The organism is Novosphingobium sp. BW1 (assembly GCF_008107685.1).
In the GTDB taxonomy this organism is placed as follows: domain Bacteria; phylum Pseudomonadota; class Alphaproteobacteria; order Sphingomonadales; family Sphingomonadaceae; genus Novosphingobium.
On record NZ_VIRF01000073.1, the window covers coordinates 1 to 55245 of the forward strand.

A 55245-nucleotide genomic window follows, 5' to 3' on the forward strand; every position below is an offset into this window, starting at 1 on the left:
CGCCCGCACCGTCCAATGGGTGGCCTCATGGCTGGGTGGTTCCAGCGTCAGCGCAACGACCTTGTCGACCAAAGCCGCATCGAGAGGCGCGATCCCCGGAGGTCGGGTCTTGTCGCGCAGCAGCCCATCCACGCCTTCGGCCATGTACCGTTCCTGCCAGCGCCACACGCACGGCTTGGATTTGCCAGTCGCCTCCATGATCGCCTGCGTTCCTAGCCCTTGAGCCGTCAGCAGAATGATCCGCGCCCGCCAAACATGCTTTTGAGGAGAACTACGCGCTGCGACAATCGCTTCGAGCCGCTTGGTGTCCGGTCCTGTAACCTCAATCTGGATGCCCGTTCGCATGCGCCATCTTCGCATGTCCCCCCGTTCAAGGGAATCCCGAAAACGGAATCATCTGTTCCGATCAATCCACTAGTTCGCGGCGCGAAAGTTGCCGAACAGCAACTGGGCGTTGTTCCGCGTACGGGTGGGGGCGCTGATGAAGAAGTAGTGCGGAAGCTTGCCTGTGAAGGCGCGGGTGTCGGCGATCTTCTGGTCATCGAGGTAGACCCGCAGCATTTCGCCCTCGACCGCAATTGAGATATGCATGACGCGGTTGGCGTAGTGGCGCAGGTCGAGGCGCTCGGCGTGGTAGTAATCGGTCGCGCTGCTGGCGACGCTGGTGCTGCCTGCATAGTTCACGTTGACTGCTGCGATGCCGCCATGGTTGTGCGCGTTCATGATGTAGTCCGCCACGCTGTTGTCGCGCGCGAAGCCAAAGTAGAACCCGCCCGCATCGCGCGCGGTGTCCGCTGCGGTGAGGACGTCGAACTCGACCGTGAAGCTTTCGGGCAGGGCCTTGCCATCGTTCAGCTTGTAGGTGGAGAAGGGCTGGAGCTTGAGCCAGGTGCCCGCGATCCCGCCGACCGAGACGACGGCGCCGGATCCGTTGGTTTTCCAGGTGTCGGGCATCGTGCCGAGTGGTGCGTCCGCAAAGTCGGTCTTGACGATGGTACGGCTGCCGGGGGTGAAGGCAAAGCCTTTGTTGATCTGCAGGCTCTGACCGCCTGTGGCGCTGTTCTGTGGGTTCGAAGCGTTGCCGCCGGTGCTCCGGACCTGCCGCTCGACTTCGTTCTTGATCGCACCGAAGACGTCTCCGAACTGCGCGGACGCCGGGGCAGTTGCCAGCAGCAGGGGGCAGGCAAGACCGGCATGGAGAAGCAGGCGGGCAAGATAGCGCATTGAAAAGGTTCCCGAACAGCTTGGAAGAACAAGGTCGGGCGTCGTAGTTGCGAGGCTCCTCTTGTTCAAGATGTTCGTGAGGTGTGACCTCGCACTGCCCGGTGCGTGCATGCGGACCGGATCCCCACATTTGCGAGGACGCATTCGTTTGCATCTTGTGCGCTATTGTGAAGCATTTTTTGTATGCACACGTCAGGTTGATTGTGTGGACGCCGCATCGGTTCGGTGAAAAAGGGTGGGCGGCGGGGGTATCTGCCCGCCGCCCACACGCAATCAGTAGCGGTCCGCGTTCATCACCTTGGTCCAAGCCGCGACGAAGTCGGACACGAACAGGTCCTGTGCATCGGACGAAGCGTAGACTTCCGAGACCGCGCGCAGCTCCGAGTTGGAGCCGTAGATCAGGTCCACCGGGGTGGCGGTCCACCTGGCCTGGCCGCTAGCGCGGTCCTTGCCTTCGTAGAGGCCGGGGGTGGCCGACTTCGACCAGACGGTGTCCATCGTCAGCAGGTTGACGAAGAAGTCGTTGGTGAGCTGGCCGGGGCGGCTGGTCAAGATCCCCGCCGCAGACCCGCTTGCGTTGGCGCCCAGCACGCGCATGCCGCCAACAAGGACGGTCATTTCGGGAACGGTTAGGCCCAGCATGTCGGCCTTGTCGACCATGGCATCGGCGGGCGCGTAGTTGGCGCCTTCGCTGTAATAGTTGCGGAAGGCGTCGGCCTTGGGCTCAAGGTAGGCGAAGGACGCCACGTCGGTCATGTCCTGCGTGGCATCGACACGGCCGGGCGTGAAGGGCACCTTGACTGGGTGTCCGGCGTCGCTGGCGGCCTTTTCGATCGCGGCAGCGCCGCCCAGTACGATGAGGTCGGCCATTGAGATCGGTGAGCCTGCATCGGCCGCGCTCGCGCGGATCTTTTCCAACTGACCCAGTACCATCTTCAGTTCGGCCGGATCGTTGACCGCCCACGAGGTCTGCGGATTGAGCCGCAGGCGCCCGCCGTTCGCGCCGCCGCGCATGTCGGTGCCCCGGTACGTCGCGGCGGAGGCCCAGGCGGTGCGCACGAGCTCGGGTACGGTGAGGCCTGAAGAGAGGATCGTCGACTTGAGCGCATCGGCCTGCGTGTCGCTGAGCGGGGCAAAACTGGGCTCGGGCAGCGGGTCTTGCCACACGAAGGTTTCACCCGGCACGTCGGCGCCTAGGTAGCGGGCCTCGGGGCCGAGGTCACGGTGGGTCAGCTTGAACCAGGCGCGCGCGAAGGCTTTGGCGAAGAGGCTCGGGTCCTGCTGCCAGCGTTCGAGTACCGCGCGGAATCTCGGATCGCGCTTGAGGGCGATGTCGGTGGTAAACATGATCGGTGCATGGAACTTGCCCTCTACGTGGGCGTCGGGGACGAGGCTGGCGGCGGCCGGGTCGGTCGGGACCCACTGGGTGGCACCGGCTGGGCTCTTGGTCGTCTTCCACTCGAAATTGAGCAAGTTGTCGATGTACTGGGTGGTGAACCTAGTGGGGGCGGCCGACCAGGCACCTTCAAGGCCCGAGGTCAGCGTGTCCTCGGCGTTGCCCTTGCCGCATGTATTCGTCCAGCCAAGGCCCTGCTGTTCGACGCCCGCCGCGGTGGGCTCGTCACCCAGGCAGTCCTCGGGCTTGTGCGCGCCATGCGCCTTGCCGAAGGTGTGCCCTCCCGCGATGAGCGCCAGCGTTTCCTCGTCGTCCATGGCCATCTGGCCGAAGGCAACGCGGATGGCCTGCGCGGCCGAAACCGGATCGTGGTTGCCGCCCGGACCTTCCGGGTTGACGTAGATGAGGCCCATCGTGGTCGCCGCGAGTGACTTCTGCAGCTTGCCGTCCTTGGTGTAGCGCTTGGAGCCCATCATCTCGGTTTCCGGCCCCCAGTAGACGAGGTCGGGCTGCCAGGCATCGACGCGCCCCCCGGCAAAGCCGAGCGTCTTGAAGCCCATGTCTTCCAGTGCCACCGTGCCCGACAGCACCATGAGGTCACCCCACGAGAGCTTGCGGCCGTACTTCTGCTTGATCGGCCAGACGAGGCGGCGGGCCTTGTCGAGGCTGACATTGTCGGGCCAGGAGTTCAGGGGATCGAAGCGCTGCTCGCCGCCATCCGAACCGCCCCGGCCGTCGCCCACGCGGTAGGTTCCTGCCGAGTGCCAGGCCATGCGAATGAAGAAGGGGCCATAGTGTCCGTAGTCCGCGGGCCACCAGGGCTGGGAGGTGGTGAGGACCTTGCGGATGTCCTCCTTGACCGCAGCGAGGTCGAGGCTGGCAAATTCGGCGGCGTAGTCGAAGTCGGCGCCGTAGGGGTTGGACATCGCCTCGTGCTGGCGAAGTTGGGCGAGGTCGAGACGCTGGGGCCACCAGTCCTCGTTGGTCATGCCGTGAATCTTGGTGCGGACCGAAGTGTCCTCTTCCATCACGGTTTCGTTCTCGACCGCTGCGGACGCGCCTTGCGAGACAAGAAGAGTGAGCGCGCTACCCAGAAGGGCGGCGCGAAGGATCATCTTTGTGTTCTTGGGCATGGAGCCTCTCCACCTGTTGCGACGAACGCGGCGCTGGTTTCAGCGCACGCAAGGGAGAGTAGGCCCCTGCGCGGGCAGGTCCAAACGGGGAGGGCAGATAAGTGTGATCGATCATGTCGATCAAATTGGCAAAGTTTCGGCATTATTGCGATTGGTTCGCGCTTGCGCTTGCGCCAAGTTCCGAGCGGAAACTGGAAAATTCGCAAGGACCGCGATGAAACGCATTGTATGTGCGGCCTAAGGATATGTCGCGGGTAGGTCTGATCTGGCAAGCATCGTCATCTGCCACGATGCAATCCTGTCAATTTCGGGCTTTCTCCCCTGCACGCCTTGGGTTTTGCGACTCGGGTGGCTATGTCCTCGGCTTATGCAGACAGGAACCTTGATATCGTTAACCCTCTACTTTGTCCTGATGCTTGGCATCGGTCTCTATGCTTGGAAGAAGTCCACCGAGGATTCTGAAGGCTACCTGCTGGGCGGGCGCAACCTGCACCCGGCAGTCGCGGCGCTCTCCGCCGGGGCTTCGGACATGTCGGGCTGGCTCCTCATGGGCTTGCCGGGCGCGCTCTACGCCTCGGGGCTGGTTGAAGCCTGGATTGGCATTGGCCTTTTCCTGGGCGCGCTGGTGAACTGGGTGGTCGTTGCACCGCGCCTGCGCGAGCAGACGGTCTCCTACGGAAACGCCCTGACCATTCCCGAATTCCTTGCCAATCGCTTCCCTGACAAGGCAACGCTGCTGCGCGTGGTGTCGGCGGTCATCATCGTCGTCTTCTTCACCGTCTATACAGCGGCCGGTCTCGTCGGCGGCGGCAAGCTCTTCGTCACCAGCTTTGCCGGGCTCTTCGGCGATGTCGGCATGAGCGACTACATGTTCGGGATCTGGATGACCGCGGGCGTGGTGCTGGCCTACACGATGATCGGCGGCTTCCTGGCCGTCTCGCTCACCGACTTCTGCCAGGGCTGCATCATGGTCGTCGCACTGATCCTGATGCCCGTCGTGGTGCTCTGGGGTGGGCAGGGCGATGGCTTTGCCCAGATGGAAGTGACGTTGACCGAAATCGATCCCAACTTCCTCAGCCTTACCCACGGCCTGACCTTCATCGGCTGGCTTTCGGCGGTGACATGGGGGCTGGGCTACTTCGGACAGCCGCACATCATCGTGCGCTTCATGGCCGTGCGCAGTGTCGAGGACGTCAAGGTTGCGCGCAACATCGGTATGGGCTGGATGCTGGTCTCGCTGATCGGCGCGCTGGGCGTGGGCCTTGCGGGCCGCGCCTACATGCAGCGCAACGGCATTCCGCTCGATGATCCTGAAACGATCTTCATCGCGCTGGCGCACCTGCTCTTCCACCCGCTCATCACCGGGTTCCTGCTCGCCGCGCTCCTGGCTGCGATCATGAGCACGATCTCCTCGCAGCTGCTGGTCTCCTCCAGTTCGCTGGCAGAGGACTTCTACCGCCTGTTCCTGCGCAAGGACGCATCGGAGCGCGAGATCGTGAACGTGGGTCGCGTGGCGGTCCTTATCGTCTCGCTGGCGGCCATCGCCATCGCTGGCGATCCCGAGAGCGAGGTGCTCCAGCTTGTTTCAAACGCCTGGGCCGGTTTCGGCGCGGCGTTCGGTCCGATGATCCTGCTCGCGTTGACCTGGCGCGGCATGTCGGGAGCAGGCGCAGTCTCGGGCCTCATTGTGGGCGCACTGGTCGTGATCTTCTGGATCGCCATGGAATGGAACGCGAGCTTCCTGGGCGGACCCGGTGTCTACGAAATCATTCCGGGCGTCATCGCTTCTACGCTTGCCATCTTTGTGGTGAGCAAGATGACCTCAAGCCGGGAAGCAGCCGCCGCCATGGCGTGATAGCCAGGCCCGATAGAGCCTGAAAAGACAAAAAGGGGGCGTCCCGGCATCATCCTCCCGCAATGCAACCGCTCGCCCCACTATCGCGTCCACCTGAAGCAGGACGCTATTGACTCAGACTTTCGCCCCGGTGGGAATCCCCAAATGAGTCAGCCTCAGCGCAGGTTGGTATCAGTCGCAGTGGGCAACGGTCAGGCCTTGTGCGTTGCTCAGTTCCTGGTTCTGCCGCCCGCGCACATTGAAGGCGCTTTCGTACCGGATCGTGCCGGGATTGAACAAGGCGGCGACGATCAGCGGCTGGTACGCGTAACTGGCTTCCACGAACATGATCGCGGTGTTCGAGGACGCGGCAATGCGATGCCCGTTGCGGCCCATGCCCTGCGCCAGCGCGTCATTGGTGCGGCCTGTGCCCTGCGTGCCATAGGCGGGCTCGAAGTTACCATCGCCCCAGCAGCGCTGCCAGCGGATCATCTGACCGGCACTGCGGCCATTGCGGCCGTTGCTCTCCAGCGAGGAGAGGACGATGCGGCCATTCGCCTCGAAATCGATGCTCTCACCGATGGAGGCGGCTCCGGCGAAGACCTCCTGGACATTGGCCTCGTCAATCCCGCCCATGACGCGGCCTGCGTTGTCAGCGACACTCATGGCGATCTCGCTCACGCGAAGTTGCGCGCGGGCGTAGTTGGCAAGTTCGAGGCCGGTGCAAAGGACCATCAGGAAGAGCGGCGCGATAAGCGCGAATTCAATGATCGCGACGCCGCTCTCATCGGTTTCCAGTTCCCGCAGGCGGGTGGGCAGGGGGCTCATCAGCGCCGCTCCCCGCACAGGACCGGCGGTACGGCCTGGGCGCTGTAGGGCTGGTTTCGGAAGGCGCTCTTCGCGGTGAGGGAAACGGCTGCGTCGGCGTCTGTGAAAAGATGGATGGGAAGCAGGCGATCAACCTCTATCGTGGCTTCATAGAAGGCGATGTCGTTCGCGCCTCCGATGCCGCCGCGGCCAGCATCGAGATCGTATTCGCCGTTGCCGTTGGTGTCGAGCCAGCAGTCGCCGTCGTCATAATCGAAGCGGCCGTTGCCGTTGACGTCGGTCATCAGCTTCTCGGCATTCCCGATGCCGCTGAAGTCGTAATAGTTCTTGATCGTGACTTGCGGATTGGCACCGGGGGCTACGCTGGCAAGCTGCTGGCGGATCTGTGCGGCCACGCGCTCTTCGGTCGTGTCCCCCTCGGTCATGAACTCAGGCTCTTCCACCGAGGCGCGCCGTGCGGCATCCGAGAGCGTGCCCTGGAGAACCGACAGCACGTAGGACTGGTAACCGAGGTCGAAAGCTCCGGTCAGGAGCACCATGAGCGGGCCAATGAGAAGTGCGAACTCCACGGCGGTGACGCCGCTCCGGTCCCGCCTCAGGCGGCGCAGAAGGGGAGCAAACGTCATCGCGTCAGCCTCAGGTTGCCGATGCCGCGGCCAATGTCTTCGAATATCTGTTCCATGTCCGAGCCGTCGCTGGTGTAGAACTGGGAGGAACTCGTCGCGCAGGACTCGATGTCGTCGGTGTCCGTTACGTCGAGCGCGATGACCCATATGGTGATGCCCATCGACTTGGCGACCGTGCAAGCCGATTCGAACCGGGAGATATGCCGGTCGCGCATCGCGCCCGAGCCCCGGACGCGCTCCTGATAGTATTGCAGGCCATAGGCGGAATAGAGGTTGTGGCCCCCGTTGCCCGCGTCGGTATCGAGCCGGCCATCGGTCATGAACACGATGTGCTGGCGCACGGGCACGTCGTCGCGCTCAAGCGGATTGTCGCTGGCGAAGAAGCCGGTGCGCGAGATGAAGCGCACGCCCCAGAGCATGCCGATGTCGTGATAGGTGCCACCCGTGACACGCGCGGTTGCATCGTTGACGGCCGTCTGGAAACGGCTTTCCGAGCTGTATTCGCGCAAGGTCGTCGCCTCGGAAGGACAGCCATGCTGATCTTCCATCTCCTGTACGCCGGGATCGTAGCGGCCGAACTGGAGCTCGGGCTGGTTACCCGCGTTGCCAGCGCGGGTATCGATGTCCTCACGCGTCACGCGGGTCTCGATCTCGAAGGGATCGAGCGTGTTGCCGATCGAGGGACGCTCTTCGATGCAGCCGTCGCCGCTGGTGCGGAAGTTCTGCGTGTTGCCGCCGGTGTCGCCACCGCCACGGCCGATGTTCCAGGAGGACTCGTTGATATCGACCCACTTGGTTTCCAGTCGGTTGTAGCAACTCTGGTTCCTGCCATTCCCGTAGCACACGCGCCCGACGTGGACGTAAGGCTGCTCCTTGAGGATATCCTTGTTCATCAGCGAACGTCCCACGTTCACCGTGTGCGAATAGGGCATAATGCCAAAACGCGTGACAGAGCCGTTGTCCTCGTCGAGGGCGCGGTAGAGCCCCATCGCTCCCGAGCGCAGGCGGAGGATCTTGGTAGAGCCACCCGAGCTGGGCGCATTGTTCATCGAGCCGGTGACGTCGAGTACGAGCATGACATCGTTGTGGCCCATGTCGCGCTTGGCGTTGCAGTCGACCGTTACCTCGGTCTGCTGGTATCCGAAGATGCGCATGAGCGACATCGGCACGGTCGCGTGCGCGGTGCCAAGAATCTCGTTCGTGTCGTCGGCGTTGGGCCTGGCTTCGAAGGCGACCTCGCGTGTGCCCAGAAGGCCTTCTTCGAAATTGAAGTCAAAGAAGCGATCGGCTTCGTCTTCGGCGGTCCGGTTCCAGCGCGAACCTTCCATGATCTGGCGTCCGGCGAGAACGCCCGCGTCACAGGCGTTCTGAAGCTTGCCGCGCACAAGGTAGGCTACGCTCATGTCGAGCCCGCCACCGATGATCGCGATAAGGGGCAAGAGGGCGGCCGCCACGATCAGCATCGTGTTGCCGTCGGGCTCAGCGATCAGACGTTTCAGGTGCGGCAGCAACGCCATGCATGGAGACTCCGGCTTGACTTCGGTCGCGTGGTTAATTCTCCATTTGTAAAGAATTCGATAAACTTCCGATTATACGTGTTTATCGATGGTGGATGTGGGCCATGTTCAGTCATCCTGACGATGTGCGTTATGTATACGCCGTGCCAACGGCGCAGGTATTCAGCGGCGCCAGGATGCAACGTGGTTGGCTGCGTCTGCGCTACGGCCCGGCATGGAGCCGGACTCGCTTTCCTGTGAGGCGCAGCAAGGCGCGGGTCCTTGACCCAACCACTGCTTTTGCGTAAGGGCTCGCATCTCCTCCGGACATGCTTCGGCGGAACAGCATAGAGCTGAACACTGCTCGTACGTGGTTTTCGGTGGCTTTCCAGCCTCTTGATGGTGGAAGCCGCGATCCTTTGGGTTGCCTCCTGGTCCGATTCGGTCCGGAGACGCCGCGAAGCCCGCGAGCAGAGTAATCCGGCGCCGACTGGGCCGGGTGGAGTGTTTTTCGGCTCGCGCTGGATGCGGCGTGACGTGCATGTGCCTCGGTTTTGAGGCTTGTGTGCAGTTTGCCGGGATCCGCGCGGCGCGCTTGCACTCTTCCATTCCAGCTTGGCATCGGCCCTGAGGCCCGGGGTGCGAGGGGTCCGTCCCGTGGTCGGGTTTCGCACCATGGAGCGGGCCGGATCCATCGCACTCCCATTTGAAAGAAGAGTATAGATGCCCACTATCAACCAGCTGATCCGCAAGGGTCGCGAGCCGCAGAAGGCCAAGTCCAAGGTCCCGGCCATGGAGCAGAACCCGCAGAAGCGTGGCGTCTGCACCCGCGTGTACACCACGACCCCGAAGAAGCCGAACTCGGCACTTCGCAAGGTCGCCAAGGTGCGCCTCACCAACAGCCGTGAAGTCATTTCGTACATCCCGGGCGAAGGTCACAACCTGCAGGAGCACTCGGTTGTGCTTATCCGCGGCGGCCGTGTGCGCGACCTTCCCGGTGTGCGTTACCACATCCTGCGCGGCGTGCTCGACACGCAGGGCGTCAAGGATCGCAAGCAGTCGCGCTCGAAGTACGGCGCGAAGCGCCCCAAGTGATCCGGCAGCGGCGCCCTTGAGCGTCGCTACATGATATTTCACGGTCGGTGATGCGCTTCGGTGCCCGGCCGCAAGAACAAGGAATTCAAAACGATGTCACGTCGTCGTCGTCCCGAGAAGCGGGAAATCCTGCCGGATCCGAAGTTTGGTGATCTGGTCCTGTCGAAGTTCATGAACAACCTCATGTACGACGGCAAGAAGTCGGCTGCCGAGCGTATCGTCTATGGCGCGCTCGACACCATGGAAACCCGCGCCAAGGCCGATCCGGTCCAGCTGTTCCACGATGCCCTGAACAACGTGAAGCCGCAGATCGAGGTCCGCAGCCGCCGCGTCGGTGGTGCGACCTACCAGGTCCCCGTCGAAGTGCGCCCCGAGCGCGCCCAGGCTCTTGCCATCCGCTGGCTCATCTCGGCCGCGCGCGGCCGTCCCGAGACCACCATGTCGGCGCGCCTTTCGGGTGAGCTCATGGATGCGGCCAACAACCGCGGCAACGCCGTGAAGAAGCGCGAAGACACGCACCGCATGGCGGACGCGAACCGCGCCTTCTCGCACTACCGCTGGTAAGACGCTTCGTGGCGCGCCTTGGCACCGTTTCGGCGGCGTCATGGGCGCGTCACACTTTCAATTCAGGAGGCACGGGTTTATTTGGGCCCGCATCCGCCTCCAAACCCTCCTGCTAAGGAATCCGCACCATGGCACGTAGCCATCCGATCGAACGCTACCGCAATATCGGTATCATGGCGCACATCGACGCCGGCAAGACCACCACGACCGAGCGTATCCTCTACTACACCGGCAAGTCCTACAAGATCGGCGAAGTGCACGACGGCGCCGCTACCATGGACTGGATGGAGCAGGAGCAGGAACGCGGCATCACCATCACCTCGGCTGCCACCACCACCATGTGGAAGGCGCAGGACGGCGAAGGTGAAGAGCACCGCATCAACATCATCGACACTCCGGGCCACGTTGACTTCACCATTGAAGTCGAGCGTTCGCTGCGCGTGCTCGACGGCGCGGTTGCCGTGTTCGACGGCGTTGCCGGCGTTGAGCCGCAGTCGGAAACCGTGTGGCGTCAGGCTGACAAGTACGGCGTTCCGCGCATGTGCTTCGTTAACAAGCTCGACCGTACCGGCGCTGACTTCTACTACTGCGTTCAGTCGATCATCGACCGTCTCGGCGCGACCCCGCTGGTCCTGACCCTGCCGATCGGCGCGGAAGCTGACCTCTCGGGCGTCGTCGACCTCGTCAAGATGCGCTCGATCGTCTGGGAAAACGACGGCCTCGGCGCTTCGTTCAGCTACGGTGAGATTCCGGCTGACCTGGCCGACAAGGCTGCGGAATACCGCGAGAAGCTTCTTGAGACCGCCGTCGAGCAGGACGACGATGTCATGGAAGCCTACCTCGAAGGCACCGAGCCCGACGTCGACACGCTCAAGAAGCTGATCCGCAAGGGTACGCTCGAGCGCGCCTTCGTGCCCGTGCTGTGCGGTTCGGCGTTCAAGAACAAGGGCGTGCAGCCCCTGCTCGACGCCGTTGTCGACTACATGCCGAGCCCGATCGACGTTCCCGCAATCAAGGGCGTGCTGCCCGACAGCGAGGAAGAGCAGACCCGCCCCTCGAGCGACGAAGCTCCGTTCTCGGCTCTCGCATTCAAGATTATGAACGACCCGTTCGTCGGCTCGCTCACGTTCTGCCGCATCTACTCCGGCATCCTCCAGAAGGGTTCGTACCTGAACTCGGTGAAGGACAAGAAGGAAAAGATCGGTCGCATGCTGCTCATGCACTCGAACAACCGCGAAGACATCGACATGGCCTATGCCGGTGACATCGTGGCTGTCGCGGGTCTGAAGGAGACCACTACCGGTGACACGCTGTGCGCCGAGAAGGCTCCGATCATCCTCGAGCGCATGGAATTCCCCGAGCCGGTCATCGAGCTGTCGGTGGAGCCCAAGACCAAGGCCGACCAGGAAAAGATGGGCCTCGCCCTGTCACGCCTGGCTGCCGAGGATCCCAGCTTCCGTGTCTCGACCGACCACGAATCGGGCCAGACCATCATCAAGGGCATGGGCGAGCTTCACCTCGACATCATCGTCGACCGCATGAAGCGCGAGTTCAAGGTCGAGGCCAACGTCGGCGCACCGCAGGTCGCCTACCGCGAATACCTCGGCAAGCCCGTCGAGCTGGTCTACACCCACAAGAAGCAGTCGGGTGGTTCGGGTCAGTTCGCAGAAGTGAAGGTCAAGCTCACCCCGGGTGAGCGCGGCGCCGGCATCAACTTCATCGACTCGGTGAAGGGCGGCAACATCCCGCGCGAATACATCCCGTCGGTTGAGAAGGGCATGCGTGAGACCGCCGACACCGGCGCGCTCATCGGCTTCCCGATCGTCGACTTCGACATCGAGCTCGTCGACGGTAAGTACCACGACGTTGACTCGTCGGCCTTGGCCTTCGAAATCGCCGGCCGTGGCTGCATGCGCGAAGCCGCGCAGAAGTCGGGCATCAAGATCCTCGAGCCGATCATGAAGGTCGAGGTTGTGACCCCGGAAGAGTTCATGGGCGACGTTATCGGCGACATGAACAGCCGCCGTGGTCAGATCCAGGGCACCGACAGCCGTGGTAACGCCCAGGTTGTCGAGGCCAACGTGCCGCTCGCCAACATGTTCGGCTACGTGAACCAGCTGCGTTCGTTCACCCAGGGACGCGCTCAGTACTCGATGATCTTCAGCCACTACGACGAGGTTCCGGCCAACGTCGCGGCGGAAGTGAAGGAGAAGCTTGCTTAAGGGCAAGAATGGTTCTAGGGGCGGCGCCTGCGATTCTGTGGGAGCCGCCTCGAATTCCCCAGATTCAAGTTCATTGTGAAAGAAGGTTTGTAAGATGGCCAAGGCAAAATTCGAGCGGAACAAGCCGCACTGCAACATCGGCACCATCGGTCACGTCGACCATGGCAAGACCACCCTCACCGCGGCGATCACCAAGGTTCTGGCAGAAGCCGGCTTCGGTGAAGCCGTCGATTTCGCCAACATCGACAAGGCTCCCGAAGAGCGCGAGCGCGGCATCACCATCTCGACCGCACACGTCGAGTACGAGACCGCCAACCGTCACTACGCGCACGTCGACTGCCCGGGTCACGCTGACTACGTCAAGAACATGATCACCGGTGCCGCTCAGATGGACGGCGCCATCCTCGTGGTGAATGCTGCTGACGGCCCGATGCCCCAGACCCGTGAGCACATCCTGCTCGCCCGTCAGGTTGGCGTTCCGGCTCTCGTCGTGTTCCTCAACAAGGTTGACCAGGTCGACGACGAAGAGCTCCTCGAGCTCGTCGAAATGGAAGTCCGTGAGCTTCTCTCCTCGTACGACTTCCCGGGCGACGATATTCCCATCGTCAAGGGCTCGGCTCTGGCCGCTCTCGAAGGCCGTGACGACGAAATCGGCAAGAACCAGATCCTCGAGCTGATGCAGGCTGTTGACGACTACATCCCGCAGCCGCCGCGTCCGACCGACCAGTCGTTCCTGATGCCCGTCGAAGACGTCTTCTCGATCTCGGGTCGTGGTACGGTTGTCACCGGCCGCGTCGAAACCGGCATCATCAAGGTTGGCGAAGAAGTCGAGATCGTCGGCATCCGCGACACCCAGAAGACCACCGTCACCGGCGTGGAAATGTTCCGCAAGCTGCTCGACCAGGGCGAAGCTGGCGACAACATCGGCGCCCTGATCCGTGGCCTGAAGCGCGACGACGTCGAGCGTGGCCAGGTTCTCGCCAAGCCGGGCACTGTGACCCCGCACACCGAGTTCTCGGCTGAGGTCTACGTGCTCTCGAAGGACGAAGGTGGCCGTCACACCCCGTTCTTCGCGAACTACCGTCCGCAGTTCTACTTCCGCACCACCGACGTCACCGGCGAAGTGATCCTTCCCGAGGGCACAGAAATGGTGATGCCGGGCGACAACGTGACCATCTCGGTCAAGCTGATCGCACCGATCGCCATGGACGAAGGTCTGCGCTTCGCGATCCGCGAAGGCGGCCGCACCGTCGGCTCGGGTGTCGTTGCCAAGATCACTGCCTAATCCGCAGGTCTTTGACGACTAAGGTGATTGGCCCGGTCCTGCGCAAGCAGGGCCGGGCCTTCGCGTTTGTGGCGCTGTGGCTGCGAGTCGCGCGGGGCTCTTGAGGCTTCGTGAGCGGATGGTCGGGCTGCCGGAGTGGGCCTGGTGTGATCGCTTCACGGCGGGGCTTGCCCGTGATAGAATCGTGCGCCGCCATGGCCTTGTTGGATACGGGCCGGGCAGGGCGCAGAAAATCGCAAATCAGGGCTTGCTAGACTGCGCATCAGCGTGTAGTTGCGCGGCTCGAATTTAACAGGGCTTCGCGCCCTTTGGCTCTTTCTCATCGGTAGCAGGTACATGGAAGCTCAGAACATCCGCATTCGCCTCAAGGCGTTTGACCACCGCGTGCTCGACCAGGCGACTGGCGAAATCGCTGACACGGCTCGCCGCACTGGCGCGCTCATTCGGGGCCCCATTCCGCTGCCGACGAAGATTGAGAAGTTCACCGTGAACCGCGGTCCGCACATCGACAAGAAGTCGCGTGAGCAGTTCGAAGTTCGCACGTACAAGCGTCTGCTTGACATCGTGCAGCCGAACGCTGCCACCGTCGACGCTCTGATGAAGCTGGACCTCGCGGCCGGCGTGAACGTCGAGATCAAGCTGGCCTGATCCAGCTCGGGGTCGCCTCAGGTGACCCCGTCCGTCTTTCTGATCGGACGCTAAACGATCGGGCGAAATTCGGACCTTCGGGTTCAGATAACCTTGTCGATCCACAGAGATCGGCTTTGCGCGGCAAAACGTGCAGAGACAGAGCCTCCAGAGCCACCGGCCCGAGAGGACACAAGGGATACCTCTGGTTCCATCCTTCGGGATTGAGCTGGGAATGCGTCCCCCGTCTCGTTTCCGCCGGGCCATTCGGGCCTTGAGCAGGGAACATTCCAGCCCGGACGGGGCATGCATCACATCTTTGGGCTGGACACGCCTGTTCGGGATGGGCCCGGGCAGGCCTCTGTTGAGGAGACAGATCATGCGTACTGGCGTGATCGCCAAGAAAGTCGGGATGACCCGCCTTTTCCAGGAGGACGGCCGGCACGTGCCCGTGACCGTTCTGGCGCTGGAAGATTGCCAGGTGGTTTCGGTCCGCACCAACGATCGTGACGGCTACGTCGCGGTTCAGCTCGGTGCCGGCGAAGCCAAGCAGAAGAACGTTGCCAAGCCGCAGCGCGAGCACTTTGCCAAGGCAGAAGTTTCGCTCAAGATGCGCGTTGCCGAGTTCCGCGTTGCCGACGACGCGCTGCTCGAAGTCGGCTCGACCATCGCGGCCTCGCACTTCGTGCCCGGCCAGCTCGTCGACGTTGCCGGCCACACCCAGGGCAAGGGCTTTGCAGGCGCCATGAAGCGTTGGGGCTTCGGCGGTCTGCGCGCTACCCACGGTGTGTCGCTCTCGCACCGTTCGCACGGTTCGACGGGTAACCGTCAGGATCCGGGCAAGGTGTTCAAGAACAAGAAGATGGCCGGCCACATGGGCGACCGTCAGCGCACCCAGCAGAACCTCGAGATCGTCCGTGTGGACGACGAGCGCGGCCTGATCTTCGTTAAGGGCTCGGTCCCCGGCGCGAAGAATGCCTGGCTCACCGTTTCGGACGCCGTCAAGGTCGCCCGTCACGCCGAGGCTCCGTACCCCGCCGGCCTCAAGACGGCCGCCAACAGCAACGATTCGGCTGCTGACACCCCCGCGGAAGACACCGCGGCTGTCGAAGCGACCGAAGGCCAGGAGGGCTAAGTCGTGAAGGTTCAGGTCCTCAATATCGACGGTTCCGCCAGCAACGGCGACATCGAGCTGTCGGACGACGTGTTCGGCCTCGAGCCGCGCGCGGACATCCTGCACCGTGTCGTGACGTGGCAGATGGAAAACCGCCGCGGCATCGCCCGCGCTACCCGCGAACGTTCGGACGTGGCACGCACCGGCAAGAAGTGGGGTCGCCAGAAGGGCGGCGGCACGGCTCGTCACGGTGACCGTGCAGCTCCCGTCTTCATCGGCGGTGGTAAGGCCCACGGTGCCCGTCGCCGCGAGTTCGGCCAGTCGCTGAACAAGAAGCTGCGTGCGCTGGGTCTCAAGATGGCTCTGTCCTCGAAAGCCAAGGCTGGTCTCGTCATTGTCGACACCCTCGACGTTGCCGACGCCAAGACCAAGGTTCTCGCCGGTCAGCTCGCCAAGGCGAACTTCGGCAAGAAGGTGCTCGTGATCGACGGTGAAGCCGTCAACGACAACTTCGCCAAGGCCGCTCGCAACCTCATCGGCGTGAACGTTCTCCCCGCCCAGGGCGCGAACGTCTACGACATCCTGAAGCACGACACGCTGGTGCTTACCCGCGCCGCTGTCGAAAAGCTGGAGGCGCGCTTCAATGGCTAAGACCGCTGCAGAAATCCGTCACTACGACGTGATCCTTGCACCGCACATCACCGAAAAGGCGACGCTTCTCTCTGAGAACAACGCGGTCGTCTTCAAGGTGGCCGGCGATGCGACCAAGCCCGAGATCAAGGCTGCCGTCGAGGCGCTGTTCGACCGCAAGGTCAAGAGCGTCAACACGCTGGTGACCAAGGGCAAGACCAAGCGCTGGCGCGGTAAGGATTACCGCCGCAGCGACGTGAAGAAGGCGATTGTCACGCTGGCCGAAGGTCAGCAGCCGATTGACATCACCGAAGGCGTACAGGGCTGATCCGATGGCACTCAAGCATTACAACCCGACCAGCCCCGCCCGCCGCGGCCTGGTCCTAGTCGACAAGTCGGCGCTGTGGAAGGGCAAGCCTGTCAAGGCTCTGACCGAAGGCAAGCGCAAGACCGGTGGCCGCAACAACAAGGGTCATGTCACTTCGCGTGGCATCGCTGGTGGTCACAAGCAGAAGTACCGCTACATCGACTTCAAGCGTCGCAAGTGGGACGTTGAAGGCACCGTCGAGCGGATCGAATACGATCCCAACCGCACCGCCTTCATCGCGCTCATCAACTACGCGGATGGCGAACAGGCCTACATCATCGCTCCGCAGCGTCTCGCTGCCGGCGACAAGGTCATCGCTGCCGAGAAGTGCGACACGAAGCCGGGCAACGCCATGCTCCTGTCGCAGATGCCGGTCGGCACGATCTGCCACAACGTCGAGATGAAGCCGGGCAAGGGTGGCCAGATCGCCCGTTCGGCCGGTGCCTACGTTCAGGTTGTCGGTCGTGACCGCGGCCTGGTCATCGTGCGCCTCAACTCGGGCGAGCAGCGCTACCTGCGTGGCGACTGCATGGGTACGGTCGGTGCGGTGTCGAACCCCGACAACCAGAACCAGACCCTTGCCAAGGCAGGCCGCAAGCGCTGGATGGGCCGTCGCCCGCTGACGCGTGGTGTTGCCAAGAACCCGGTCGATCACCCGCACGGTGGTGGTGAAGGTCGCACCTCGGGTGGCCGTCATCCGGTTACTCCGTGGGGCAAGCCGACCAAGGGCGCCCGCACTCGCAACAACAAGCAGACGGACAAGATGATCATCCGTTCGCGCCACGCCAAGAAGAAGAGGTAAGACACGATGGCACGTTCCGTCTGGAAAGGCCCCTTCGTCGACCTGTACCTTCTCAAGAAGGCCGAGGTCGCGCAGGATGCCGGCAACCGCGCTGGTCCGATCAAGACCTGGTCGCGTCGCAGCACCATCCTTCCGCAGTTCGTTGGTCTGACGTTCAACGTCTACAACGGGCACAAGTTCATCCCGGTCTCGGTCAACGAGGACATGGTCGGCCACAAGTTCGGTGAATTCGCGCCCACGCGTTCGTTCCCGGGTCACGCTGCCGACAAGAAGGGCAAGCGCTAATGAGCAAGCAGGCAGCACCCCGCCGCGTCGGCGAAAAGGAAGCCCTGTCGGTCGGCACCACGATCCGTGGTTCGGCGCAGAAGCTCAATCTCGTTGCCGCCCTGATCCGTGGCAAGAAGGCTGAGGAAGCGATGAACATCCTCGCTTTCTCGAAGAAGGCCATGGCCGTGGACGCACGCAAGGTTCTCGCTTCGGCGATCGCCAACGCGGAGAACAACCACAACCTCGACGTTGACTCGCTGGTCGTCGCCGAGGCGTCGGTCGGCAAGTCGATCACCATGAAGCGCTTCCACACCCGTGGTCGTGGCAAGAGCACCCGGATCCTCAAGCCGTTCTCACGTCTGCGGATCGTCGTTCGCGAAGTCGAGGAGGTCTGATCCATGGGTCATAAGAGCAATCCGATCGGTCTGCGTCTGCAGATCAACCGTACTTGGGACAGCCGCTGGTTTGCGGAAGGCCGGGACTACGGCAAGCTGCTTGAGGAAGACCTCAAGATCCGCAAGTTCATCCTCGAGAACGCGCCCCAGGCTGCAATCTCGAAGGTGGTCATCGAGCGTCCGGCCAAGCTGTGCCGCATCTCGATCTACGCGGCCCGTCCCGGTGTGATCATCGGCAAGAAGGGCGCGGACATTGAGAAGCTGCGCAAGAAGCTTTCGATCATGACCTCGAGCGAAGTGAAGCTGAACATCGTTGAAATCCGCAAGCCGGAAGTTGACGCGAAGCTGATCGCTCAGGGCATTGCGGACCAGCTGATCCGCCGCGTTGCCTTCCGCCGTGCGATGAAGCGCGCGATGCAGTCGGCCATGCGTCTGGGTGCCGAAGGCATCAAGATCATGTGCGGTGGCCGTCTGGGCGGCGCTGAGATCGCGCGTGTCGAGCAGTATCGCGAAGGTCGCGTGCCGCTTCACACTCTTCGTGCGAACATCGACTATGCCGAAGCCGAGGCGCTGACCGCCTATGGCATCATCGGCATCAAGGTCTGGGTCTTCAAGGGTGAAATCCTGGGCCACGACCCGACGGCGCAGGACCGGCTTATGATGGAGGCTCAGACCTCCGGCGTTCGCCCGGCGCGTTGAGGCTTAGGATAGAGTAAGCACCATGCTGCAACCGAAAAAGACCAAGTTCCGCAAGGCTTTCAAGGGCAAGATCAAGGGCGCTGCCAAGGGTGGCACCGATCTGAACTTTGGCTCCTACGGCCTGAAGGCTCTCGAGCCGGAACGTATCACCGCCCGCCAGATCGAAGCGGCTCGCCGCGCGATCACGCGTCACATCAAGCGCCAGGGTCGCCTCTGGATCCGCGTCTTTCCTGACGTGCCGGTTTCGAAGAAGCCTGCTGAAGTCCGTCAGGGTAAGGGCAAGGGTTCGGTGGAATACTGGGCCGCTCGTGTGAAGCCCGGCCGCATCCTGTTCGAGCTGGACGGCGTTGCCGGCCCGCTCGCCGCTGAGGCTTTCAGCCGCGCTGCGATGAAGCTTCCCATCAAGACCAAGGTCGTTGCCCGTCTTGGCGACACCTCGCACCTGGAGGGTTAATTCATGGCTGACAAGACTGAAGACTTCCGCGCCAAGACCGACGACCAGCTCACCGAAGAGCTGGTTGCGCTGAAGCGCGAGCAGTTCAACCTCCGTTTCCAGGCCGCCACGAGCCAGCTCGAGGCCCCCGCCCGGATCAAGGAGGTTCGTCGCAACATCGCCCGCATCAAGACGCTCCAGGCTGAGCGTTCGGCTGCGGCGAAGTAAGGAGGAAACACGATGCCTAAGCGTATTCTGATCGGTACCGTCGTTTCCGACAAGACCGACAAGACTGTTACCGTGCTCGTCGAGCGCCGTGTGAAGCACCCGCTTTACGGCAAGATCATCCGTCGCTCGAAGAAGTACGCCGCCCACGACGAAGAGAACGCGTACCACATTGGTGATCGCGTCCGCATCGAGGAAACCAAACCGATCTCAAAGTCGAAGACCTGGAAGGTTCTCGATACGTTGCAGGCCGGAAAGGGTATTGCCATCGAGGCTAATCTCGACGTAGAGGCCGCCAACTGATTTGAGATGCCCCCGGCTTAACCGCCGGGGGAGCTTTTTTGGAACTGCCGGACTGGTTCCGGCAAGCCGTTGAGAAGGAACCGGATCAATGATCCAGATGCAATCCAATCTCGACGTCGCGGACAACAGCGGCGCCAAGCGCGTCCAGTGCATCAAGGTACTGGGTGGCTCGAAGCGTCGTTTCGCAGGCGTCGGTGACATCATCGTGGTGTCGGTGAAGGAAGCGCAGCCGCGTGCACGCGTCAAGAAGGGCGACGTGCACCGTGCTGTCATCGTGCGCACTCGTAAGGACGTTCGTCGTCCCGACGGCAGCGTCATCCGCTTCGACAGCAACGCTGCCGTGCTCATCAACAAGAGCGAGGAGCCGATCGGCACCCGTATCTTCGGCCCCGTGGTTCGCGAGCTTCGCGGCAAGGGCTTCATGAAGATCATCTCGCTTGCTCCGGAGGTGCTGTAATGGCTGCCGCGAAGATCAAGAAGGGTGACCAGGTCGTTGTTCTGTCGGGCAAGGACAAGGGCCGCACCGGCGCTGTTCTCCAGGTCATGCCCAAGGACGGCAAGGTCCTGGTCGAGGGCGTGAACGTCGCCACCCGCCACCGCAAGCCGACCCAGCAGAACCCGCAGGGCGGCATCGAGCGCAATCCGGCTCCGATGGCGATCAGCAAGGTCGCGGTTGCCGTTGACGGCAAGCCGACCCGCGTTCGCTTCGAAGAGAAGGACGGCAAGAAGGTCCGTGTGGCCGTGAAGACCGGGGAGACCATCGATGGCTGATAAGTATACCCCGCGTATGCGTTCGAAGTACGATGCGGAAATCGTTAAGGCGATGACCGAAAAGTTCGGCTACAAGAACGTGATGGAAGTGCCTTCGATCGAGAAGATCACGCTCAACATGGGCGTGGGCGAGGCGAGCCAGGACAAGAAGAAGGTCCAGACCGCCGCGGCCGAAATGGAAAAGATTGCCGGCCAGAAGCCCGTAATCACCAAGGCCCGCAAGTCGATCGCGCAGTTCAAGCTGCGTGAAGGCATGCCGATTGGCTGCAAGGTCACCCTTCGCCGCGAACGCATGTATGAATTCCTCGATCGCCTCATCACGATCGCGATGCCCCGCATCCGTGACTTTCGTGGTCTGAACGCCAAGTCGTTCGATGGCCGCGGCAACTACGCGATGGGCCTGAAGGAGCAGATCATCTTCCCGGAGATCAGCTACGATCAGATCGAGAAGGTGCGTGGCATGGACATCATCGTCACCACCACCGCCAAGACCGACGAAGAAGCACGCGAGCTGCTGCGTCTTTTCGGTTTCCCGTTCCCGGTTGAAGAAGCCGCGGAAGAGAAGGAGGCGGCGTGAGCCGCCGCTGAGGAAGAGAGCTTAAGTCCATGGCGAAACTGAGTTCCGTGAACAAGAACGAGCGTCGTAAGAAGCTCGTCAAGAAGTACGCTGGTAAGTACGAACGCCTTAAGGCGATTGCCGATGACACCTCGCTCGACGAAACCGAGCGTCTCATCGCACGTCTGAAGCTGGCCGAGATCCCGCGCAACGGCAACCCCACCCGGGTTCGCAACCGCTGCGCCACGACCGGTCGTCCGCGTGGTTACTACCGCAAGTTCGGCCTGTGCCGCGTTGAGCTGCGTGATCTTGCCAACAAGGGCATGATCCCCGGCGTGACCAAGTCGAGCTGGTAAGGGATACATAAGCAATGGCTATGACCGATCCCCTGGGTGATATGCTCACCCGCATCCGCAACGGCCAGCAGGCGAAGAAGGACTCCGTCCTTTCCCCCGCCAGCAAGCTGCGTGCGCGCGTGCTCGAGGTTCTCCAACGTGAGGGCTACATCCGCGGTTACAGCGATGACACCACCGGTGGCCATCCGCAGCTGCGCATCGAGCTGAAGTACTTCGAAGGCGAGCCTGCTATCAAGCACATCGCTCGCGTCTCCAAGCCTGGCCGCCGTGTCTACTCGGGTTCCAAGGAACTCCCGGTTGTGCGCAATGGCCTTGGCATCACCATCGTCTCGACGCCCAAGGGCGTGCTCTCGGATGCCGAAGCACGTGCCGACAACGTCGGTGGCGAAGTGCTGGCGGAGGTGTTCTGATGAGCCGCATTGGTAAGAGGGCGGTTGCTATTCCGGCCGGCGTTACTGCCAAGCTCGAAGGCAACGTGCTGACCGTCAAGGGTCCTAAGGGTACGCTCGAAATGGGCGTGTCTGACCAGGTTACCTACACCGTCGAAGATGGTTCTGTTGGCGTGTCGCCGATCAACCAGTCGAAGGTGGCTCGCAGCCACTGGGGCATGCAGCGCACGCTCGTCGCCAACCTCGTTGGCGGCGTGACCGAAGGTTTTTCGAAGGTCCTTGAACTCAAGGGCGTCGGCTACCGCGCACAGGTCCAGGGCAAGAAGCTCAAGCTGCAGCTCGGCTATTCGCACGATGTCGACATCGACATCCCCGAAGGTATCGAGATCAAGGCGCCGGATAACACCACCGTCGAGATCTCGGGCATCGACAAGCAGAAGGTCGGCCAGATTGCGGCCGAGATTCGTCGCTGGCGCAAGCCTGAGCCTTACAAGGGCAAGGGTATCAAGTACCGCGGCGAGTACATCTTCCGCAAGGAAGGGAAGAAGAAGTAATGGCAAAGCTTTCCCTTTTCCAGCGCCGCCGTCAGCGCGTGCGCACCGCCCTTCGCGCGTCGGCTTCGGGTCGTCCGCGTCTTTCGGTGCACCGCACCGGACGTCACATCTACGCCCAGATCATCGACGATGCGCAGGGCCGTACGGTCACTGCTGCCAACACGCTTGGCGGCAAGGGCGCTGACACCGATGCCGCCATCCGCGTGGGCAAGGAACTCGCCGAGGCCGCCAAGAAGGCGGGCATCACTTCGGTTGTGTTCGATCGCGGCGGCTTCCTCTATCATGGTCGCGTCAAGGCGCTGGCCGATGCCGCCCGCGAAGGCGGGCTGGAGTTCTGAGCATGGCTGACGAAAACACCAACACCACCAGCAGTGAGCAGCCTATCGCGGCTGACAACCCGCAGGGCGGTGCTCCCCAGGAGCAGCGCGAGAGCCGTGATGGCGGTCGTGGTCGTGGCGGCCGTGGCCGTGGCGAGCGCGGTGGCCGTGGCCGTCGTGACGACCGTCGTGGCCGTCGCGACGACGAGGAGCAGGGCGAAGAGCTGATCGAGAAGCTGGTTCACATCAACCGCGTCTCGAAGACCGTCAAGGGCGGTAAGCGCTTCGGTTTCGCAGCACTCGTCGTCGTGGGTGACGGCAAGGGTCGCGTCGGCTTTGGCCATGCCAAGGCTCGCGAGGTTCCCGAGGCGATCACCAAGGCAACCGCTTCGGCCAAGAAGAAGATGATCCGCGTCGCTCTGAAGGAGGGGCGTACCCTTCATCACGACGGCAAGGGCCACTTTGGTGCGGGCCGCGTCAATGTCCGTACGGCTCCGGCCGGTACCGGCATCATCGCCGGCGGTCCGATGCGCGCCGTGTTCGAGAGCCTGGGCGTCGCTGACGTCGTGACCAAGTCGGTCGGCACCTCGAACCCGTACAACATGATCCGCGCCACCTTCGACGCCCTGACCGACCAGTCCTCGCCGAAGGCGGTGGCTCAGCGTCGTGGCAAGAAGGTCTCCGACCTGCTGGGTCGTGGCGGTGCGACCGAAGCTGAGGCGGAAGCCGCAGCTGAAGCCATCGTGGAGTAAGCGACAATGGCCAAGATCAAGATCAAGCAGATCGGTTCGCCGATCCGTCGCCCCGAGAGCCAGAAGAAGATCCTCATCGGTCTGGGCCTCGGCAAGATGCACCGGGTTGTCGAACTCGAGGACACCCCCGAAGTTCGTGGAGCGATTGCCAAGCTCCCGCACATGGTGGCCGTGGTCGACTGACCTGGCTGCCGCTCCTCCGGGGGCAGCGAGCTGATAATTGAAAGGGCTCCGGTGCTTTGCATCGGGGCCCTTTTCGCATGGGTTTGGCGGGGAGCTGCGCGATGCAGCTTTCATTCAGGGGCACCTGTGCTATGCGCTCTCGCCTTCTACTCGTCCTTCCGGGATGTCTTCCAGATGGTAATGCCTGCATCGATGTTACGTGGCCTGCTTGGTTCGGTGTTGTCGCGCCGGTGCGCGCTGGCGGGTGCGCTGGCGCTTGGTCTGAGCGCGTGCAGCGGGGATGAGCCTGGTTCTGACGGAGCCCTTGTTCCTGAAGGTGAGGCCGTGGCCGTGTGCAACGATTTTCGCGCAGATCCTAAGGTGCTGGCATCAATGCGTGCCGGAGACATCGCTCTGCGTAGGGCGCTGGCCTCAGGCGCGAGTCCCGATGCCGCTGCGGAGGCAGCCAGCGCCATTGCGCGCGGTGATTTTCGCCTTGCCGCGGCGACGACACCGAAGGGTGTCTCGCTCGATCTCTACAACGCGCAGTGCCGGCTTCTGGGCAGTCCGGCGGCCTGGTCAATCCGGGCGCTGGCGTTTGTGCCGGATCTTGCCGCGGCTGAGGGCAGGGGGGCTGATGTTCCCGCCACGGCTTTCGGGCGACAGTACAATGCGGCCCTCATGGCCGACCCGCACTATCCCTATCGTGATATCTGCCGCCCCGTCTCGGATGTGGGCCCCGAACCCGAGATACGGCCGGACGAGCCGATTTCGCAGCCCTATGGTTTTGCCGATCTCCAGTCAGGCGAGGCGGTGGACACGATGGGCTATGCTGCGCGCCACAATGCCGTCGGCCAGTTGCGTCGGCTTGTCGAGGCGCGGCCGCAGGACATCGACAAGCCAGACATGTTCGGCCTCACGCCGCTTGCCTGGGCCATCGCCTATCAGCGCTGGCGTACAGCGGACGTTCTGATCGAGGCCGGGGCCAGCCCGACAGGGGCGCGTTGCCAGACCGCGATTGATCGCCAGTCGCCCCTGCAAGTCGCGCGCCTCATGCGCTGGACGGATATGATCGGACGGCTGCGTTCGTATGTCAGCGAGGAGGAATTCGCCAGCCTGCGGCAGAACCCGCGCTACGACGATGCGAGCCTGGCCGATTTCAATCGTGCGTTTTTCCAGATCAAGCACCGCTACGATCCGATTCTGCGTCAGCGCCGTTTCTCGCGCTATGAGTTGCAGTTTACCATTGATGAGGCTGGCAATTCGACCAGCTGCGAGCTGGTACCTGCCTCGAATTCGGCCGAATTCGATGCCGAACTGTGTGAAGTTGCGATGAAGGTCGTGCGTTGGACTCCCGCGCGAGACGCTTTTGCGACCACGGTGTCAGGTGATGCCAAGCTGGTCTTCGGTCTCGGCAAGTAGGCGCCGGTTCACGATTAGGGGGTGACAGTCCCGGGCCTTTCACCTATGGGGCCCGCTTCCCATCCAGCGCGATGAAAAGCGAAAGCGAGTGCAGATTATGAATCTTAACGATCTCCGTGACAATGCCGGTGCCCGTCACCGCCGCATGCGTGTCGGCCGTGGTATCGGTTCGGGCAAGGGCAAGACCTCCGCACGTGGTCAGAAGGGCCAGAAGAGCCGTTCGGGCGTTGCCGTCAAGGGTTTCGAAGGCGGCCAGATGCCGCTTCACATGCGCCTGCCGAAGCGCGGCTTCACCAACGCAAAGTTCGCTAAGGACTACGCGGAAGTGAACCTGGGCATGATTCAGAAGGCGATCGACGCCGGCAAGCTCGACATCTCGGGCACCGTCGATCACGCAGCTCTGAAGGCTGCTAACCTTGCTCGTGGTGGCAAGGACGGCGTGCGTCTCCTGGGCAAGGGTGAACTCACCGCCAAGGTCGAATTCAACGTTGCCGGTGCCTCGAAGGGCGCTGTGGAAGCCGTTGAAAAGGCTGGTGGCAAGGTGATCCTTCCCGCCAAGGAAGCCGCCGAGGCCTGATTCGCCGAGGTGCGGTAACGCAATAAGGAGAGGGCGGAGCGCAGCGCGTTTCGCCCTCTCGTGCGTTTCGCCACCACGGTACTGCGCGATTCATGTGGGATTCGCACGCCGAAGGTGGCACGGAGGGTTCCCGCCCTCCTACGAATGTCTATATGGACGGACTGGAACGCGGGTTCGACAAGGGTGCTCTCAGCAGCTAAGGCCGAATCCGATCACGCTATTCGAGGCTTAATACACTCATGGCTTCCCGTGCCGACAATATCGCCAGCTCGCTGAGCCTGAGCAATTTCTCCAAGGCCACCGAACTGAAGAAGCGCATCTGGTTTACGATCGGTGCGCTTATCGTTTTCCGTTTTCTGAGCTTCGTACCGCTGCCGGGCGTGGACGCCCGTATACTCAGCGAGCTCTACAGCCAGACCCAGGGCGGCATCCTCGACCTGTTCAACACTTTCTCGGGTGGTTCGCTCTCGCGCATGAGCCTGATTGCCCTGGGTGTCATGCCTTACATCACGGCCTCGATTGTGGTGCAGCTGGCTGCCTCGCTTCATCCCGCGCTCATGGCGTTGAAGAAGGAAGGTGAGGCTGGTCGCAAGAAGCTGAACCAGTACACCCGTTACGGCACGGTCGGCCTCTGCGCCATCCAGGGTTACTTCCTGGCCGTGAGCCTGGAAGCCTACGGCGCCTCGAGCGGTCTTCCCGCCGTCGTTGATCCGGGCATCCTGTTCCGCATTGGCGCGGTCATCAGCCTGGTTGGTGGCACCATGTTCCTGCTGTGGCTGGGTGAGCAGATCACCTCGCGCGGTATCGGCAATGGCGTGTCGCTGATCATCATGGCCGGTATCGTCGCGCAGATGCCGACCTTCGCGTCCAACCTGGGTCAGGCCTATTCGGCCGGGGACACCGGTTCGCTGCTCATCATGTTCCTGATCGCACTGATCGTTGCGATGATCCTGCTGATCTGCTTCTTCGAGCGCGCTCAGCGCCGCTTGCTGATCCAGTATCCCAAGCGTGCGACTCAGCGCGGCATGATGCAGGCCGACCGCAGCCACCTGCCGCTCAAGATCAATACGGCCGGCGTAATCCCTCCGATCTTCGCGAGTTCGCTGCTGCTGCTGCCGCTCACCATCACCCAGTTCGCCGGCAATTCGCTGCAGCCGGACTCGACGATGGGCAAGATCGTGGTGTCGCTGAACCAGTATCTGGGGCACGGCAAGCCGCTCTACATGCTGTTCTATGCCGCTGGCATCATCTTCTTCAGCTTTTTCTACACCGCGGTTGTGTTCAATCCGGAAGAAACGGCGGAGAACCTCAAGAAGAACGGTGGCTTCATTCCCGGCATTCGCCCGGGCAAAAACACCGCGAACTACCTTGATTACGTGCTGACCCGCGTGACGGTGATCGGTGCGGCTTACCTCACGGCGGTGTGCTGCATTCCCGAGTGGTTCCTGGCCCAGACCGGTCTTCCGCTGCTGTTCATGGGCGGCACCAGCCTGCTGATCGTTGTCAACGTGACCGTGGACACCATCACGCAGATCCAATCGCATCTGCTGGCGCACCAGTACGGCGATCTCATAAAGAAGGCGAAGCTGAAAGGTCGCATGCGCTAAGCGCAAGCGTACGCCGAAACGTAGAACTGAGGGGGTTACGCGTGAATATCATTCTTCTTGGGCCGCCGGGGGCGGGCAAGGGAACGCAGGCACAGCGCCTGGTTGAGCGCCATGGCATGCGCCAGCTATCGACTGGCGACATGCTGCGGGCCGCGGTCAAGGCGGGCACGCCGACAGGGCTCGAGGCCAAGGCGATCATGGAGCGGGGCGAACTCGTCTCGGACGCCATCGTTTCGGCGCTGATTGGTGATGAGCTCGATGCGATGGGGCCGGATACCGGGGCCATTTTCGACGGGTATCCGCGCACGGCCGCCCAGGCTGAAGCGCTGGATGGCATCCTTGCCGAGCGCGGTCGCAAGCTCGACCACGTAATCGAGCTGGGTGTTGACGAGGAAGCGCTGGTCGAGCGCATCACGGGGCGCTTCACCTGTGCAGCGTGTGGCAAGGGCTATCACGACAGCTTTGAGCAGCCCAAGGTTCCGGGAACGTGCGACAAGTGCGGTGGCACCGAGTTCAAGCGCCGTCCGGATGACAACGCCGAGACCGTACGCACGCGCCTGGCCGAATACCGTGCGAAGACGGCGCCGATCCTTCCGATCTATGAAGAGCGCGGGATCGTTGCCAAGGTCGACGGGATGGCCGACATGGACGATGTGACCGCCTCCATCGAAGGCGTCCTCGCCAAGTAGGCATTGGAAAACAAGCCGGGGCGATTGTCCCGGTTTTTTTCTGGCCTTCGTACGTCTTTGTCGGCAAGACTATAGGCTTCATGAAGATCTCGCGTTTCCGCCATCGCACTGCTGTTCTCGCCGCCGCCACTTTGGGCCTGGGCGCACCTTATCTGGCCGAGGCCAAGGTTGCCGAAGTCAATGAGCGTGGCTTCGTCGTGCGCCACATGGTTGAGATTCCTTCCAGTGTGGACAAGAGTTGGGACGCGGTAGTGCACCCGGCAGGATGGTGGGATTCGGCGCATACCTGGTCCGGGGACGCTGCCAATCTCTCCATCGATCCCAAGGCAGGTGGCTGCTTCTGTGAGTTGCTGCCTCACGACACGTCGCCGCGCGGGGCACCCAAGGGCAGTGTCGAGCATATGCGGGTGGTCTATATCGAGCGTCCGCGCGTGCTGCGCATGACAGGCGCGCTTGGTCCGCTGCAGTCCGAAGCGGTGAACGGGACACTCACGATCCAGCTCAAGCCGCGGGATGGGGAGGGCGATGCTACGGTTCTGCTCCTCGAATACGTGGTTGGCGGCTATATGCGCCAGCCCGTCGAAAGGATGGCCGGATCGGTCGATACCATGCTCGGAGCCCAGCTTGAGCGCCTTACGTCCGAGCTTGGTGGGGCTTTTGCACAGGCCTTTCCCGGCGGCGATCTCGGGCTCGATCCCGTGCCTGAGGCGGATCTCAAGGTAGAGGCCAAGGTCGAGGAGGCGCCGGTTGGCATCGAACCGCTGGCGCCCGAGCCTCCAGAAGGTGAGGTAATCGAGCGTTGAGCGTGCAAGAAGAGCAATCCGTTGTGCGAGGTGCACTTTGACGCGAGAGCCCTTGCAAGGTATAATCGATTCAGCGCTTGACCGGGCTGCGCAAATCTTGGCGCAAGGCTCGCAATTCGTGTCGGCTGCATTGACAGGTCTGCCGAATCGTTTTAAGCGCCCCCTTCACTCGACAGAATCGCTGCGTCCGGATGGTCTGGCTTTGAGTAAGTCGCCTGCCGGTCGGTTCGCGTTTGTGGATCGGGTGGTTTGTTTCAGCGTTGAGATAGGGGAGCGGCGACGCGCCCCTGTGGAGCAGGAGATTTAAGTGGCTCGTATTGCCGGGGTGAACATCCCCACCAACAAGCGCGTGATCATCGCGCTCACCTACATTCACGGTATTGGTCGCACCAAGGCCGTCGAGATCGCCGACAAGCTCGGCATTGATCACACCCGCCGCATCCAGGATCTTTCGGACGCCGAAGTGCTCCAGATCCGCGAAACCATCGATGCCGATCACCTCGTGGAAGGTGACCTTCGTCGTGAAACCGCGATGAACATCAAGCGCCTGATGGACCTCGCCTGCTACCGTGGCCTGCGTCATCGCAAGGGTCTTCCGGTCCGTGGCCAGCGCACGCACACCAATGCGCGCACCCGCAAGGGCAAGGCCAAGCCGATCGCCGGCAAGAAGAAGTAAGCACGGGAACCTTAAAGGTTTTCGGTTTCCCGCAGCGACTATTCGACAGGATACACGAACATGGCACGCGAACCCCAGCGCATTAAGCGGCGCGAGCGCAAGAACATCACGAGCGGCATTGCCCACGTCAACGCCAGCTTCAACAACACCATGGTGACCATCACCGACGCCCAGGGCAATGCGATCAGCTGGTCCTCGGCCGGCATGATGGGCTTCAAGGGCAGCCGCAAGTCGACCCCGTACGCCGCTCAGGTGGCTGCGGACGACGCTGGCAAGAAGGCCGCCGAGCACGGCGTCCGTACCCTCGAGGTCGAAGTCAAGGGCCCGGGTTCGGGACGTGAGAGCGCGCTTCGCGCCCTTCAGGCTGTCGGCTTCACCATCACGTCGATCCGCGACGTGACCCCGATCCCGCACAACGGCGTTCGTCCTTCGAAGCGCCGCCGCGTCTGATCGACCTTTTTGCGGGCGGCGAACCGGTCGTCGCCCGTTTTCAGGAGCGTTTCATGGGCTCATTTCAATGGGCTCCTGGGCGCAACCGCCATCGTAATCCCAGGGGAAGTCCATGACTGTCAACATCAAGAACTGGCAGGAACTCAAGAAGCCGAACAGCCTTGAGGTCAAGCCGGGACCCGACCCCAAGCTGAAGGCAACCTTCGTTGCCGAACCTCTCGAGCGCGGTTTTGGTCTTACGCTCGGTAACGCGCTGCGGCGCGTTCTTCTGTCTTCGCTGCAAGGCGCTGCGATCACCTCGATCAAGATCGAGAACGTGCTGCACGAGTTCTCGTCGTTGGCGGGTGTGCGTGAAGACGTCACCGACATTGTCCTGAACGTGAAGCAGATCGCCCTCAAGATGCAGGGTGAAGGCCCCAAGCGTCTTCAGCTCTCGGCCACCGGCCCGGCGCAGGTGAAGGCGGGTGACATCGCCGTTTCGGGCGACATCGAGGTCATGAACAAGGACCTCGTGATCTGCACGCTCGACGAGGGTGCGGTCCTGAACATGGAACTCACCGCGGATACCGGCAAGGGCTATGTACCTGCCGTCGGTAACCGTCCGGTTGACGCGCCGATCGGTCTCATCCCGGTTGACTCGCTCTACTCGCCGGTTCGCCAGGTGAGCTACAAGGTCGAGAACGCCCGCGTTGGCCAGGAGCTCGACTACGACAAGCTCAGCTTGACTGTCGAAACCGACGGCACCGTGACTCCCGAAGATGCCGTGGCCTACTCGGCCCGCATCCTGCAGGACCAGCTGGCGCTGTTTGTCCACTTCGAGGACATCGCCCCCGTCGGTCAGCCGGCGATGGTCGGCATGGCTGCCGGCGGTACGCAGAGCCAGGAAGAGAGCGACACCAACCAGCTCAACCGTTACCTTCTCAAGAAGGTCGACGAACTCGAGCTGTCGGTCCGCTCGGCCAACTGTCTCAAGAACGACAACATCATCTACATCGGCGATCTGGTCCAGAAAACCGAGGCCGAGATGCTGCGAACGCCGAACTTCGGCCGCAAATCGCTCAACGAGATCAAGGAAGTTCTCTCCTCGATGGGTCTGCGCCTCGGCATGGACATCCCGGGCTGGCCGCCCGAAAACATCGAAGAGATGGCCAAGAAGCTGGAGCAGGAACTGCTCGGCTGATCGGTCCTTCCGATACCAAATTGAAGAGGCCCTGCAGGAAACTGCGGGGCCTTTTTCTTCGGAGGTTCGAAAAGGGGGATTTCGAGAGCCGTCGCCTGTCTTGGCCAGGGTATGCCGGATGCACTGGCTCACACGTTCCCTAGGTAAATCCTACTTTTCGTTGAGGGTGTGCCTTGGCGGGGGGAGGTCGATCAGACAGTCCGCAGGGGCAAGGGATGATGAATCGCTTGCTTGCCTCTTTTCATTCTTCGTTTAGAACATATAAAGAACGCAAGGGGAGTGTGATGGCCCGCCTGAACTACGTCGAACTGCCGGTGCGCAATGTACCCGGCCAGAAGGAATTTTACGAGGCTACTTTCGGGTGGTCCTTTACCGACTTCGGTCCAGATTACGCGTCGACGATGACGGGCGATGTCGACATGGGCCTCAACGGCGATGCGGCGCAGTGGACTGCACAGATGCTCCCGGTGATCGAAGTCGAGGACCTTGAGGAAACCCTCGCGCGCGTGCAGGCCGCAGGCGGCTTCGTCACGTTACCGATCTTTGCTTTCCCGGGCGGGCGCCGTTTCCATTTCCGCGATCCGCATGGGCACGAACTGGCTGCAATGGTGGCTGAAGGGGGTGGCGTGTAGGAAATGGCGTCCCGGATTCCCACGAATCCTTGACTCTTTCCTGAAAATCCGCATTAGGGCCGTTCTTCGCGGATACCCGTGAGAAGGTTTTGGGCGGTGGCCTTGTCCACATCGCCCGGCGGGCAGTACCTAACCGGCTGCCTGACGAACAGGAAGATGACCCATGCGTCACAAGTATTCCGGCCGTAAGCTGCAGCGCAAGTCCGGCCACCGCGCCGCCCTTCTGCGCAACATGGCCGCAGCCTTGATCAAGCACGAGCAGATCCAGACCACCACGCCCAAGGCGAAGGAACTGCGTCCCTACATCGAGAAGCTGATCACGCTTGCCAAGCACGGTGGCCTGTCCAACCGTCGCCTTGCGCACGCCAAGATCATGGACGAGGCCCAGGAAAACAAGCTGTTCGAAGTTCTGGCCGAGCGTTACGCCGGTCGTCCGGGCGGCTACACCCGCATCATCAAGGCCGGTTACCGCGCTTCGGACGCCGCGCCGATCGCGATCATCGAACTCGTCGACCGTGACACCGAGGCCAAGGGCCAAGATTCGGGCCCGGTCATGAACGAGGCCGAAGATTACGCCGAAGCGTAAGGCCTTGGGCAGGGCCTACCGGTCCTGTTGACAAGCAAAGATACGTCCGTTTTCCGAAATTGACGGGGGCGGCCGCGAGATGCAGTCTCGCGGCCGCCTTTTCGTTTGGGCGCAACGTATCTTCCCGGGAGTTGTTCTTTTTCATGCGCAATATCCTTCGTTGGACGACAGCCCTGTCGGTCCTCGCGGCCTCGTCTGTTTTCGCGAACGAACTGACAGATAAGAATTATCCCGAGACCCGGCGCGGCGACGTTGTCGAGGTGCTGTTCGGGGAAGAGATCGCGGACCCCTACCGCTGGCTTGAAAACGATGTGCGTGAGGACAAGGAGGTCGCTGACTGGGTGGCCCGGCAGAGCGCCTTCACCGATACTTATCTTAAGCAATTGCCCCAGCGGGGCTGGTTCGAGGAGAAGGTGCGTGGCCTTCTCAATTTCGAGCGCTTCGGGTTGCCGGAAAAGGCGGGCGAGCGCTACTTCTACACGCGCAACTCAGGGCTTCTGAACCAGTCGCAGCTGTTCATGCGCGATGGGCTGGATGGCGAGCCGCGCCTGCTGATCGATCCCAATACCTGGGCAAGCGACGGGGCCACAGCGCTGTCGGGCTGGAGACCGTCGAAGGATGGTTCCTACCTCCTCTATAGCGTGCAGGACGGCGGCAGCGACTGGCGTATCCTCCATGTCCTCGATGTGGGGACTGGCAAAGTCCTTGAAGACGAGATCCGATGGGTCAAGTTCTCGGACCTTGCCTGGGTCGGCGAAAAGGGCTTCCTCTATTCGCGCTATCCCGAGCCAGGTGAGGGTGAGGCTTTCCAGAGCGCCAATTTCGACCACACGGTCTATTACCATGAACTGGGAACTCCCCAGTCCGCAGACACCGTGGTCTACCGCACGCCTGAGCATCCTGAATATAATCACTCGGTCTCGACGACGCAGGATGGCCACTGGGCCGTCGTCACCAGCAGCATCGGCACCGATGCGCGTTTCGAGATCCACGCGATCGATATCACCAGCAAGGACTGGACCCCGCGCGTGGTTGTCGGCGGCTTCGATGATGCCTGGGAACTTGTTGAGGGTATGGGCGACAAGCTCTGGTTCGTCACCAACAGGAACGCGCCGCGAAAGCGCCTCGTCCAGATCGATCTGGGTGGAAAAACGCCCAAGATGCAAGAGGTTGTGCCCCAGGCCGAGGACATTCTCGAGCGTGCGGGTATCGTGGGCAACCGCCTCGTCCTCAACTACATGCGCGATGCGGCAAGCCATGCGGTTATTGTGGGTCTCGATGGCAAGAGTGCGCAGGAATTCTCGCTGAGCGGGATCGGGACGGCCTCGGGCTTCCACGGCAAGCCGGGCGACCCTGAGACCTTCTACTCCTTTACCAGCTTCAACCGCACGCCCTCGATCTTCCGCATGAATATCGAGACGGGTGAGACCACGCCGTTTGCCGAGCCCGAGATGGACTTCGATCCTGAAGACTTCGCGATTGAACAGCGCTTCTATGCTTCGAAGGATGGCACGAAGGTTCCGATGTTCATCGTGCGCCGCAAGGATGTTGTCGCCGCGGGCAAGCCGGTGCCGACGCTGCTTTACGGCTATGGCGGTTTCGACATCGCGCTCACACCGGACTTCTCGGCCTCGCGGATGGCTTGGATCCAGGCTGGCGGGGCCTATGTACTGGCGAACTTGCGCGGGGGCGGCGAGTATGGCCGTGCCTGGCACGATGCCGGACGGCGCGAGAACAAGCAGAATGTCTTTGATGATTTCATTGCGGCGGGCGAGTACCTGAAGGCGCAAGGGATTACGACTGAGGACGGTCTGGCGATCAACGGCGGCTCTAACGGCGGCCTGTTGGTTGGCGCGGTGACGAACCAGCGCCCGGACCTGTTTGCGGCTGCCGTGCCGCAGGTCGGGGTCATGGACATGCTGCGCTTCGATCGCTTCACCGCGGGGCGCTATTGGGTCGACGACTTTGGCTATCCCGACAAGGAAGCCGACTTCAGGATCATTCGGCGCTATTCGCCCTACCACAACATTGCCGAGGGGCAGGACTACCCGGCCGTACTGGTGACGACGGCGGATACCGATGACCGCGTGGTTCCGGGCCATTCGTTCAAGTACGCGGCCGCCATTCAGCATGCGAAACTGGGTGACAAGCCCCATCTCATCCGTATCGAGACGCGGGCGGGGCATGGCTCGGGCAAACCGACCGACAAGGTTATCGAAGAAGCGGCGGATATCCTCTCGTTCATGGCGGAGTGGACAAGCCTGGACGTTCCGGATTCCTGATTGTTCAGGTATTTCGGTATGAATATGAACAATGGCTGATGCCCGGGTTCAGGCGGGTATCAGCGCCTCTTTGCTAAACCGTGTCTGTCGCCGGGCATTGGGCCCGGCGCGCCGAAACAAGGAGGAACGCCTCATGCACACCCTGATGAAATCCGCTCTCGGCAAGGGACTGGTCGGGACCATGGCGGTCGGCGCAATGGCGGCCTCCACGGCAACCCCGGCCATGGCGCGCGATGGTGGTGGCCGGGTCGATGCAGGGACGGTGATTGCCGGCGCGCTGGTCGTGGGCGGTGTTGCCGCGCTGGCCGCGTCGGCCAGCAACGACCGGGATCGTTATGCCTATGGCCACCCGCGCGGGCGCGATCGCCGTTACGGTCGTGGCTTTCGCGGTGTAAGCTCGCGCGATGCGGTGGATCGCTGCGTCGCGGCGGCGACCCGTACCGCACATCGTTACGGGGAGCGCGCCCGTGTGACCGATATTCGCGAGGTCGACCGCAAGGACTATGGCTACAAGATCAAGGGCCGGATTGCGCTCGAGCATCGCCGCGGCGGGGGGTGGGATCGCCGCAGCCGTGTTGATACCGGCAAGTTCACCTGCAAGGTGAATTACCGTGGAGGTCTGCGTGACCTCGACTTTTCGGGTATTCGCGGCCTGCGCTGATGGCGTGCTGTCCGCCTGTGCGGTTCAGCGCCGGGAAAGACGCTTTGGCGCATCCGGAAACCTGCTGATTGGGATGGCGCGGATCGTGCGCGCCGATTGGGAACTTGAGTTATGAACATCCTGCGTTCGCGTACCAGTGCTTCGCTGGCTGCCCTGGCGGCCACGGTCATGACCGTTTCGCCCGCCATGGCCCATGGCTGGGGCCGTTATCCGGGCCCGCCGCGCCACCACCACCACCATCGTGGCGGCGGTGGTGGTGGCCTGCTTGCCGGACTTCTGATCGGCGGAGGCTTTGTCGCCATTGCCAGCGCGGCGAGCAAGTCCAACCAGCCCGAGCGCGTAGCCCGGCCTCGGGACGCTTACGAAGATGATGACTACGGTCGTGACTACGAACGAGGCGATGACCGTCCGGCTTATCCTGGTGGCCCGGTGGTGGGCGATCCGGGCTATGCGGCGCCCTATGAGGATGACCGCTTGCGCGAGGAGGTCGGGGCCTCGGGTTTTGGCATGGCCGTGGATACCTGCACCGACGAGGTCGAGGGCGGTTCGCGTTACAGCGTACGCAGTGTCGACAAGGTGGATCGGATGAACGGCCGCGTTGCGGTTGAAGGGCGGCTCAAGGATGGCCGGGGGTTTGCCTGCAGTATCGACGGAGATGGGCGTGTGCGCTCGGTCGCGGTCGATGGGCGCGCGATGATCTGATGAGAGCCGCGTCCCGACCAGCTCAGGTCTGTCGGGGCGGGCCCTCGTCCTCGCCGCCGTGGGTGGGCAGGCCAATGGACCAGTGGATCGCTATTCCGCGCAAGATGAAGCCGGCCAGCGCGCCGCAGATCCAGGCAGTGATCGGCGGGGTGTCGAGCGCGATCAGGAGCGCGGCACAGCCTGAGGCGAGGGCCGAGGCCGTGACGTAAAGTTCCGGACGCATGAGGATCGAGGGTTGGCCTGCGATAACGTCGCGGATAATGCCGCCCGCACACCCCGTCATCACGCCCATCAGGAATGAGGGGACAGGCGGCACACCCCAGCCCATGGCCTTGATCGTCCCCAGGACGGAATAGACGGCCATACCCAGTGCGTCGGCCCAGACGAGGATCCGGGCGTTGTACCAGTTGGCGGGCGTGAACCAGGCGAGCGTTGCCACGGCGAGGCAAACCGGCGCCACGAGCCGGTCGTGAACCCAGAATACCGGCGCATCGATCAGGAGGTCGCGTACCGTGCCGCCGCCCACGCCCGCGATCAGCGCGAAGAAGGCCACCGTGACGTAGCTTTGCTGGGTCCGTATGCCCGAGAGCGCACCGGAAAGGGCGAACAGGCCGATGGCGAAAAGGTCTACGGCGGCGGGTAGCACCGGCGTCTCGGGAGGCGTGATCATGAGTGTCTCTTATCACCCGTTCGACACGGGACCTACCCTGCCGGGCAGAACAGAACGCCATGAGTTCCGGAAACTTGTATGCCCGCGTGAAAACATTAGGTTGAAGCCCAAATACCGGCGCCCCCTATCGCCAGTCCGACCCTGCCAAATATGGATTTTCTCCCATGTTCACCCGTACTGTTCTATCCTCCCTTGCCCTGCTGCTGGCGGGCACGACTCTTGCGCCGAGCAGCGCCTCGGCTGCGCAGACCTCCGCCGCCGAGGCGCCTTACAATCTGGTCGTGGCCAAGGCGGCACTGGTGCCGGTCGAGATGGATGTCGACACCGTCTTTCTGAACGCGGAGGAGCGCAAGGTCGTCAACCTGCTGATCCAGGCTTCGGACCTTCTGAGCGAGGTCTATCTGCGTCAGCGCTACGAGGCCAATCCCAATGTGCGCATGGCGATCTCGCGCAGCCGACGGGCGGACCGCGACCTGTTGCTGGAGATGTTTGACCGCAACTTGGGTCCCTGGGATGAGATGGCCGAACTCCATCCCTTCTGGGGCGGTGAGGCCATGCCCGAGGGCGCGGGCTTTTATCCCACCGACCTGACGCGTGAGGAACTGGAAGCCTACGTCGCGGCCCATCCGGATGAGAAGCAGGCGCTGCTCAGCCCCTATACGGTAGTGCGCCGTGACGGTGAGGCGCTGGTCGCCATTCCCTATTCAAAGGCGTACGCGCAATGGCTGGAGCCGGCTTCGCAGCTTCTGGACGAGGCGGCGGCCACCACCAGCAATCCCAGCCTTAAGCGTTTCCTGTCGCTTCGCGCCAAGGCGTTCCTCTCGGACGATTACTACGAGAGCGAATTGGCCTGGATGGACCTGGAGGACACGCCTATCGAAATCGCCATTGGCCCCTACGAGGTCTACACCGACCGTCTGATGGGTACGAAGACCGCCTTCGAGAGCTTCGTGACGCTGAAGAACCCGGAAGAATCAGCCGCGCTCGCCAAGTACAAGAAGTACCTGCGCGACATGGAAGCGAACCTGCCGATCCCGGACGAGGTCAAGAACTTCCAGCGCGGCTTCGCGAGCCCCATTGTCGTCTCCGAACAGGTCCATGGCGGGGGCGACAACGTGCCCGGCGCGCCCACCATCGCCTTCAACCTCCCCAACGACGAACGCGTGCGTGAGGCCAAGGGGGCCAAGAAGGTGATCCTCTCCAACGTCCTTGGCGCCAAGTTCGACCGCATCCTGAAGTCGATGGCCCCGATCGTGCTCGAGCCCGACCAGGCCGCGCTCGTCGCGCGCAAATACATGCAGTACGAGACGCTGTTCCACGAACTCTCGCACAGCCTCGGGCCGGGGACCATCACCGTCGATGGCGAGGAGACGACCGTCAATGCGCGGCTCAAGGAGCAGGCTTCGGCGCTGGAAGAGGCCAAGGCCGATGTTGCGGGTGTCTGGAACATCCTGTTCATGATGGACAAGGGGGAGATACCGGCGAGTGAGCGCGACCAGCTCTTTGCCACCTACTTCACCGGCATCTTCCGCTCGGTACGCTTCGGCGCGGTGGAAGCGCACGGAAAGGGAGCCGCTCTCCAGTACGGCTATCTCCAGGCCAAGGGGGCGTTTCGTTTCGATAAAGGGGCAGGGCGCTTCGTGATCGACGATGCCCGCATGGAAGCGGGCCTTCGCGATCTCCTGCACGATATCCTGATGCTGCAGGCGAGGGGCGATTACGAGGGGACCAAGGCATTCATGGCGAGCTGGGCGAAGCTGGATGGCCATGCCGAGAACACGATTGCCGCGATGGGCGATGTACCCGTCGACATTCTTCCGATCTATCCCAGCGAAGTCTGACGACGTGCGCCCGGCGAACCCAGGTCGCCCGGCACAGCCCTCTCGCTCAGAGCGCCCACCATAGATAGCCGGTGATCGTGACGAGCGAGAGGATCGTGGAGAGAAGTACGGTGCGCGCGGTCACATCGGCCTCGCGGCCATAGAACTCAGCCAGCATGAAGGGGCCGGTGCCGGTCGGAAGGGCCGAAAGAATGACGGCGGCGTGAATAGCCATCGTCTCGATCTGGAAGACCCGGGCCGCCAGGAACCAGACAAGGACAGGCTGTGCGATCAGTTTGACCGCGATCAGTCCTGCGATCCGCATTCTGGGCGCGGGAGCGGCGCTTCGCTCGGCCGCGAGGAATAGCCCGAGGGCGACCAGCGCGCAGGGCGAGGCGGCAGCCCCCAGCATTGTCAGGAAATTGTCGAGGGGAAATGGTACGGCCAGCCCCGTAATCGGAAAAACGCTGGCGGCAAGCGGCGCGGCGACGAGTGGATTGGCAAGCAGCCGGCGCGCGACCTTGATGGCGAGCTTGCCCGGAGTTGCGGCCTTCTGGGTCGCGGCTTCGATCAGGATGATGCCCAGCGCGAAAACCACGCACACGGTCATCAGGACCGAGAGAAGCGTCAGCGACCGTGCCTCGCTGCCCAGCACGATGGCGATGATGGGAAAGCCCATGTAGCCGTTGTTCGCATAGCTCGAATTGAGGCCATCGATGGCCGCATCGGCGAGGCCGTGACGTAGGCGCACGAGGACCGTGAATACGAAGGTGCCCAGGGTGCCCAGCGCCAGTGCCGCAAGGAAGCTGAGGTGCCAGAGCTGCACAGGGCTGGGCCTTGGCGACGATCTCGAACAGCAGTGCTGGCAGTGCCAGCCAGACGACGAACCGGTTGAGCTCGCTTGTCGCCTGGGCACCCAGCGCCTTAAGGCGCCGCGCCAGCCAACCGGCAAAGATCAGGCCGAAGACCGGGAGAACGGTCAGCAGGGGCGTGAGCATGAAAGCGCTCTTGCGCGGGGGGGGATCAGAACGAGATGCGCATGTAGCCCGCCAGACGGGTGCCGGTGTGGCGGTCCCAGTAGCGCGTGTCGCGGGCGGCGTCCTGATTGATGCTGGTTCCGCTCAGTTCCATTCCGATCGCGAGGTTAAGGCGCGAACGTTCCAAGGCGAGGTACCAGTTGGTGTAGTCGCCATCCGGGCGCAGGCGCACCGCGCGCTCGGCATCGTTGGTCGAGCCGATGGTCTGGCCAATACCTGCATATAGGGCGAGGGGGCTACCGGGGATGCCTGCGCCGATGTCGGCGGACAAGTAGAGGTTGTCGCCGCCAATGGCGTCCTGCGATGGGGCGTAGCTGGCACCTAGCGACAGCCAGGCGGGGCCCAATGTGCGTGACAGCGAGCCTTCGATCTCGACGTAGTCGAGCTCGCCTGCATCGATGAAAACGTGGCCGCGTGCGCCTGCCGAGAAGTCCCAGCCATCGCTGGAGGTCACGTACCTGGGTGCGATCTCGATCCCCAGTTCACTTCCGCCGTGACGCCGCGCGCCGCGCAACGTGGTGGCGTTGGCATCAACGACGATGTGCGAGATGATGGGAAGCGATCCGTCTACCTGAAGGGCGAGTTCGCCCTCATTGTCGCTGATGCCGCGGCTGCGCATGTCGGCGCGCGCTTCAAGTGCGGCGCTGGCCGTGCGCATCGCTTGCGCATGGGCTTGGCGGGGAGCGGCGAAAGCGCTCAGGGAGAAAAGCGAAGCCGCGAGAACTGCGGCAGAAAGTGTGCGCACCATGCGGCTTCGCATAACGTCCTATTAGCGCGCGGCCAAGGACCTCGCTGCGGTGATCGTGGCCGCCACGTGGGGACGGTCTTCCTGTGCGGTCAGCGCCAGATATTCATCGATGTCAGCGGAGGACTTCGCAACGAGATCAGCGTGCATGGTGTCGCGTGCCACGCAGCGGCCAGCGCGCGTGTGCGAGACTTCGCTGGTTCCCGGCAGCATGGCGGTGATCGCCTTGCCTGAAGCGCTGTCAGTGATGTGGCGCTCGATGGTAACGAGGCCCGAGACCTCGCAGCGCTTCATCCCGCGGCGGCCTGCGGGCGCAATGCCGACCTGTCGGGCCGAAGATTGGACGTGGGCGGCATAGGAAACGGTGTAGGCCTTGCCGTTCTGCTCATGCTCGACCGTGTGGGCGGGAGCCATGGCTGCGGCAGCGGTGAGGGCGATGGCGAGAATGCTCATAAGAATCCTTGCTAGGTGTGGTGCACGTGGCGGGCGAGAGGTGGGCGTGTGCCCGTGAGAGGACCCGGCCTAGGCCGCAAGGAGACGTCCCGGTCAACGCGGGCGCGCGGCTTCCTTCGCACAGTGAGAGAATGGGAAGGCCCCGGCGTCCGGGAATGCGGACGACCGGACACCGGGGCTGCGGCCTATGGCGCTGCGTGTACGCCAGAAGCCGCGGGGGCTGAGGCGCTACCGGTTGATGGATGGCGCGGCCGGGCAGGTCCTGTTCGGGGACGCGGCGAGGGGCCTGGGGATCGGCTGCAGGGAAGCCATCGACATCGTACTCTCTCCCAAAAGCAATAGCGCGCTCAATACATGTGCATATGTGCCTTTTGTTCGAGCGAGATCTGCCTATCCCCTGGGCAATGCCGCAATGTTTCTGGATCGAAAGAATGATTGGCCTTGGTTCATAGCGTTCGCCCAACCGTGCCCTCGGAACAGTGATGAACTCAGGAAAGGTCCACGTGGGCTGCGGACATGAAAAAAGGGCGGCGCCAGCGGCACCGCCCTTTTGGCTATTTCGTAAGGACTTCGATCAGGTGTGGATCGGCTTGCCCTGAATGCCCATCGCGGCTTCCTTGATCGCTTCCGAGTGGGTCGGGTGAGCGTGGCACGTGTAGGCGATGTCTTCCGACGTGGCGCCGAATTCCATGGCTTGCGCAACCTGCGCGATCATGGTGCCAGCCACCGAGGCGATGCACCACACGCCGAGGACGCGGTCGGTTTCCGCGTCGGTGATGACCTTCACGAACCCCTCGGGCTCGTGGTTGGTCTTGGCGCGCGAGTTGGCCATCATCGGGAACTTGGAGGTCTTGACCTTGCCCTTTTCCTTGGCGGCTTCCTCGGTGAGGCCCACGCCCGCGATTTCAGGCTGGGTGTAGACGACGCTCGGGATGACGTCGTGGTTCACGATGCCGGTGAGGCCGGCAATGTTTTCCGCAACGGCAATGCCCTCGTCCTCGGCCTTGTGCGCGAGCATCGGGCCGGGGATCACGTCGCCGATCGCCCAGACGCCTTCGACCTTGGTGCCGAAGTCGTGGTCGGTCTCGATCTGGCCGCGCTGGTTCAGCTCAAGGCCGATCTTGTCGAGGCCGAGGTTGTCGGTGTTGGGCTTGCGGCCGATCGCGACGAGCACGACGTCGGCGTCCAGCACTTCCGCGTCGCCGCCCGCAGCGGGCTCAACGGTGACCTTGGCCGCGCCGTCCTTGACCTCGACGCCGGTGACCTTGGTCTTCAGCTTAAGGGTCATACCCTGTTTCTTGAAGATCTTGCCGGCTTCCTTGCGCACGTCGGTGTCCATGCCGGGCAGGAGCTGGTCGAGGTATTCGACCACGGTGACCTCGGCGCCGAGACGACGCCAGACCGAACCGAGTTCCAGACCGATCACGCCGCCGCCGATGACGACCATCTTGCCCGGGACCTTGCCCAGTTCAAGCGCGCCGGTGCTGTCGACGACCACGCCGCCTGCGTTGTCGACCTCAACGCCGGGAAGCGGCGTGACCGACGAGCCGGTGGCAATGACGATGTTTTTGGCGGTCTTGGTTTCGCCGTTGACTTCGACGGTGTGCGCGTCCTTGAACTGCGCGTAGCCCTTGAGCCAGTCGACCTTGTTCTTCTTGAAGAGGAACTCGATGCCGCCGGTCAGGCCCTTGACCGCATCCTTGCGCTGGCCCTGCATCGTGTCGAGGTCAAGCTCGGGGGTGACCTTGATGCCCATGCTGGCCATCGCGCCATTGGCGGCGGCGTCGAAGTATTCCGAGGCGTGCAGAAGCGCCTTGGAGGGGATGCAGCCCACGTTGAGGCAGGTGCCGCCCAGAGTCTCGCGGCCTTCGGCGCATGCGGTCTTGAGACCCAGCTGCGCGCCGCGGATTGCCGCGACGTAGCCGCCCGGGCCCGCACCGATGACAAGGAGGTCGTAATCGTATTCAGCCATAACCTGGCTCCAATCCTTCGTTCGTCATCCCCGTGTATAGCGGGGATCCCGTTTGTCGGGAGAGAAAAGAGCGGGACCCCCGCGACGCGGCGCGGGGGTGACGCGATCAGAGGTCGATGAGGAGGCGCGTGGGGTCCTCGATCGCTTCCTTGATGGTCTTGAGCGCGGTAACCGCCTCGCGACCGTCGATGATGCGGTGGTCGTAGGACAGCGCGATGTACATCATCGGACGGATCACGATCTGGCCGTTACGCACGACCGGACGGTCCTCGATGCGGTGAAGGCCGAGCACCGCCGACTGCGGCGGGTTGATGATCGGGGTCGACATGAGGCCACCGAACACGCCGCCGTTGGAAATGGTGAAGGTACCACCCTTCATGTCTTCCATGGTCAGCGTGCCTTCCTTGGCCTTCTTGCCGTAGTCCGCAATCGCCTTCTCGATACCCGCGAACGAGAGCTTGTCGCAATCCTTCACAACGGGGACGACGAGACCGTTGGGGGCCGAGACCGCAATCGAGATGTCGACGTAGTCGTGGTAGACGATCTCGTTGCCGTCGATCTGCGCGTTGACCGCCGGGATGTCCTTGAGCGCGAGCACCGAGGCCTTCGCGAAGTAGGACATGAAGCCGAGCTTGATGCCGTGCTTCTTGGCGAAGATGTCCTTGTACTTGTTGCGCGATTCCATGACGGCCGACATGTCGACGTCATTGAACGTGGTGAGCAGGGCCGCATCTTCCTGCGCGCTCTTGAGGCGCTTGGCGATCGTCTGGCGCAGGCGCGTCATCTTTACGCGCTCTTCCTGACGGGCCGGAGCCGCAGCGACCGAACCGGCTGAAGCCGGCGCGTCGGCGGGCTTGTTCTTGGCGGCGGCGATCACGTCATCCTTGGTGATGCGGCCGTCCTTGCCAGTGCCCTTGATGGTGGTCGGATCGATGCCGTATTCCAGCACTGCGCGGCGCACGGCCGGCGAAAGCACGGCGGCATCGGTCGTGGAACCTTCGCTGGCGGCAGGCGCGGGAGCCGGGGCAGGGGCGGCGGCGGGAGCCGAAGCCTCTTCCTTCTTGGCGGCCGGTGCCGGAGCGGCCGCGCCGCCGGAGCCGGACTCGATCGTGGCGATCAGCGCGTCGACGGTGACGGTGTCACCCTCGGCGGCAAGCTGCTCGCCCATCACGCCGTCGTGCGGCGCCATGACGTCGATTGCGACCTTGTCGGTTTCCAGGCTGCAGATGGGCTCGTCGGCGGCAACCGCTTCACCGGGCTGCTTGAGCCATTCGCCAATGGTGGCCTCGGTGACGGATTCGCCGAGAGTGGGGACCTTGATTTCGGTGGACATGATTTACTCTCAAGCCTTCTGCTTGCGACGGAGTTCGGAACGGACGGAGAGGTGGAGTGCGTCGGCGACCAGGGCCGACTGCTCGGCCACGTGGCGCTTGGCAAGGCCGGTTGCAGGCGAAGCCGAAGCGTGGCGACCGGCGTAACGCGGACGCGGGTTAGAGACGCCGGCTTCCTTGGCCGCGGCTTCGATCTCGCTTTCGACGAAGAACCAGGCACCGTTGTTCTTGGGCTCTTCCTGGCACCAGCAGATTTCCTCGAGGTTGGTCATGCGCGAGAGGCGCAGGGCCAGCGGCTCGCCCGGGAACGGGTAGAGCTGCTCGATGCGGATGATCTGGGTATCGTCGATCTCATTTTCATCGCGCGCTTCGATGAGGTCGTAGTAGATCTTGCCCGAGCACAGGATGACCTTCTTGGTAGCCTTGTCTTCCGGCGCCTTGGGATCGGAAAGGATACGGTAGAAGTGGCCGTCGCCGGTGAAATCCTCGGCCTTCGACTTGGCCGCCGCGTGACGCAGCAGCGACTTGGGCGTCATGATGATCAGAGGCTTGCGGAACGGACGGTGCATCTGCCGGCGCAGTACGTGGAAGTAGTTGGCCGGGGTGGTGATGTTGCACACTTGGATGTTGTCGTTCGCGCACAGCTGGAGGTAGCGCTCGAGGCGGGCCGAGGAGTGCTCGGGGCCCTGGCCTTCGTAGCCGTGGGGCAGCAGCATCACGAGACCGTTTGCACGTAGCCATTTCGATTCCGCGGAGGCGACGTACTGGTCGATGATGATCTGCGCGCCGTTGGCGAAGTCACCGAACTGAGCTTCCCACAGGACCAGGGTCTTGGGGTCGGCGCTGGCGTAGCCGTACTCGAAGCCGAGCACGCCGTATTCCGAAAGCGTCGAGTTCAGGACCTCGAAGGTACCGTGGGGCAGGGTCTTGATCGGCGTGTACTTGCGCTCGTCCTTCTGGTCGACCCAGACGGCGTGGCGCTGTGAGAAGGTTCCGCGTTCGCAGTCCTGGCCAGACAGGCGCACACCGTAACCTTCGGTCACGAGGCTGCCGAAGGCGAGCGCCTCGGCGGTAGCCCAATCAAAACCTTCGCCCTCGGCGAACATCTCTTCCTTGGCCTTGAGTACGCGGCTCAGCGTCTTATGGACGGTGAGGTCCTCCGGGACGGTGGTCAGCGTACGGCCCAGGCTGTCGAACAGCTTGGTGTCGATGCCGGTCTGCACGTTGCGGCGCGCGGTTTCGGCGTCGGCAGGCTTGTGGAAGCCCGACCAGCGGCCCGAGAACCAGTCGGCGTGGTTCGACTTGTAGGTCTTGGCCGCTTCGAACTCATCCTCAAGATGCGCGGTGAACGCGGCTTCGGTCTCGGCGAGGAAGTTCTCGTCGATGACGCCTTCGGACTTCAGGCGCTCCGAGTAGATCTTGGCGACACCGGGGTGCTTCTTGATCTGGGCGTACATCAGGGGCTGCGTGAAACCGGGCTCGTCGCCTTCGTTGTGGCCGAAGCGGCGGTAGCACCACATGTCGATCACGATGTCGCGGCCGAAGGTCTGGCGGTAGTCGATCGCCAGCTTGCAGGCGAAGGTTACGGCTGCCGGATCATCGCCGTTCACGTGCAGAATCGGCGCCTGGACGCCCTTGGCGACGTCCGAGGGGTATGGCGAGTTGCGCGCGAAGGCGGGGCTCGTCGTGAAGCCGATCTGGTTGTTGATGACGAAGTGGATGCAGCCGCCGGTGTTGTAGCCCTTGACGCCCGAGAGGCCGAAGCACTCCCAGACAACGCCCTGGCCGGCAAAGGCGGCATCGCCGTGGATGAGCACGGGAAGGACGGTCTTGTGCTTGGCACCGGGGCCCACATCGTCGCCGATGTCGTCGTGGCTGACCTGGTAGCTGCGGACTTTGCCGAGCACGACCGGGTTCACGGTTTCGAGGTGTGAGGGGTTGGGCATGAGGCTCATGTGAACCTTGATGCCGTCGAACTCACGGTCCGCCGAGGTGCCCAGGTGGTACTTCACGTCGCCCGAGCCACCCACGTCCTCGGGGTTGGCGGTGCCGCCCGAGAATTCGTGGAAGATGACTTTGTAGGGCTTGGCAAGGACGTTGGCGAGGACGTTCAGGCGGCCGCGGTGGGCCATGCCGTAGACGATTTCCTTGACGCCGAGCTGGCCGCCGTACTTGATCACGGCTTCAAGAGCCGGAATCATCGACTCGCCGCCATCGAGGCCGAAGCGCTTGGTGCCGACGTACTTTTTGCCAAGAAACTTCTCGTACTGCTCGCCGCGTACGACGGCCTGAAGGATCGCCTTCTTGCCTTCGGGAGTGAACTCGATTTCCTTGTCGGGACCCTCGAAGCGGTCCTGGAGGAAGCGGCGCTCCTCGACGTCGGCGATGTGCATGTACTCGAGGCCGACGTTGCCGCAGTAGTTGGCGCGCAGGATCTGCACCAGCTCGCGCACGGTCGTCCACTCGAGGCCGAGGTTGCCGCCGACGAAGACCGGACGGTCGAGGGCTGCGCCTTCAAAACCGTGGTATTCGGGCGTGAGGTCCTTGGGCAGCTCGCGCTTGGCAAGGCCCAGCGGGTCGAGGTTGGCGGCCATGTGGCCACGCACGCGGTAGGTGCGGATGAGCATCATGGCGCGGATCGAGTCCGCAGCAGCCTGATCGATGCTCTTCTGGTCGACCTTCGCGCCGCCCTTGCCGGCGGCCTTCTCGACAGCCATGCGCAGAGCGGAAGGATCGAGGCCCTGGGTCAGGTCGTCTTCGAACTCGGCGCCGACGAGGGGCCAGTTCTTGCGCTGCCAGCTGGGTCCCTGCTGGGGGCCGTCAAGGCCCGTATCGGGGGTGAACTCGAAACTTTCGTCGCCCATGGAATCACCTTTTCACGCCAGTATCGTCTCTGCGGCGCATGGAGGAATAGTTTTGGGACACTGTCGGGGGCCGGAGAGGAAGGCGCGGCAGTGGGATTACAGTTCTGTCGGCGTTTGGACGCCTTGTGTTTGTTGCCGCGTGGAGGCGGCTACCCGGAAAAACCGAAAGGCCGCCTCCACCGGGAATAGGGTCAGGCCACTTCCTTGATGGCTTCGACCAGCGTCTCGCCGAGAAGCGAGGGGCTGGCAGCCACGCGGATGCCGGCCTCTTCCATTGCTGCGATCTTGTCTTCGGCGCCGCCCTGGCCGCCCGAGACAATCGCGCCTGCGTGGCCCATGCGGCGGCCCGGAGGCGCCGTACGGCCCGCGATGAAGCCAGCCATCGGCTTCTTGCGGCCACGCTTGGCTTCGTCCTTGAGGAACTGTGCAGCTTCCTCTTCGGCCGAGCCTCCGATTTCGCCGATCATGATGATCGACTTGGTCTCGTCGTCGGCGAGGAACAGCTCGAGGACGTCGATGAAGTTGGTGCCGTTGACCGGGTCACCGCCGATGCCGACGGCCGTGGTCTGGCCAAGGCCGGCGTTGGTGGTCTGGAACACGGCTTCGTAGGTCAGCGTGCCCGAGCGCGAGACCACGCCGACCGAACCCTTCGAGAAGATGTTGGCGGGCATGATGCCGATCTTGCACTCACCGGGGGTGAGGAGGCCGGGGCAGTTGGGGCCGATGAGGCGCGACTTCGAACCCGACAGCGCGCGCTTCACGCGAACCATGTCGAGCACGGGCACACCCTCGGTGATGGCGACGATCAATTCGATCTCGGCGTCGATGGCTTCGAGGATGGCGTCCGCGCAGCCCGAGGGCGGAACATAGACGCACGAGGCGTTCGCGCCGGTCACGGCCTTGGCCTCGGCCACGGTATCGAACTGGGGCAGGCCCAGGTGATCGGTACCGCCCTTGCCGGGGGTCACGCCGGCAACCATCTGGGTGCCATAGTCAAGCGCGGCCTGGGTATGGAAGCTGCCGGTCTTGCCGGTCATACCCTGCGTGATGACCTTGGTATTCTTGTCGACGAGAATGGACATAGGGTTATTCCTGTTCCTGGGCTGGATCGACCTCAAAGGTCGGGGTCCGGTGTACTAGGAGTAATGCGCGGTGCGGACCAGAGCCTCCGGTCCGCAACACACAAGTGTATTTGCTCAGGCGAGCGTTTCGTCGATGCCCTTGCAGGCTGCGACCAGTTCCTTGACCGCGTCGATCGAGACCTGGAGGCCTGCCTTGGCGGTCTCGTCGAGAGCAATCTCGATGACTTCCTCGACGCCTTCGGCGCCGATCTTGACGGGAACGCCGACGTACATGCCGTCCACGCCGTACTGGCCTTCAAGGAAGGCGGCGCAGGGCAGGACGCGCTTCTGGTCGAGCAGGTAGCTCTCGGCCATCGAGATGGCGGAGGCGGCCGGGGCGTAGAAGGCCGAGCCGGTCTTCAGCAGCGAGACAACCTCGCCGCCGCCGCCTGCTGTGCGCTTGACGATGGCGTCGATGCGCTCCTGGGTGGTCTTGCCCATCTTGATGAGGTCGGGAACCGGGATGCCCTTGACGGTCGAGTAGTCGACAACCGGGACCATCGTGTCGCCGTGGCCGCCGAGCACGAACGAGGTAACGTCGCGCACCGAAACACCGAACTCCCAGGCAAGGAAGGTCGAGAAGCGGGCCGAGTCGAGAACACCAGCCATGCCGACGACCTTGTTGTGCGGCAGGCCCGAGAATTCGCGCAGCGCCCAGACCATCGCGTCGAGCGGGTTGGTGATGCAGATCACGAAAGCTTCCGGAGCGTGCTCCTTGATGCCTTCGCCCACGGCCTTCATAACCTTGAGGTTGATGCCGAGCAGGTCGTCGCGGCTCATGCCCGGCTTGCGGGGTACGCCGGCGGTGACGATGATGACGTCGGCGCCTGCAATGTCGGCGTAGTCGTTGGTGCCGGTGATCTGGGCGTCGAAGCCCTCAACCGGACCGCACTGGGACAGGTCGAGTGCCTTGCCCTGCGGGATGCCTTCGGCGATGTCGAACAGGACGACGTCGCCCAGTTCCTTCTGCGCCGCGAGGTGCGCGAGGGTGCCGCCGATGTTGCCGGCGCCGATGAGGGCAATCTTCTTACGTGCCATGATGCGTGCTTGTCCTTCCCAAGGCGGGATTGACGGACGAAAAGGGAGCCTGCTTCATCCCGCGAAAGGCAGGCACCGGGTACTTGCAATCGCGGCCCTAGTCCTCTCGCGGGGACATTGCAACCGTGAAAGGGCGCGAGAACCGCCGAATTCGGAGGTTTTTGTGATAATAGTTCGCAATTGCATTAAGGTGTGTTGTCGCGGTTTTGTTAACCTATTTCGGCGGAATTTCGTATGCGGGGCGGGCGTCGTTCCTTCTGTCGGACGGCCCCGGTGATCCGGTTTAGTGCAGGTTCGTTGTGCACGTGTGCAGGGCTTGTGCGATGCTCGCAAGACGGATGGTCCGAGTCGCCCGGTGGCGTCGATCTGCTGCTCTGCATCGGCGAGGCAGGTACACGAAAAAGCCCCTCGACCATGGGGGCAAAGGGGCTTCGCGAGTGCGGTTTGCCGGAAGGTCTCAGAAGCCGGTGGCGAGATGGCTTTCGAACTGTTCGGCCATGCGACGATCGAGCTGGCGGCAGATCGAGATCCACCAGGTGCAGGAGCGCGTGTCCCCCACGAGCCGCGCGGCCTGAGCGTTGTGGCGGGCATGCTCGGCTGCGGACAGGCCGTGGCGGGCGAAGTGCTGGAGCGCTTCGGTAAGGAGGGTCTCGTCGTTGGCAGGTGCTGGGGTCGGGTCGATCTCGCGCGAGACGATCGAGACGTCGATCGAGCCTGAGCGGCACTTGCGGTCGGCGTTGTCGTTGGTGCTGTCGAGCGGGGCCGAAACGCATTGAATGCGCTCGAGGAAGGGGATGGCTCGTCCTTTCGCAGCTGCGAAGCGTATTGCCATTGTGTGGTCGAGGCCTTTCCGTTTCTCCAGAGTTCGGCTCCTCTGCTCCGTAAGAGCGGGCCCGTGAGAGAATCCCTATCACTCAAGGCGCTAAGTCTTTGTGTGGGGCTATGGTTTCCAAATGGTTTACGGCGTCTCAGGAGCCCCCGTGGCGCTGCGGTCGCGTTCGATCCAGCGGCCCGAGTTGCGGTATTCGGGGCGCACGCGGGCGCCTGCGGGAAGTCCGTCGGCCGCCGGGGCAGACGGGGATGCCGTCGCCGTAACGGTTGCGCTCTCCGGTGGGCCGAGTGCAGGTGGTGCGGCGAAGGTTCTTGCGATGTCCTCGTAGGCTTGCTGGATCGTGGCAGGATCGCTCTGGGCGTTGGAGGCGGGCGTCAGGGTGTTGGCTGCGGGGCTGCGCAGTTCGCTCGCCGGCTCCCTGCCTGCATAGAGGTAGCGGAAGGTCGCTGCGCGGCCAGCTGCCCCCTTGAAGCTGTAGAAGCGATGCGCGCCGATGGTTGTCAGGGGCTGGAGGCTGGAGGTCCAGTACGGCGCTACCTGGAGCGTATGGTAATGGGTTGCAAGTCCGGCGGGGGCATAGACCTCGCCGGACAGCGCGCCCTTCGCCACTTTTTCGGCCCGGTTCCAGAAATAGGTCGCGGGCCGGCGGGACAGGGAGCCGTCACAGGTGAAGGAGAACTGGCAGCCGGTGGCGAGTTCGGACCCTTGATAGACCACGCCGCACACGGTGTCGGGGTAGCTGGGATGGGCAAGGCGGTTGAGAACGACCTGGGCAACGGCGCGCTGTCCGGCATCAGGCTCGCTCGCGGCTTCGTAGTAGATCGCACTGGTCAGGCATTGCAGCGCGCGCGTGCGATCTGTCGGCGAACTGGTGAAAGGCAGGTCGAGGACGTGGAGGGCCTGAGCTGTGGGGCTCTGGCCGTCGGGGTGCCCGACAATCGTGCCTGTCAGGCCATCACCCTCCACGGCCTTTTCCGCTTCGAGATAGTAGAACGCCGAGCCCGGGAAGCTGGCTCCCGCCTGCTCGAACGGCATGGGATCGGGCGTGAGGTGCTGGGTGGCGGCATTGGCGATTCGGAAGCGTTCCCATGCGCCGGGCATGGCGAAGGCGGTCAGGACGGCCATCGTGAGTATGGTGCCGATCCGCCTGGTGTGGGCGCGGCGCGGTGCGGCGGTGCGGCCGGTGAATGGGCGGGGCCCGCGCTTGCGGGCAAAGCGTCCCTGGAAGTCGGCAGGGCGGCCATCGCGTAAATCGGGCAGGGCAGGCACGCGCGACATGGGGTTTCGTTCCGGATCCTTGGTTCGCTCGACCCCCATATCGGACGGGGCGCGAGCGGTGGCGGCACTCTTTATACGTCAAGCATCGTGGGTCGCCGTCATGACTGTGTGCCGCGTCCCACCTCGGTACATGGATCGAGGTTCGCCAGGTTAGGGGGAAAGGTTTAAGAAAGGCCCTGCTTTCTGCCAAGATGGTGCCGCGCAATGATTGCAGGGCGAGAGGTGTTTGAGTTGCAATTTCCCCATAGCGCAACTAAAGGCCGCGCGCACGCCACGGGTTGCTTGCCCGCGTTGACGCGGGGGCAGGCCTAAGAGGGAAGCCGGTTGCAACTCCGGCGCTGCCCCCGCAACTGTGACCGGGGAGCATCCCCTCCATTCGCGCCACTGAGCAATCGGGAAGGCCGGACGGGGATGCATCGATCCGGAAAGCCAGGAGACCTGCCCGGGGTCGTCGTTTGCAAACCGGGCGAGGGGACCGGTGGGCAGCGGTATGGGGCGCCACTTCGGGACCGGCGCGATCCTTCCGCCATGAACGGCCACACGTTCAGGGGGTTCCGGAAGGGGTATGAAATGAAGAGCCGTTATTTCGTGGGCGCCGCATTGGGCGTGGTCCTTGCACCTGTCTGTGCGCAGGCCGCTGACGTGGGGCCGCTCGACGAGACAATCGTCGTTGCCGCGACGCGTACCGAGGTTCCGCTCAGCCAGGTTGGCCAGTCGGTCAGCGTGGTGACGCGCGAGGACATCGAGCGCACCCAAGCGACCACCGCCAGCGAAGTGCTGTCGCGCCTGCCGGGCCTTCAGGTTACCAATTCGGGCGGCTTCGGCCAGCCCTCCAGCGTGTTCATCCGCGGCGCTGACAACGCGCAGAGCCTGGTCCTGATCGACGGCGTGCGCGTCAATGATCCGGGCGACGTGGGCGGCGGCTTTGACTTCGGCGCGCTCACCATCGGCCAGTTCGACCGGGTCGAGGTGGTGCGCGGCTCGTCGGGCGTGCTTTATGGCAGTCGGGCCATCGGCGGCGTCATCAACCTTGTCACCCAGCGTCCAGAGGAGCAGTGGCACGGCCGCGCGAGCGCCGAATACGGCTGGCGTGATCGCCGCCAGGTCTCGGCCTCGGCGGCGGGCCTGATCGGTCCGGTCGGCCTGACGGTGGGCGGCAACTGGCTCAAGGGCGATGGCTATTCCGCCTTTAACGAAGATCGCGGCGGGACCGAGAAGGACGGCTTTGAGAGCAAGAGCCTGAACGCACGCGCGCAGGTGGAACTGACCGAGGGCCTGTCTATCGACGGCGGTACCTTCTGGACCCGCGCGAACTACGACTACGACAACACCGGCGCGGACGCGCTCAATGTCGGGTTAAAGCGCGATCTCACCGGCTATGCCAACATCCGCTACGCCGGACTTGATGATCGCCTTCACGCCCGCGTGGGTTATGGCGTGGTCGATACCCGTCGCATCTCCGACGACGCAGTCTGGGGCCCCTACGAGACCAACGGCAAGAACGAGCGGTTCGAAGGCCAGGTCGATTTCACCCCTATCGAGGCGGTGACGTTGCTGCTGGGCGCGGAGACCGAGACGCAGGACTTCTCGGACACTTACGATTCGAACGATTCGATGACGATCGACAGCCTCTTTGCCAACCTGACGCTGCGCCCGGTGCGCGGGCTGACGCTGAACGGTGGGCTTCGCTATGACGACAATTCGCAGTTCGGTGACCGCACGACCTTTGCAGTCAACGGCGCCTACGCCTTCGCGGGCGAGGATGGCCCGGTCGTGCGCGCGAGCTACGGCGAAGGTTTCAAGGCGCCCTCGCTCTACCAGCTCTACACCAATGCCGGGTACCGCGCGCTGGAGGCAGAGACGTCCAAAAGCTGGGATGTTGGCGTGGAGCAGCCCTTCGCTGGTGGCGCAGGGCTCTTCTCGGTCACGTATTTTGATCGCAAGACGAAGAACATGATCGACTATGACATGGCTCAGTGGAACTACTACAATATCGGCCGGGCGCGGGCGAAGGGTGTGGAACTGGGCATGCAGGTGATCGACTGGCAGGGTTTCGACATGAACCTGGCCTATACCTACCTCGATGCCACCAATACCCTGACCGGCGCGCGCCTGCCGCGCCGCACCAAGAGCAACATGACCGCGAGCCTCGACAAGCGCTGGAGCGTCAATGGCCACGGAGGTCTGCGCCTTGGCGCGGAGCTGCGCGTCGGTGGCGCGCGTTGGGACGATGCGGCCGAGACCTACTATGTCGAGGGCAACACGGTTGTGAACCTGCGCGGCTCCTTCGCGGTGACCCGGAACGTCGAGGTGTTCGCACGCATGGAGAACCTCTTTAACGAGCACTACGAAGTGGTGCGCACCTACGGCACGCCGGGCCGCTCGGCCTATGCGGGTGTGCGTGTGAAGATGTGACCGGCGCCTTCCCTCTTGCTTCCTGGCGCACCGCTATGGCGCGCGCGGGCTGGGCGCTTCTTGGCACGCTGCTGCTGAGCGCCTGCAGCGGCGCGCCCGCGCGCCCGCAGGATCAGGGGGAAGGGGCTTCCTCGGGGGGCGAGCGGCCGAGCATCGTCTCGCTCAACCCCTGTACCGATGCCATCCTGGCCGAGGTTACCGCGCCCGGCCAACTGCTCGCGATTTCCGGCTATAGCCACGATCCTTCTAGCACCTCGATGGGGCTCGAGGCTGCCGCACGTTACCGCGGGGTTTCCGGCTCGGTCGAGGAGGTGGCTGCGCTCGACCCCGATGTCGTTGTGGCAGGCAGCTTTCTCGCCCCGCCGACTGTCAACGCGCTGCGCGACCTTGGCATCCGCGTCGTTCTCGAGCCCATCGTTTCGGACGTGGAGGGGGCACGTAACCAGGTGCGCATGCTTGCCGAGTTGAGCGGGGACAGGGCGGCGGGCGAACGGCTTGTCGCGCGTATCGAGGATGCGCTCAGGCGCAACACCGCGCCGGAGGGCTGGTCTCCGGTGCCCTCGCTGGTATGGGAATCGGCGGGGCTGGTCGCGGGCAATGACACCTTGGTTGTGGACCTTCTTGAACATTCCGGCTTCGTCAACAGCGCGAGCACACGCGGGCTTGGGCAAGCCGAGTTTCTGCCTCTGGAACAGGTGCTTGCCGATCCTCCCCGCGTTATCTTCGCGGTCGGCAATCCGCTTGCCGAGGAAGACCGCATGCTCCATCACCCGGTTCTTGCCGATATGAAGGACACGCTGCGGGTCCCGCTCTCGCGCTCGCTGATCTGGTGTGGCGGGCCGACCGTGCCACGTCTGCTCGATCGGCTGGGCCGCGCGCGGCGGGCCTGGCTTGGCCGTCACGTGGACACGCGCGAAGGCCCAGAGGACGCGGCGCGCGCAAGGGGCTTTGTGCAGAAGGACACATGACCCAGTTACGCCTCAACCTGTTGTTGCTCTTCGGGCTTGCCCTTGTCGTGCCGCTTTCGCTTCTGGCAGGGCGCGTGTGGATCGACCCGCTTTCGCCCGAGACCCACAACGCCTCGCTCATTCTTATGCATTTGCGCCTGCCGCGCGCGGTCCTGGCCGTCACGCTGGGGGCGGGGCTCGGCCTTACCGGAGCGGCGATGCAGGCTTACCTGCGCAACCCGCTCGCCGATCCGGGCCTCTTCGGCATTGCGCCGGGCGCGGCGCTGGGCGCGGTGTTAAGTTTCTGGACCGGCTACGCGGCTTCGCCCTGGCTGCTCCCGGCCTTCGCGCTGCTGGGAGCCTCGGGCGCGATGCTGCTGCTCGCCCTCATTGCCGGGCGCGGCGGCGGCGTGGCTCTGTTCACGCTCGCTGGCCTTATGGTATCCAGCCTTGCCGGGGCCTTGATGAGCCTTGCCATCAGTCTTTCGCCTTCGCCCTTTGCGATGACCGAGATCGTCACCTGGATGATGGGGGCACTGGCTGACCGTTCCTGGCGCGAGGTCTGGATCGCGGTGCCCTGTACCCTGGCCGGAGCCGCTGCCATCTACGCCGCGCGTCGCAGCCTCGATGCCCTCACGCTGGGCGAGGCGGCGGCCCGTTCGCTCGGTGTCGATCCGCTGACCCTGCAGTTGCAGATCATCGCCGGGGTTGGTCTCATCATCGGATCAGGGGTGGCGGTCGCCGGCATCATCGGCTTCGTGGGGCTCATGGTGCCTCACCTCGTGCGGCCTCTGACCGACCGGCGGCCGAGTTCGCTGCTGGTGCCAAGTGCGATTGCGGGGGCTCTGCTGCTGCTGGTCGCGGATTGCCTGTGCCGCATTCTCCCGCTTGCCAGCGGAGAGCTGCGCCTGGGCATCGCGCTCAGCCTTCTGGGAACGCCCTTCTTCCTCGTCCTGCTGCTGCGCATGCGCAAGGGGCTGAGCTGGTGAGTCTGGCGACGGAAAATCTGTGCGTGGGCGAGCGCCTGCGCAAT

General features: G+C 63.2%; 59 protein-coding genes, 1 pseudogene and 1 riboswitch (1 of these 61 only partly in view). Of the genes and pseudogenes, 43 read left to right on the forward strand and 17 right to left on the reverse strand.

Going from position 1 to position 55245, the window contains the following annotated elements:
* The 3 genes from FMM79_RS11195 to katG all read right to left on the reverse strand — a co-directional run.
* On the reverse strand, positions 1–345 hold a 345-nt coding region (locus FMM79_RS11195), incomplete at its 3' end, for a helix-turn-helix domain-containing protein (RefSeq protein ID WP_148627151.1).
* A 69-nt stretch (positions 346–414) separates the two neighbouring features.
* Entirely contained in the window at positions 415–1224 is an 810-nt protein-coding gene (locus FMM79_RS11200) for a hypothetical protein (protein ID WP_148627585.1), read from the reverse strand.
* A 273-nt stretch (positions 1225–1497) separates the two neighbouring features.
* Positions 1498–3648: a catalase/peroxidase HPI gene (gene katG, locus FMM79_RS11205; protein ID WP_205466637.1), complete on the reverse strand. Its 2151-nt coding sequence runs from the start codon at positions 3646–3648 to the stop codon at positions 1498–1500.
* A gap of 472 nt (positions 3649–4120) precedes the next feature.
* On the opposite strand from katG, the gene putP reads away from it, so the two are divergent.
* The gene (gene putP, locus FMM79_RS11210; RefSeq protein WP_148627586.1) at positions 4121–5608 is read left to right on the forward strand and encodes a sodium/proline symporter PutP; all 1488 of its coding nucleotides are present in this window, start codon (positions 4121–4123) and stop codon (positions 5606–5608) included.
* Between the two features lie 171 nt (positions 5609–5779).
* On the opposite strand, the gene FMM79_RS11215 is transcribed toward putP, so the two are convergent.
* From FMM79_RS11215 to FMM79_RS11225, 3 genes are read right to left on the reverse strand one after another with little or no spacing between them, the layout of a single operon-like run.
* Positions 5780–6415, reverse strand: a complete 636-nt coding sequence (locus FMM79_RS11215) for a TadE/TadG family type IV pilus assembly protein (RefSeq protein ID WP_148627587.1) — start codon at positions 6413–6415, stop codon at positions 5780–5782.
* Positions 6415–7041 carry a TadE/TadG family type IV pilus assembly protein gene (locus FMM79_RS11220; protein ID WP_162528493.1) on the reverse strand — a complete coding sequence of 209 codons (627 nt, stop codon included), beginning with the start codon at positions 7039–7041 and terminating at the stop codon, positions 6415–6417. Before FMM79_RS11220 ends, FMM79_RS11215 begins: the two co-directional genes overlap by 1 nt.
* Positions 7038–8558: a Tad domain-containing protein gene (locus FMM79_RS11225; protein ID WP_148627589.1), complete on the reverse strand. Its 1521-nt coding sequence runs from the start codon at positions 8556–8558 to the stop codon at positions 7038–7040. The genes FMM79_RS11220 and FMM79_RS11225 overlap by 4 nt, the downstream gene beginning before the upstream one ends.
* Before the next feature lie 702 nt (positions 8559–9260).
* Between FMM79_RS11225 and rpsL the strand changes: the two genes are divergently transcribed.
* From rpsL to FMM79_RS11410, 37 genes are all read left to right on the forward strand, one after another.
* Positions 9261–9632, forward strand: a complete 372-nt coding sequence (gene rpsL / locus FMM79_RS11230; protein WP_007682177.1) for a 30S ribosomal protein S12 — start codon at positions 9261–9263, stop codon at positions 9630–9632.
* 93 nt (positions 9633–9725) lie between these two features.
* Positions 9726–10196, forward strand: coding sequence for a 30S ribosomal protein S7 (gene rpsG, locus FMM79_RS11235; protein ID WP_039388094.1), 471 nt, complete (start codon positions 9726–9728; stop codon positions 10194–10196).
* Between the two features lie 128 nt (positions 10197–10324).
* Complete coding sequence (gene fusA, locus FMM79_RS11240) at positions 10325–12418, forward strand: elongation factor G (protein ID WP_148627590.1); 2094 nt, start codon at positions 10325–10327, stop codon at positions 12416–12418.
* Positions 12419–12512: 94 nt separating this feature from the next.
* Entirely contained in the window at positions 12513–13703 is a 1191-nt protein-coding gene (gene tuf / locus FMM79_RS11245; protein WP_039388092.1) for an elongation factor Tu, read from the forward strand.
* Positions 13704–14039: 336 nt separating this feature from the next.
* Positions 14040–14351 carry a 30S ribosomal protein S10 gene (rpsJ, locus tag FMM79_RS11250; protein ID WP_007011873.1) on the forward strand — a complete coding sequence of 104 codons (312 nt, stop codon included), beginning with the start codon at positions 14040–14042 and terminating at the stop codon, positions 14349–14351.
* A gap of 358 nt (positions 14352–14709) precedes the next feature.
* Positions 14710–15465 carry a 50S ribosomal protein L3 gene (rplC, locus tag FMM79_RS11255; protein ID WP_039388091.1) on the forward strand — a complete coding sequence of 252 codons (756 nt, stop codon included), beginning with the start codon at positions 14710–14712 and terminating at the stop codon, positions 15463–15465.
* A gap of 3 nt (positions 15466–15468) precedes the next feature.
* Positions 15469–16095, forward strand: coding sequence for a 50S ribosomal protein L4 (rplD, locus tag FMM79_RS11260; protein ID WP_148627591.1), 627 nt, complete (start codon positions 15469–15471; stop codon positions 16093–16095).
* Positions 16088–16402: a 50S ribosomal protein L23 gene (locus FMM79_RS11265; protein WP_039388089.1), complete on the forward strand. Its 315-nt coding sequence runs from the start codon at positions 16088–16090 to the stop codon at positions 16400–16402. The genes rplD and FMM79_RS11265 overlap by 8 nt, the downstream gene beginning before the upstream one ends.
* Positions 16403–16406: 4 nt before the next feature.
* Positions 16407–17243, forward strand: a complete 837-nt coding sequence (rplB, locus tag FMM79_RS11270; RefSeq protein ID WP_148627592.1) for a 50S ribosomal protein L2 — start codon at positions 16407–16409, stop codon at positions 17241–17243.
* 6 nt (positions 17244–17249) lie between these two features.
* Positions 17250–17528, forward strand: a complete 279-nt coding sequence (gene rpsS, locus FMM79_RS11275; protein ID WP_039388086.1) for a 30S ribosomal protein S19 — start codon at positions 17250–17252, stop codon at positions 17526–17528.
* Positions 17528–17905, forward strand: coding sequence for a 50S ribosomal protein L22 (gene rplV, locus FMM79_RS11280; RefSeq protein WP_148627593.1), 378 nt, complete (start codon positions 17528–17530; stop codon positions 17903–17905). The genes rpsS and rplV overlap by 1 nt, the downstream gene beginning before the upstream one ends.
* Positions 17906–17908: 3 nt before the next feature.
* On the forward strand, positions 17909–18604 hold the full coding sequence (rpsC, locus tag FMM79_RS11285) for a 30S ribosomal protein S3 (RefSeq protein ID WP_148627594.1): 696 nt from the start codon (positions 17909–17911) through the stop codon (positions 18602–18604).
* A 22-nt stretch (positions 18605–18626) separates the two neighbouring features.
* The gene (gene rplP / locus FMM79_RS11290) at positions 18627–19058 is read left to right on the forward strand and encodes a 50S ribosomal protein L16 (protein ID WP_148627595.1); all 432 of its coding nucleotides are present in this window, start codon (positions 18627–18629) and stop codon (positions 19056–19058) included.
* A 3-nt stretch (positions 19059–19061) separates the two neighbouring features.
* Positions 19062–19265, forward strand: coding sequence for a 50S ribosomal protein L29 (gene rpmC, locus FMM79_RS11295; RefSeq protein ID WP_148627596.1), 204 nt, complete (start codon positions 19062–19064; stop codon positions 19263–19265).
* 12 nt (positions 19266–19277) lie between these two features.
* Positions 19278–19565 carry a 30S ribosomal protein S17 gene (rpsQ, locus tag FMM79_RS11300; protein WP_039388075.1) on the forward strand — a complete coding sequence of 96 codons (288 nt, stop codon included), beginning with the start codon at positions 19278–19280 and terminating at the stop codon, positions 19563–19565.
* Positions 19566–19653: 88 nt separating this feature from the next.
* Positions 19654–20022 (forward strand): 50S ribosomal protein L14, encoded by a 369-nt coding sequence (rplN, locus tag FMM79_RS11305; RefSeq protein WP_039388073.1) that lies wholly within the window; start codon positions 19654–19656, stop codon positions 20020–20022.
* On the forward strand, positions 20022–20336 hold the full coding sequence (rplX, locus tag FMM79_RS11310; RefSeq protein ID WP_148627597.1) for a 50S ribosomal protein L24: 315 nt from the start codon (positions 20022–20024) through the stop codon (positions 20334–20336). The genes rplN and rplX overlap by 1 nt, the downstream gene beginning before the upstream one ends.
* On the forward strand, positions 20329–20913 hold the full coding sequence (gene rplE / locus FMM79_RS11315) for a 50S ribosomal protein L5 (RefSeq protein ID WP_039388070.1): 585 nt from the start codon (positions 20329–20331) through the stop codon (positions 20911–20913). The genes rplX and rplE overlap by 8 nt, the downstream gene beginning before the upstream one ends.
* A 29-nt stretch (positions 20914–20942) precedes the next feature.
* Positions 20943–21248, forward strand: a complete 306-nt coding sequence (gene rpsN, locus FMM79_RS11320) for a 30S ribosomal protein S14 (RefSeq protein WP_039388068.1) — start codon at positions 20943–20945, stop codon at positions 21246–21248.
* A 14-nt stretch (positions 21249–21262) separates the two neighbouring features.
* Complete coding sequence (rpsH, locus tag FMM79_RS11325) at positions 21263–21658, forward strand: 30S ribosomal protein S8 (protein ID WP_148627598.1); 396 nt, start codon at positions 21263–21265, stop codon at positions 21656–21658.
* Complete coding sequence (gene rplF, locus FMM79_RS11330) at positions 21658–22191, forward strand: 50S ribosomal protein L6 (RefSeq protein WP_148627599.1); 534 nt, start codon at positions 21658–21660, stop codon at positions 22189–22191. The genes rpsH and rplF overlap by 1 nt, the downstream gene beginning before the upstream one ends.
* A complete protein-coding gene (rplR, locus tag FMM79_RS11335; protein WP_148627600.1) occupies positions 22191–22529 on the forward strand; it encodes a 50S ribosomal protein L18 in 339 nt (112 codons plus the stop codon). Before rplF ends, rplR begins: the two co-directional genes overlap by 1 nt.
* 2 nt (positions 22530–22531) lie before the next feature.
* Positions 22532–23260, forward strand: coding sequence for a 30S ribosomal protein S5 (gene rpsE, locus FMM79_RS11340; protein WP_148627601.1), 729 nt, complete (start codon positions 22532–22534; stop codon positions 23258–23260).
* 6 nt (positions 23261–23266) lie between these two features.
* Complete coding sequence (rpmD, locus tag FMM79_RS11345) at positions 23267–23443, forward strand: 50S ribosomal protein L30 (RefSeq protein ID WP_148627602.1); 177 nt, start codon at positions 23267–23269, stop codon at positions 23441–23443.
* 372 nt (positions 23444–23815) lie between these two features.
* On the forward strand, positions 23816–24844 hold the full coding sequence (locus FMM79_RS11350) for an ankyrin repeat domain-containing protein (protein WP_240339120.1): 1029 nt from the start codon (positions 23816–23818) through the stop codon (positions 24842–24844).
* Positions 24845–24941: 97 nt separating this feature from the next.
* Positions 24942–25421, forward strand: a complete 480-nt coding sequence (gene rplO / locus FMM79_RS11355) for a 50S ribosomal protein L15 (protein WP_148627603.1) — start codon at positions 24942–24944, stop codon at positions 25419–25421.
* A 239-nt stretch (positions 25422–25660) separates the two neighbouring features.
* The gene (gene secY, locus FMM79_RS11360) at positions 25661–27028 is read left to right on the forward strand and encodes a preprotein translocase subunit SecY (RefSeq protein ID WP_148627604.1); all 1368 of its coding nucleotides are present in this window, start codon (positions 25661–25663) and stop codon (positions 27026–27028) included.
* A gap of 41 nt (positions 27029–27069) precedes the next feature.
* Positions 27070–27717, forward strand: a complete 648-nt coding sequence (locus FMM79_RS11365; RefSeq protein WP_148627605.1) for an adenylate kinase — start codon at positions 27070–27072, stop codon at positions 27715–27717.
* An 80-nt stretch (positions 27718–27797) separates the two neighbouring features.
* Positions 27798–28520 carry an SRPBCC family protein gene (locus FMM79_RS11370; protein WP_162853547.1) on the forward strand — a complete coding sequence of 241 codons (723 nt, stop codon included), beginning with the start codon at positions 27798–27800 and terminating at the stop codon, positions 28518–28520.
* A gap of 307 nt (positions 28521–28827) precedes the next feature.
* Positions 28828–29196 (forward strand): 30S ribosomal protein S13, encoded by a 369-nt coding sequence (rpsM, locus tag FMM79_RS11375; RefSeq protein ID WP_039388051.1) that lies wholly within the window; start codon positions 28828–28830, stop codon positions 29194–29196.
* A 60-nt stretch (positions 29197–29256) separates the two neighbouring features.
* Positions 29257–29646, forward strand: a complete 390-nt coding sequence (gene rpsK / locus FMM79_RS11380; RefSeq protein WP_007011846.1) for a 30S ribosomal protein S11 — start codon at positions 29257–29259, stop codon at positions 29644–29646.
* A gap of 112 nt (positions 29647–29758) precedes the next feature.
* Positions 29759–30826 (forward strand): DNA-directed RNA polymerase subunit alpha, encoded by a 1068-nt coding sequence (locus tag FMM79_RS11385; protein ID WP_148627606.1) that lies wholly within the window; start codon positions 29759–29761, stop codon positions 30824–30826.
* A gap of 284 nt (positions 30827–31110) precedes the next feature.
* Positions 31111–31458: a VOC family protein gene (locus tag FMM79_RS11390; RefSeq protein WP_148627607.1), complete on the forward strand. Its 348-nt coding sequence runs from the start codon at positions 31111–31113 to the stop codon at positions 31456–31458.
* A 163-nt stretch (positions 31459–31621) separates the two neighbouring features.
* Positions 31622–32044 (forward strand): 50S ribosomal protein L17, encoded by a 423-nt coding sequence (gene rplQ, locus FMM79_RS11395; protein WP_148627608.1) that lies wholly within the window; start codon positions 31622–31624, stop codon positions 32042–32044.
* A 143-nt stretch (positions 32045–32187) separates the two neighbouring features.
* Positions 32188–34326: a prolyl oligopeptidase family protein gene (locus FMM79_RS11400; protein ID WP_148627609.1), complete on the forward strand. Its 2139-nt coding sequence runs from the start codon at positions 32188–32190 to the stop codon at positions 34324–34326.
* Positions 34327–34459: 133 nt separating this feature from the next.
* Entirely contained in the window at positions 34460–34987 is a 528-nt protein-coding gene (locus FMM79_RS11405; RefSeq protein WP_240339121.1) for a hypothetical protein, read from the forward strand.
* A gap of 111 nt (positions 34988–35098) precedes the next feature.
* Positions 35099–35689, forward strand: a complete 591-nt coding sequence (locus tag FMM79_RS11410; RefSeq protein WP_240339122.1) for a hypothetical protein — start codon at positions 35099–35101, stop codon at positions 35687–35689.
* Positions 35690–35711: 22 nt separating this feature from the next.
* Here the strand turns inward: FMM79_RS11410 and FMM79_RS11415 are convergent, their stop codons facing one another.
* Positions 35712–36359 (reverse strand): trimeric intracellular cation channel family protein, encoded by a 648-nt coding sequence (locus FMM79_RS11415; protein ID WP_148627610.1) that lies wholly within the window; start codon positions 36357–36359, stop codon positions 35712–35714.
* Positions 36360–36523: 164 nt separating this feature from the next.
* On the opposite strand from FMM79_RS11415, the gene FMM79_RS11420 reads away from it, so the two are divergent.
* A complete protein-coding gene (locus tag FMM79_RS11420; protein ID WP_148627611.1) occupies positions 36524–38200 on the forward strand; it encodes a hypothetical protein in 1677 nt (558 codons plus the stop codon).
* Positions 38201–38246: 46 nt separating this feature from the next.
* Here the strand turns inward: FMM79_RS11420 and FMM79_RS11425 are convergent.
* The 10 genes and pseudogenes from FMM79_RS11425 to FMM79_RS11470 form a co-directional block, all read right to left on the reverse strand.
* Positions 38247–39177 (reverse strand): annotated as a pseudogene (locus tag FMM79_RS11425) (AEC family transporter).
* A gap of 25 nt (positions 39178–39202) precedes the next feature.
* Positions 39203–39976, reverse strand: a complete 774-nt coding sequence (locus FMM79_RS11430) for a TorF family putative porin (protein ID WP_148627612.1) — start codon at positions 39974–39976, stop codon at positions 39203–39205.
* A gap of 9 nt (positions 39977–39985) precedes the next feature.
* Positions 39986–40414, reverse strand: coding sequence for a hypothetical protein (locus FMM79_RS11435; protein ID WP_148627613.1), 429 nt, complete (start codon positions 40412–40414; stop codon positions 39986–39988).
* A gap of 574 nt (positions 40415–40988) precedes the next feature.
* Entirely contained in the window at positions 40989–42386 is a 1398-nt protein-coding gene (lpdA, locus tag FMM79_RS11440; protein ID WP_148627614.1) for a dihydrolipoyl dehydrogenase, read from the reverse strand.
* A 106-nt stretch (positions 42387–42492) separates the two neighbouring features.
* The gene (gene odhB, locus FMM79_RS11445) at positions 42493–43719 is read right to left on the reverse strand and encodes a 2-oxoglutarate dehydrogenase complex dihydrolipoyllysine-residue succinyltransferase (protein WP_148627615.1); all 1227 of its coding nucleotides are present in this window, start codon (positions 43717–43719) and stop codon (positions 42493–42495) included.
* 9 nt (positions 43720–43728) lie between these two features.
* The gene (locus tag FMM79_RS11450) at positions 43729–46581 is read right to left on the reverse strand and encodes a 2-oxoglutarate dehydrogenase E1 component (protein WP_148627616.1); all 2853 of its coding nucleotides are present in this window, start codon (positions 46579–46581) and stop codon (positions 43729–43731) included.
* A 191-nt stretch (positions 46582–46772) separates the two neighbouring features.
* On the reverse strand, positions 46773–47663 hold the full coding sequence (sucD, locus tag FMM79_RS11455; RefSeq protein ID WP_039388029.1) for a succinate--CoA ligase subunit alpha: 891 nt from the start codon (positions 47661–47663) through the stop codon (positions 46773–46775).
* A gap of 114 nt (positions 47664–47777) precedes the next feature.
* A complete protein-coding gene (gene mdh, locus FMM79_RS11460) occupies positions 47778–48740 on the reverse strand; it encodes a malate dehydrogenase (RefSeq protein WP_148627617.1) in 963 nt (320 codons plus the stop codon).
* A gap of 457 nt (positions 48741–49197) precedes the next feature.
* A complete protein-coding gene (locus FMM79_RS11465; RefSeq protein WP_148627618.1) occupies positions 49198–49572 on the reverse strand; it encodes a hypothetical protein in 375 nt (124 codons plus the stop codon).
* A gap of 126 nt (positions 49573–49698) precedes the next feature.
* On the reverse strand, positions 49699–50850 hold the full coding sequence (locus tag FMM79_RS11470) for a cell wall hydrolase (RefSeq protein ID WP_240339124.1): 1152 nt from the start codon (positions 50848–50850) through the stop codon (positions 49699–49701).
* Positions 50851–51108: 258 nt separating this feature from the next.
* A riboswitch (cobalamin riboswitch) is annotated at positions 51109–51311 on the forward strand.
* 109 nt (positions 51312–51420) lie between these two features.
* Between FMM79_RS11470 and FMM79_RS11475 the strand changes: the two genes are divergently transcribed.
* The 4 genes in view from FMM79_RS11475 to FMM79_RS11490 are tightly spaced (at most 35 nt apart) and all read left to right on the forward strand, a layout consistent with a single transcriptional unit that may run on beyond the window.
* A complete protein-coding gene (locus tag FMM79_RS11475) occupies positions 51421–53265 on the forward strand; it encodes a TonB-dependent receptor domain-containing protein (RefSeq protein WP_148627619.1) in 1845 nt (614 codons plus the stop codon).
* Positions 53266–53300: 35 nt separating this feature from the next.
* Complete coding sequence (locus FMM79_RS11480) at positions 53301–54233, forward strand: ABC transporter substrate-binding protein (RefSeq protein WP_148627620.1); 933 nt, start codon at positions 53301–53303, stop codon at positions 54231–54233.
* Entirely contained in the window at positions 54230–55201 is a 972-nt protein-coding gene (locus tag FMM79_RS11485) for an iron ABC transporter permease (protein ID WP_148627621.1), read from the forward strand. The genes FMM79_RS11480 and FMM79_RS11485 overlap by 4 nt, the downstream gene beginning before the upstream one ends.
* Positions 55198–55245: the 5' end (the start) of an ABC transporter ATP-binding protein gene (locus FMM79_RS11490; RefSeq protein ID WP_148627622.1), read on the forward strand. 735 nt of this gene lie beyond the right edge of the window; 48 of the gene's 783 nt are visible here — the first part of the coding sequence; its start codon is at positions 55198–55200; its stop codon lies off the right edge, out of view. The genes FMM79_RS11485 and FMM79_RS11490 overlap by 4 nt, the downstream gene beginning before the upstream one ends.

Coding starts and splice junctions, on each gene's coding strand:
- FMM79_RS11200 (WP_148627585.1), bottom strand. CDS start 1,224: ATGCGCTATCTTGCCCGCCTGCTTCTCCATGCCGGTCTTGCCTGCCCC.
- katG (WP_205466637.1), bottom strand. CDS start 3,648: ATGGAAGAGGACACTTCGGTCCGCACCAAGATTCACGGCATGACCAAC.
- putP (WP_148627586.1), top strand. CDS start 4,121: ATGCAGACAGGAACCTTGATATCGTTAACCCTCTACTTTGTCCTGATG.
- FMM79_RS11215 (WP_148627587.1), bottom strand. CDS start 6,415: ATGAGCCCCCTGCCCACCCGCCTGCGGGAACTGGAAACCGATGAGAGC.
- FMM79_RS11220 (WP_162528493.1), bottom strand. CDS start 7,041: ATGACGTTTGCTCCCCTTCTGCGCCGCCTGAGGCGGGACCGGAGCGGC.
- FMM79_RS11225 (WP_148627589.1), bottom strand. CDS start 8,558: ATGGCGTTGCTGCCGCACCTGAAACGTCTGATCGCTGAGCCCGACGGC.
- rpsL (WP_007682177.1), top strand. CDS start 9,261: ATGCCCACTATCAACCAGCTGATCCGCAAGGGTCGCGAGCCGCAGAAG.
- rpsG (WP_039388094.1), top strand. CDS start 9,726: ATGTCACGTCGTCGTCGTCCCGAGAAGCGGGAAATCCTGCCGGATCCG.
- fusA (WP_148627590.1), top strand. CDS start 10,325: ATGGCACGTAGCCATCCGATCGAACGCTACCGCAATATCGGTATCATG.
- tuf (WP_039388092.1), top strand. CDS start 12,513: ATGGCCAAGGCAAAATTCGAGCGGAACAAGCCGCACTGCAACATCGGC.
- rpsJ (WP_007011873.1), top strand. CDS start 14,040: ATGGAAGCTCAGAACATCCGCATTCGCCTCAAGGCGTTTGACCACCGC.
- rplC (WP_039388091.1), top strand. CDS start 14,710: ATGCGTACTGGCGTGATCGCCAAGAAAGTCGGGATGACCCGCCTTTTC.
- FMM79_RS11265 (WP_039388089.1), top strand. CDS start 16,088: ATGGCTAAGACCGCTGCAGAAATCCGTCACTACGACGTGATCCTTGCA.
- rplB (WP_148627592.1), top strand. CDS start 16,407: ATGGCACTCAAGCATTACAACCCGACCAGCCCCGCCCGCCGCGGCCTG.
- rpsS (WP_039388086.1), top strand. CDS start 17,250: ATGGCACGTTCCGTCTGGAAAGGCCCCTTCGTCGACCTGTACCTTCTC.
- rplV (WP_148627593.1), top strand. CDS start 17,528: ATGAGCAAGCAGGCAGCACCCCGCCGCGTCGGCGAAAAGGAAGCCCTG.
- rpsC (WP_148627594.1), top strand. CDS start 17,909: ATGGGTCATAAGAGCAATCCGATCGGTCTGCGTCTGCAGATCAACCGT.
- rplP (WP_148627595.1), top strand. CDS start 18,627: ATGCTGCAACCGAAAAAGACCAAGTTCCGCAAGGCTTTCAAGGGCAAG.
- rpmC (WP_148627596.1), top strand. CDS start 19,062: ATGGCTGACAAGACTGAAGACTTCCGCGCCAAGACCGACGACCAGCTC.
- rpsQ (WP_039388075.1), top strand. CDS start 19,278: ATGCCTAAGCGTATTCTGATCGGTACCGTCGTTTCCGACAAGACCGAC.
- rplN (WP_039388073.1), top strand. CDS start 19,654: ATGATCCAGATGCAATCCAATCTCGACGTCGCGGACAACAGCGGCGCC.
- rplX (WP_148627597.1), top strand. CDS start 20,022: ATGGCTGCCGCGAAGATCAAGAAGGGTGACCAGGTCGTTGTTCTGTCG.
- rplE (WP_039388070.1), top strand. CDS start 20,329: ATGGCTGATAAGTATACCCCGCGTATGCGTTCGAAGTACGATGCGGAA.
- rpsN (WP_039388068.1), top strand. CDS start 20,943: ATGGCGAAACTGAGTTCCGTGAACAAGAACGAGCGTCGTAAGAAGCTC.
- rpsH (WP_148627598.1), top strand. CDS start 21,263: ATGGCTATGACCGATCCCCTGGGTGATATGCTCACCCGCATCCGCAAC.
- rplF (WP_148627599.1), top strand. CDS start 21,658: ATGAGCCGCATTGGTAAGAGGGCGGTTGCTATTCCGGCCGGCGTTACT.
- rplR (WP_148627600.1), top strand. CDS start 22,191: ATGGCAAAGCTTTCCCTTTTCCAGCGCCGCCGTCAGCGCGTGCGCACC.
- rpsE (WP_148627601.1), top strand. CDS start 22,532: ATGGCTGACGAAAACACCAACACCACCAGCAGTGAGCAGCCTATCGCG.
- rpmD (WP_148627602.1), top strand. CDS start 23,267: ATGGCCAAGATCAAGATCAAGCAGATCGGTTCGCCGATCCGTCGCCCC.
- FMM79_RS11350 (WP_240339120.1), top strand. CDS start 23,816: ATGCGTGCCGGAGACATCGCTCTGCGTAGGGCGCTGGCCTCAGGCGCG.
- rplO (WP_148627603.1), top strand. CDS start 24,942: ATGAATCTTAACGATCTCCGTGACAATGCCGGTGCCCGTCACCGCCGC.
- secY (WP_148627604.1), top strand. CDS start 25,661: ATGGCTTCCCGTGCCGACAATATCGCCAGCTCGCTGAGCCTGAGCAAT.
- FMM79_RS11370 (WP_162853547.1), top strand. CDS start 27,798: ATGAAGATCTCGCGTTTCCGCCATCGCACTGCTGTTCTCGCCGCCGCC.
- rpsK (WP_007011846.1), top strand. CDS start 29,257: ATGGCACGCGAACCCCAGCGCATTAAGCGGCGCGAGCGCAAGAACATC.
- FMM79_RS11385 (WP_148627606.1), top strand. CDS start 29,759: ATGACTGTCAACATCAAGAACTGGCAGGAACTCAAGAAGCCGAACAGC.
- FMM79_RS11390 (WP_148627607.1), top strand. CDS start 31,111: ATGGCCCGCCTGAACTACGTCGAACTGCCGGTGCGCAATGTACCCGGC.
- rplQ (WP_148627608.1), top strand. CDS start 31,622: ATGCGTCACAAGTATTCCGGCCGTAAGCTGCAGCGCAAGTCCGGCCAC.
- FMM79_RS11400 (WP_148627609.1), top strand. CDS start 32,188: ATGCGCAATATCCTTCGTTGGACGACAGCCCTGTCGGTCCTCGCGGCC.
- FMM79_RS11405 (WP_240339121.1), top strand. CDS start 34,460: ATGCACACCCTGATGAAATCCGCTCTCGGCAAGGGACTGGTCGGGACC.
- FMM79_RS11410 (WP_240339122.1), top strand. CDS start 35,099: ATGAACATCCTGCGTTCGCGTACCAGTGCTTCGCTGGCTGCCCTGGCG.
- FMM79_RS11415 (WP_148627610.1), bottom strand. CDS start 36,359: ATGATCACGCCTCCCGAGACGCCGGTGCTACCCGCCGCCGTAGACCTT.
- FMM79_RS11420 (WP_148627611.1), top strand. CDS start 36,524: ATGTTCACCCGTACTGTTCTATCCTCCCTTGCCCTGCTGCTGGCGGGC.
- FMM79_RS11430 (WP_148627612.1), bottom strand. CDS start 39,976: ATGCGAAGCCGCATGGTGCGCACACTTTCTGCCGCAGTTCTCGCGGCT.
- FMM79_RS11435 (WP_148627613.1), bottom strand. CDS start 40,414: ATGAGCATTCTCGCCATCGCCCTCACCGCTGCCGCAGCCATGGCTCCC.
- lpdA (WP_148627614.1), bottom strand. CDS start 42,386: ATGGCTGAATACGATTACGACCTCCTTGTCATCGGTGCGGGCCCGGGC.
- odhB (WP_148627615.1), bottom strand. CDS start 43,719: ATGTCCACCGAAATCAAGGTCCCCACTCTCGGCGAATCCGTCACCGAG.
- FMM79_RS11450 (WP_148627616.1), bottom strand. CDS start 46,581: ATGGGCGACGAAAGTTTCGAGTTCACCCCCGATACGGGCCTTGACGGC.
- sucD (WP_039388029.1), bottom strand. CDS start 47,663: ATGTCCATTCTCGTCGACAAGAATACCAAGGTCATCACGCAGGGTATG.
- mdh (WP_148627617.1), bottom strand. CDS start 48,740: ATGGCACGTAAGAAGATTGCCCTCATCGGCGCCGGCAACATCGGCGGC.
- FMM79_RS11465 (WP_148627618.1), bottom strand. CDS start 49,572: ATGGCAATACGCTTCGCAGCTGCGAAAGGACGAGCCATCCCCTTCCTC.
- FMM79_RS11470 (WP_240339124.1), bottom strand. CDS start 50,850: ATGTCGCGCGTGCCTGCCCTGCCCGATTTACGCGATGGCCGCCCTGCC.
- FMM79_RS11475 (WP_148627619.1), top strand. CDS start 51,421: ATGAAGAGCCGTTATTTCGTGGGCGCCGCATTGGGCGTGGTCCTTGCA.
- FMM79_RS11480 (WP_148627620.1), top strand. CDS start 53,301: ATGGCGCGCGCGGGCTGGGCGCTTCTTGGCACGCTGCTGCTGAGCGCC.
- FMM79_RS11485 (WP_148627621.1), top strand. CDS start 54,230: ATGACCCAGTTACGCCTCAACCTGTTGTTGCTCTTCGGGCTTGCCCTT.